The following is a 56,806-nucleotide window of genomic DNA, read 5'->3' on the forward strand; positions in this document are numbered from 1 at the left end:
CGGGGGGGTGCGGGTTGGTGTTGGTGTGTGGGGGGGGGGGGGGGGGGGCGCCCCGCCGGGGGCCGCCCCCCCCCCACACCCCTGCACGCGTGTGCGCGGGCGTCAGCCGGTGTCCGGGAGCCCCTCCTCCGGCAGTTCGAACAGGCGTTGTGCGCGCTCCCGGTTGTGCCGCCGGAGCACGGTGACCCACGGCCGGCCGACCTCGGGCACGAGGTACGGGCAGACGATGCGGTGCGGGACGCGGCACCTGGCACCGGGAAGCGGCTCGGCGTCCCACAGGTTCATCGCGGTCCCGGTCGAGGTGATGACCCAACGCCGCCGCGGGGGAAGGGTGTGGGCCGGGACGAGGACGCGGGGTTCCAGGAGGATCCAGTGCCCGGTGTACGAGGTCGGGTACCTGTCCTGGCGGAGATCGCAGAAGGGGCACTCGGGCGGCGCCGGCGGTCCGGGCGCCGTGGCGCCTTCGAACAGCACCTGGAAGTAGTCGGCGGAGCGGTCGGGCGGGTCCGGGCAGGACGAGGTGGTCTCGAGGTCCCCCATGGCCCAAGGATCCGCGCGCGGCCCGCACTCGGGTAGGACGCGATCCGGCCGCGCCGGGTGGTGCGGCCACCTGCGGGTGTTCCGCATGACGCCCCATGAGGCACGGCCGTGCGCACGGGGCCCGCGCCGTGTGGCCGACCGGTCGCCCCCGGGGCTGCGCGGGACGAGTCCGCCCGGGGCCCGCCGGCCCACGCCGCGACGCATCGTCGCCACGGCCCGCTGAGCGACCGGGAGCGCGGGGCGGGCCGGCGCCCTGCCCGGACACGACAACGGCCTCCACGACCGCGGAGGTCGTGGAGGCCGGCGTCGTCCGGGGAATCAGGACACCGTCAGCGCGCGGATCGCCGTCGGGGCGTGGCCCGGCTCGGACGCGACGTCCTCGAACTCGTTGACGGACGCGATGTCGGTCCCGCTCATCGAGATGTTGGTGACCCGCTCCAGGATCGCCTCGACGACGACCGGCACCCGGTGCTCGGCCGCGAGCTTCTTCGCCTCCTCGAAGGCGGGCAGCAGCTGGTCGGGCTCGGTGACCCGGATCGCCTTGCAGCCCAGGCCCTCGACGACCTTGACGTGGTCCACGCCGTAGACGCCCAGCTCCGGGGAGTTGAGGTTCTCGAACTCCAGGTTGACCTGGAAGTCGATGTCGAAGTTGCGCTGCGCCTGCCTGATGAGCCCCAGGTACGAGTTGTTCACCAGGACATGGACGTAGGGGATGCGTCGCTGTGCGCCGACGGCGAGCTCCTCCAGCATGAACTGGAAGTCGTAGTCGCCGGAGAGGGCGACCACGGAGCCGTCGGGGTCGGCCGTGGCGACACCGAGCGCGGCGGGGATCGTCCAGCCCAGCGGGCCGGCCTGGCCGCAGTTGATCCAGTGGCGCGGCCGGTAGACGTGCAGCATCTGCGCGCCCGCGATCTGGGAGAGGCCGATGGTGCTGACGTACCGGGTCTCGGGGCCGAACGCCCGGTTCATCTCCTCGTACACGCGCTGCGGCTTCAGCGGCACGTTGTCGAAGTGCGTGCGCCGCTGGAGGGTCGCCCTGCGCTCCTGGGTGGACGCGGCCCACTGTGCGCGGTCCTTCAGCTTCCCCTCGGCCTTCAGCTCGCGCGCGACCTCGACGAAGAGCTCCAGAGCGGCCTTCGCGTCGGAGGCGATGCCGAGGTCCGGGGCGAAGATCTTGCCCAGCTGGGTGGGCTCGATGTCGACGTGGACGAAGGTACGGCCCTGGGTGTAGACGTCCAGCTTGCCGGTGTGGCGGTTGGCCCAGCGGTTGCCGATGCCCAGGACGAAGTCCGACTCCAGGAAGTTCGCGTTGCCGTAGCGGTGCGAGGTCTGCAGGCCGACCATGCCGGCGTTCAGCTCGTGGTCGTCGGGGAGGATGCCCCAGCCCATCAGGGTGGGGACGACCGGGACCCCGGTCAGCTCGGCGAACTCCACCAGCAGGGCGGAGGCGTCGGCGTTGATGATGCCGCCGCCCGCGACGAGCAGCGGCCGCTCGGAGGCGTTGAGCATCTCGACGGCCCGCTCGATCTGCCTGCGGCTCGCGGCGGGCTTGTGGACCGGCAGAGGTTCGTACAGCTCGGGGTCGAACTCGATCTCGGTGAGCTGCACGTCGATCGGCAGGTCGATGAGGACCGGCCCCGGCCGCCCGGTGCGCATCAGGTGGAAGGCCTGCTGGAAGACGCCCGGGACCTGTGCGGCCTCCAGGACGGTGGTCGCGGCCTTGGTCACCGGGGCGGCGATCGAGGCGATGTCGACGGCCTGGAAGTCCTCCTTGTGGAGGACGGCGGTGGGCGCCTGGCCGGTGATGCAGAGGATCGGGATCGAGTCGGCGATGGCCGAGTAGAGCCCGGTGATCATGTCGGTGCCCGCGGGGCCCGACGTGCCGATGCAGACGCCGATGTTCCCTGCCGTGGCACGGGTGTAGCCCTCCGCCATGTGGGAGGCGCCCTCGACGTGGCGGGCGAGGGTGTGCTGGACGCCGCCGGAGGCCTTGAGGGCCGCGTAGAACGGGTTGATCGCCGCACCCGGCACACCGAACGCGTTGCTGACGCCTTCGCGCTTGAGGATCTCAACTGCCGCTCGGGCAGCGGTCATACGAGGCATGAGTGCTCCTGATCGGACCTGGTGGAGTCGGGCTCTGTCGCGCCACCTGAGAGCACCAATTCCGTATTGTGGAAATTCAGTTCTGCTATGTGGAATCAATTTAGGGCCGCCCCGGACCGTCGTCAAGGGAGGCCGGGAGAAGGACCCCGCGACCGGGCCGAAGTGCGCGATTCCGTTCACCCGGACGTCGCTCCTGGTGGACGATGGGGATACGGAACGCGGTCACCGCCGGCCAGGCGGGAGGAAGGGGCAGCACGTGGAGTCCGTACCGGTGCGCTGCCCGGTCTGCCGTCGGGATCACGCGTACATCACGCCGGTGTACCCCTGCCCCTGCGGCTCCCCGACGGCCCCGCCGCTGATGCGCGGCGCCCCGGCCGTGCTCATCACGCACCGCACCTGGAACGACGACTGGGTGAGCGTGCGCTGCCACTCCTGCGGGCGGCGCGACCAGTGGCCCCACCCCGAACTCTGCTGCCCCTGCGGGGCGGTGCTGCGGGTCCCCGTCCGCCCGGTGGCCACGCGTGGCGCCGAGCCGCCGCCCACCACGGCCCGTGCGCCCGGCCCGTCGCACATACCGCTGCCGCGCACGGCCGCCCACCCGCGGCCCTCCTTCCGGCCACTGGTGATACGCACGGCCCGCGACGCGGTGAACACCTCCGCGCTCTACCTGAGGTGGCTGGGCTTCCGCGACGTCGTCCAGCCCGAGGCGAGACCCAGCTCCCGGATCGATCTCAGGGCCGCCGGCCTCATCGCCCAGGTCGACGCGACCACACGGCCGACGGCCCTGCGCGACGTCGAGTGCCTCTGGCTGAACGCCCTGAACACATCGGTGTCCAGCGTGCTGTTCTCACTGGCCGGCTACACGGACGAGGCCCGCGCGCGGGCGGACGGCCTCGCGATCCCGCTGTTCGTCCTGGACCTCACCGGCACACCGCAGCCGGTGAACGGCCCCGCGGACGAGTTGGTCAGCGCCGGACCCCGGCCACCGGGCCCCGTCGAATGATTTCGGTCACCTGTGCCCTGCCAGCCGCATATGTTCGAGCTGTTGTCAGTATGAGGACGTAGAGTGAAGGCATGGTCTTAACTCCCCGGCTTTCCACCCATTCCACCCCTGTGTTCCTGACCCAGCCCGCCCACCCGTCCGCCGTGGAGGCCAACGACGCGATCCGTGCCCTCGTCGACTCGCGGGCAGGCCAGGACTGGACTCCCATGGAGGCCGCGGAGTACGAGGTACTGCTCATCGAGTGGGCCGCCGCGACCCAGGACATAGGCTCCGGTGTCATAGAGGCCGCCTGATCCCCCGGCCGCGGCCCGGGGGCTACGCGCCGTACCCTTCCCGCAGTTCGACCTTCCGGACCTTTCCGCTGACGGTCATCGGGAACGCGTCGAGGATCCGCAGCGCGTGAGGGACCTTGTAGTGCGCCAGTCGTTCACGGCAGTACTCCGTCACCTCGTCGAGCGTCGGCGGGTCGGCCGGATCCCGGGGGATGACACAGGCCAGGACCTCCTCGCCGAACCTCTCGTCCGGCACCCCGACCACCTGGACGTCAGCGATCTTGGGGTGGCCGTGGAGGAACTCCTCGATCTCGCGCGGGTAGACGTTCTCACCCCCACGGATGATCATGTCCTTGATCCGGCCGACGATCTGGACGTAGCCGCCCTCCCGCATCACCGCGAGGTCGCCCGTGTGCATCCAGCGTCCCGCGTCGACGACTTCGGCGGTGCGCTCCGGCTGGTCCCAGTAACCGAGCATCACGCTGTAGCCCCGGGTGCACAGTTCACCGGCCTCGCCGCGCGGCAGGGTCACACCCGTCACCGGGTCCGTCACCTTCACCTCGATGTGCGGCATCACCCGGCCGACCGTGCCCGTGCGACGTTCCAGGTCGTCGTCCCGGCGGGTCTGGGTGGAGACGGGTGAGGTCTCCGTCATGCCGTAGCAGATGGACACCTCGTCCATGTGCATCTCCGCGACGACCCTCTTCATCACCTCGACCGGGCACGGCGATCCGGCCATGATCCCCGTGCGCAGCGAGGACAGGTCGTACGAGGCGAAGCCTGGGAGGTCGAGCTCCGCGATGAACATCGTGGGCACGCCGTAGAGCGAGGTGCAGCGCTCCTGCTGGACGGCGGCCAGCACCGCCGCGGGCTCGAAGGCGGGTGCGGGGATCACGATGCAGGCGCCGTGCGAGGTGATGCCGAGATTTCCCATGACCATGCCGAAGCAGTGGTAGAACGGCACGGGCAGACAGACCCGGTCCTGCTCGGTGTAGGCGACCATCTCCCCCACGGAATAGCCGTTGTTGAGGATGTTGTGGTGGGAGAGCGTGGCCCCCTTGGGGAATCCGGTGGTCCCGGAGGTGTACTGGATGTTGATCGCGTCGTCGCAGGACAGCTCCGCCTCACGCGCCGCCAGTTGCTCCGCCGTCACGCCTGCGGAGGCGGCCGTCAGCTCGTCCCAGGACGGATCACCGATGTAGTGGACGGACCGCAGGCCGGGGCAGTCGGCGCGGACCTGTCCCACGAGCGCGCGGTAGTCGCTGGTGCGGTGGGCGAGCGAGGCGACCAGGACGGAGATGCCCGCCTGGTTCAGCACGTACTCCAGCTCATGGGCGCGGTAGGCCGGGTTGATGTTGACCATGACGGCCCCGATGCGGGCCGTGGCGTACTGGACGAGGACCCACTCGGGACAGTTGACCGCCCAGATGCCGACCCGGTCGCCCTTGGCCACCCCGGACGCCATCAGACCGCGGGCCAGCTCATCGACGTCGGCGCCGAACCCGGCGTAGGTCCACCGGCGTCCGGACGTGACGTCGACCAGCGCCTCGCGCTCCCCGAACGCCTCGACCGCCCGGTCCAGGTTGCGTCCGATCGTGTCGCCGAGCAGCGCCGTGGTGCTCGTGCCGTGCGCGTAGGAGAGGTCGCTCATCGCGGGTCCCCCTCGTGGAACTCGGTACCGGTCCCCCGCGCGGTCCGTTCGCGCAGTTCGATCCTGCGGATCTTCCCCGAGACGGTCTTGGGGAGTTCCGCGAACTCCAGCCTGCGGATGCGCTTGTACGGGGCGAGGACCGCCCTGGAGTGCTCGAAGAGCACCTCGGCCGTGCCGGACCCGGGCTCCCAGCCCTCGGCGAGCACGACGTACGCCTTCGGTACGGAGAGCCGCACCGGGTCGGGCGCGGGCACCACCGCCGCCTCCGCGACCGCCTCGTGCTCCAGCAGGGCGCTCTCCAGCTCGAACGGCGAGATCTTGTAGTCGGAGGCCTTGAACACGTCGTCGGCGCGGCCCACGTAGGTGATGTAGCCGTCCGCGTCCCGGGCGCCGATGTCACCCGTGCGGTAGTAGCCGCCCGCCATGGCCTCGGCCGTGCGCTCCGGGTCACCGTGGTAGCCGGTCATCAGGCCGACCGGGGCCGCGGCCAGATCCAGGGCGATCTCGCCCTCCGCCGCGCCGGGCTCGCCGGAGACCGGGTCCAGCAGCTCGACCTTGAATCCGGGACTTGGCCGCCCCATGGAGCCCGCCTTGAGCAGCTGTCCCGGTGTGTTGGCCACCTGCACCGCGGTCTCCGTCTGGCCGAAGCCGTCGCGGATGGTGACCCCCCAGGCCCGCCGGACGCTCTCGATGACCTCGGGGTTGAGCGGCTCACCGGCCGCGACGACCTCGCGCGGCGGCACCTTGAGCTGCGCGAGGTCGGCCTGGATGAGCATCCGCCAGACCGTCGGCGGGGCGCAGAAGCTGGTGATCGCCGAGCGGTCCATCTCCGCCATCAGCCGGGCGGCGTCGAACCGGGTGTAGTTGAAGACGAAGACCGTGGCCTCGGCACTCCACGGCGCGAAGAGGTTCGACCAGGCGTGCTTCGCCCAGCCGGGCGAGGAGATGTTCAGGTGGACGTCGCCCGGCTTGAGGCCGATCCAGTACATCGTGGACAGGTGGCCCACGGGGTAGGAGACATGGGTGTGCTCGACGAGCTTCGGACTGGCCGTGGTGCCCGAGGTGAAGTAGAGCATCAGGGGTTCGCCCGCGTCCGTCTCCCGGTCCGCCGTGAAGCTCTCGGACGCCTCGTCGGCGTCGCCGTAGGAGAGCCAGCCCTCGACGTCGTCGCCGACGGCGATCCGGGTGTAGTCACCGGGCACCTCGTCGAACTTCGCCGCGTCCGCCGACCGTACGAGGACGTGCCGGACCCTGCCGCGTTCGACCCGGTCACGCAGGTCCACCGGGCCCAGCAGCGGGGTGGCGGGGATGACGACGGCGCGCAGCTTCATGGCGGCCAGCGCCGTCTCCCACAGCTCCACCTGGTTGCCGAGCATGACGAGGATGCGGTCGCCCGCGGCCACGCCCTGCTCCCGCAGCCAGTTCGCCGCCCGGTCGGAGCGGGCCGCCATCCAGGCGAAGGAGACCTCGGTGCGTCCGCCGTCCTCCTCCACGATGTGCAGGGCGGTGCGGTCGTTCCCCTCGGCGATGACGTCGAACCAGTCGAGTGCCCAGTTGAAGTGGTCGGGCCTGGGCCAGGTGAAGCCCTCGTACGCCGTGGTGTAGTCCTCCCGGTGCTCGATCAGGAAGTCCCGGGCCGCCCGGAACGTCTCCGTCGCACTCGTTGCCGGCATGTGCCCTCCTCGTCGCGAACCCGTCCTTTAACATCATGTGAACAGTGACCCAGATCTCACCACCCCCGAACGGGGGTGGGGCCGACGGAACGGGGAGACAGCGGCGTGCCGGAACCGGGCGAGGCGACCGAGCTGCGCTCCGCCCTGCTGGGCCTGCGGCGGACGAGCGGGCTGCCGGTCGTCTTCGGCGGGCTGCTGTCCGACGCCCGCCACGCCCGGATCGCCGAGCTGAGCGGGGCGCAGACCCCCGCGCTGCGCGGGCTCGTCATCTCCGCGGGGAGTGGGCTCGGCGGAAAGGCGATCGCCCTGTCGCGGCCGTGCGCGGTCACGGACTACCCCTCGTCGCGCCACATCAGCCACGAGTACGACACGGCCGTCGCGGCGGAGGGCCTGCGATCGGTCGTCGCGGTGCCGGTCGTCGTACGCCGGGCGGTGCGCGGTGTGCTGTACGGAGCACTGCGTGAACCGCTGACACTCGGCGACCGTACGTTCGACGCGGTGGCCTCGGCGGCGAGGGACGTGGAGCAGGCCCTCGCCGTCCGCGACGAGGTGCAGCGGCTCCTGGCGTCCACCCGGGAGCAGATCGCCGATCCGGGTGCCGGGCCCGGCAGCTGGGAGGACGTGCGCGAGGCGCACCGCGAACTGCGTGCCCTGGCCCCGAGGATCGTGGACCCCGCGTTGCGCGACGAACTGCTCGCGGTGTGCGGGCGCCTCGCGTCGGCCGCGGGACCGGAGCGCGGCCCGTCCGCCGGGCGGGTACGGCTCGCGCCGCGCGAGGTGGATGTGATCGCGTGCGTCGCGTCGGGCGCCACCAACGCCACGGCGGGCGAGAGGCTGGGGCTGCGGCCGGAGACCGTCAAGAGCTATCTGCGGTCCGCGATGCGGAAGCTGGGCGCGCACACCCGGTTGGAGGCCGTTGTGGCGGCACGCCGCGCGGGGCTGTTGCCGTAGCGGCTGGAGGACGTGGCCTCGACGGGCGGAGCGGGGGTGGTCAGTCCCCGAAGTCGACGAACGTGGCGAACCGGATGTCATGGGCGGGTGCCGGGGCCATCACCTCCAGCATGGCGAGTGCCTCCCGGGTGATCGCGTCGCGGGTCTCCGACCCCAGGTCTCCCAGGGCCTGTACGGTGACGACCGCCTCGTCCGCGGTCTTGTCCAGGCGCCAGACCGCCGCCAGGAAGCCGTCGGCCAGGACCGTGCCGTAGGCCTGGTTGCCCACGCCGTTCCGCCCCTTGTAGGCGGGCGGGATCACCCTGGTGCGGTCGGCGTGGCCGAGCAGGACGTTGTCGAACTCCGGGAGGAAGCGGGGCGGGGCCGGGGTCTCCGGGTCGGGGCGCGGGGCGTCGGGCAGGTCGAAGAGTTCGACGCCGCTCTCGTCGCGGAAGGTGGCCAGACCGGGCCGCAGACGCTCGAAGACCTCCCGCATCCGGGTGAGTCCGGCCCACATCTGCAGGTCCTTCACCGAGGCCGGACCGAAGGCACCGAGGTAGCGCAGCACGGTCGCGTCGGGCGAGGCCGCCGGCTGCGGCGGCCTGTCCAGCCAGTGCTCGGCGGTCGTGAGGGCGACCTGGCCGCTGCGCCCCCACAGCCCCCGGGGCGTGACCTGGACCAGCGGCAGCCGGCACCGGGCGGCGACACCGAGGGACTGCGGGTCGGCGTCGGGCCAGTGGAGGCGCAGTTCCTCCCGCAACTCCTTCATGGTGCGCGGCCGTTCCTCGACGAGCTTCCTGGCGAGCGTGGCGAGCCGGTCCAGGTCGACACCGGCGAGCCCGCTCCGGAACATGTTCAGCTCCCGGTCGCGGGCCGGCTGGACCAGGGGGCGCAGTGTGAGGGCGTCCTCGGCGGTGTGGGTGTGGATGGTGGAGCGCAGGGTGACGATCCTGACCACCTCGCGGGACTCCATCAGCGCCGAGAGGGCTGCCGGGTCGAAGCCCTCCAGCCGTGAGAAGAGCTGGAAGTAGGGCGGCCTGGTGTTCTGTGCCTGAAGGCCGACCAGTCGGCTGACGGCGTCCTTCACCGGCACGGCGGTGCGACGGAGCAGCAACTGGCGCTCCATCGTCGCCCTGTTCAGTGCGCGGGTGGAGAGCACGGGAGCGTTCGCGGAGGCCATGGTCCGCACACTACGCGGGGCCCTAGCGGTGCGGGGAGGAACGGGCGACACCCCCACGGTCCACGGCAGCGCGGACAGGACGGCGCCCGCCCTCATGATGGGGCGGTGATCAGTGTCCTGTTCGCGGTCCTGACCGCCCTCAGCAACGGCACCGCCTCGGTGCTGCAGCGCCGCGCCGCTCTCGAGGTGCCCGACAGCGAGGCGATGCGCCTGTCGCTGATCGGGCACCTGATGCGGCAGAAGGTCTGGCTCTGCGGGATCGCGCTCGTGATCGTGGCGGCCGTGTGCCAGGCGGCCGCCCTGGCCACGGGTCCCATCGCCGTGGTCCAGCCGATCTTCGTGATCGAGCTGCCCGCGACCCTGGTCGTCGCCGGGTTCGTCATGCGGGTGGGGGTAACGCGCCCCGTCTGGGCCGGAGTGGCCGCCGTGACGGCCGGCCTGGCTCTCGGTATGGCCGCGGCCGCGCCGGTGGGCGGCAGCGAGGCCGTCCAGGGCGCGGCCTGGATCCCCGCGCTGGTGGCGACCGGGCTCTTCGAGACGGTGCTGGTCGGCGCGGCGCTGGGCACGTCCGGCAACGCCCGGGCCGCGCTGCTGGGACTGGCCGCGGCCTGTGGGTACGCGCTGACGGCCGCGCTGATGAAGGACGCCATGTCCCGGCTGGAGAGCGACGGCGCGACCGGCCTGCTGACGGCCTGGCAGCTGTACGCGACCGCGGTGGCCGGGGTGGGCGCCCTGTTCCTCCTCCAGAACGCCCTCCAGGCCGGTTCGCTGGTGGCGGTGCAGCCGATGCTGACGATCGGGGACGCCCTCATCAGCATCGCCTACGGACTGACCCTGTTCGGCGAGGAGCTGCGGACCGGGTGGTGGCTGCTGCCCGAGCTGGCCGGGCTGGCCCTGATCACCGTCGGCTGCGTCGTCCTCGCGCGCTCTCCCCTGGCGACCGCGAACGCCGCGCCGCCGCCGCGGGTGGAGTGACCGGGTCAGGGGCGCCCTCGTGCCGGGACCTCCTCGCCCGGCGGCACCGGGCCGGGCGGGGTGCCGTCCCCGAACGGGCGGCCGCCCAGCTGCTCCCGGTGGTGCGGGGCCGTCCAGCCGGACAGGTCGGGGCCGAGCGGCACGATGCCGGTCGGGTTGATGCCGGTGTGCACCTGGTAGTAGTGCCGCTTGATGTGGTCGAAGTCGACGGTGTCGCCGAAGCCGGGGGTCTGGTAGAGGTCACGGACGTACGCCCACAGGACCGGGTCCTCGGCGAGCTTGGAGCGGTTGCACTTGAAGTGCCCGTGGTAGACGGCGTCGAAGCGCACCAGGGTGGTGAACAGCCGGATGTCGGCCTCGGTGATCGTGTCCCCGACCAGGTAGCGCTGCCCGGCGAGGCGTTCGGAGACCAGGTCCAGGCGGCGGAACACGTCGACGTACGCCGCTTCGTACTCACCCTGTCCGGCGGCGAAGCCCGCGCGGTAGACACCGTTGTTGACGTCCCGGTAGATCCCGTCCATCACGGTGTCGATCTCGTCGCGCAGCGGCTCCGGGTAGAGATCGGGTGCGCCGGGGCGGTGCAGGGCCGTCCATTCGGTGGCCAGGTCCAGTGTGATCCGCTGGTAGTCGTTGGTGACCAGGGCCCTGGTCGGTACGTCGACGATCGCCGGCACGCTGACCCCGCCCGGGTAGCCGCGCTCGCGTGCGTCGTAGGCCTCGCTCAGGTATCCGATGCCGAGCACCGGGTCCTTGCCGCCCTCGTCGAGGGTGAAGCGCCAGCTGCGGTCGTCCTGAACGGGGTCGGCGACGGCCAGGGAGAGGGCGCTCTCCAGTCCCAGCAGCCTCCGTGAGACCAGGGCGCGGCTCGCCCAGGGGCAGGCGCGGCTGACGACCAGGCGGTAGCGGCCGGCCTCGACGGGCCAGCCGTCACGGCCGTCGGCGGTGATGCGGTCGGCGAAGTGGCTGCGGGAGCGCTTGAAGGGCTTGTGGCCGTACGAGGTGTTCCCGTCCTGCTCCCGGTCCTCGGTGTCGCTCATGGTGTTCCCCTCGGGGCGTCTGCGTCGGTGGTGTCGGCGCCGGCGGCGCCGGACGCCTTGGAACGTCTCCTTCCCCGCCTGCCCGCCACGACGTCCGCGAGCGCCACGATCAGGCCCGCGAGGACGAACGCGACCGAGACGAGGAGCCCGTGGTCGTAGGCGTCCGCCCAGTCGCCGGCGCCCAGTTGCGCGAAGAAGACCGAGCCGACGGCGGCGATGCCGATGGACGAGCCGACGCGCTGGCTGGTCTGGAGGGTGCCCCCCGCGCTGCCCGCGTTGTTCACCGGCACCTCGGAGAGGGTGAGGGTCTGGTTGGGCGCGATGACGAGTCCGCTGCCCAGTCCGGCCAGCAGCAGCGGGGCCGCCATGGCGAGCCCGGCGCCTCTCCCCGGCACCAGGTGCGCGGCCAGCGCGGTGAGCCCGAGTCCGACGGCCACCATGGTGAGTCCGACGACGATGAGGGGACGTCCGAAGCGGCCGACGAGCCTGCCGCCGAGGCTCGCCGACGCGCCGGCGCCCAGCGCGAACGGGGTGATGGCGAGGCCGGCTTCCAGGGCGCTGTAGTGGAGCCCGGACTGCAGGTAGAGGGTGCTGATGAAGAAGATCGAGGTGAATCCGGCGAAGTACAGCAGGATCATCAGACAGCCCAGCCAGAAGGACCGGAGCCGGAAGAGCGACAGGTTCAGCACCGGCTGGACGTTGCGCCGCGCGCAGCGGGACTCCCAGGCGACGAACGCCCCGAGCAGGGCAGCGGCGACCGGGACCAGCAGCCACTTGCCGTTGCCGGGCCACTGCTGGGCCTGGACGAAGGGCAGCAGCAGGGCGAGGACTCCCGCCCCGAGCAGCAGGACGCCGACGGGATCCAGGTCGCGCGGGCGGACCCGGGTGGCCGACGGGGTGTCGGGGAGGAGGCGTCTGGCCAGCAGGAGGCAGACGATCCCGATCGGCAGGTTGACGTAGAACACCCAGCGCCAGCCCTCCTGCGCCCCCGCTCCCTGGATCAGCAGGCCGCCCAGCAGCGGGCCGACGGCGGTGGAGATGCCGACCACGGTGCCGAACATGCCGAAGGCGCGGCCCCGCTCCCGTCCGGAGAACATCTGCTGGATGAGCGCGGAGATCTGGGGGGAGAGCAGTCCTCCCGCCGCGCCCTGGAGGAGCCGGGCGATGACGAGCCAGAGGCTGGACTGGGCGGCACCGCAGGCCGCGGAGGCCAGCGTGAAGAGGGCCAGCCCCCACATGAACACCGCGCGGCGCCCCCGGGCGTCGCCGAGGCGGCCGCCCGGAATGAGGACGAGGCCGAAGGCGAGGGCGTAGCCGGACAGCACCCACTGGAGGTCGGACTCCGGGGTGTCGAGGCCCTCCTTGATGGACGGCAGCGCCACGTTGACGATGGAGACGTCCAGCAGGGTCATGAAGCCCGCCACCAGGCAGACGGCCAGGGCACGCCATCGACGGGGGTCGGAGGGGCCCGGACCGGAAGCGTCTGTGTCCCGGTCCTCCGCGCTCGCTGCCATGGTCCGCACCCTAGGCCGCGGTCCGCCGATCGTCATCCCGGGCGCGCCGTGCGCCCGGACGGCGCGCCCCTGTCAGCCGTGCACCCCGAGGGTCCAGCGGCCCGTGGTCCTGATCTGGAGGAAACCGGAGGGGAGCCGTTGCAGGCCGGTGCCCGTGCTCACCCTGCGCACCGGTTCGAGACGTTCGTCCAGGGCCCAGACGACCAGCAGGTCGAGTCCGCTCCGGGGCTCGTGCGTGACCATGACGTCGGTCTCCGGGCCGGGGTGGTGCACGACCCCGTATCCGTGGCCCGACACCGTGCCGTCGAGCACCGGCACGTCCTGGAGACCGGTCGGCTCGATGTGCCAGCCGGTGTGTTCCTCGGCTCCGACCAGGACGTAGCAGTGACCGGCTCCCGACACCCACAGCGGTCCGGCGGCGGGGCGGCGCCGGCCGCAGGTGTCCACGGAGATGACGGTCCTGCCGTGCGCCTGGACGGTGCGGGCGGCGAGCGGGCCGTCGCCGCCGGCGGTCCTGCGCAGGCCGAGCAGTGCGGGCGGGCCGTCGTACCGGAACACCTCGCTGCCGGTGCCCTGGGCCGGGCCGGTGAGCACGGCGGCCTCCTCGACGGGACGCAGACCGAGCCGCCAGTCGGCGGCGTCCTCGATGCCGAGGCCGACCTCGCTCTCGCCGTTGCGGAAGAGCAGGGTCCTGCCGCGCCGCCCGTCCTGGCCGCCCCGCAGGAGTTGTTCGCCGTCGCCGTACTCGTCGATGATCTGGACGGTGTAGCCGAACACCGCCCCGTCGCCCTGGATGGCGTAGTCGAGGAGGGCGGGGCGTCCGGGGGTCGGGTTGGTGAGCGTGACGAGGGCCCGGCCGCGGCCCGTCCGGACCCCGGTGGCCTGCTCGGCCGCCCGGTCGGGCACCGGCAGGGGCCGGACGCCGAGACTCCACGGACCGTCGGCCTCGATGCGCAGCACCAGGGGGCCGTCGGGGATGGGTACGGTGTGGCGCAGCGCTCCGATCTCGTTGATCAGGAGGTCGCCGATGTCCTGCTCGGGGTTCCGGGCGGGTTCGACGCACCAGACGGCGAAGCAGCCGTCGCCCTCCTCGTCCCCGGAGTACGCGGCGTCCACGTCGGCGGCGGTCCCCGTGTACACGAGCACGTCGGGGCCGGTCCCCTGGACGCCGTCGCTCAGGTGCCGGGCGGCGGAGACGGGCTGGACGACCACGGTCCACGCGTCGTCCGCCTCGACGCGCAGCCGCAGTGCGCGGTCGCCCGGGTGGTGGGTGAGCGCCCGTCCGCGGAATCCGGGGACGGTGGTGTTGAAGAGGAGTTCGTCCTCCCGGTTCCGGACGTCGAGCGTATGGGCCGCGAAGTAGCCGTCGCCCTCGTACCAGGCCTCGACGAGGACCGGCCCGCGGCCGATGGGCTCGTCGACCGTGATGACGTCGCCGCCCCGCCCGCGTCGTACGACGGGCGGGAACTCCGGGCCGAAGGAGAACGGGACGGCGTCCCGCGGCGCCTGCGCCGGCGGGGCGGCATGCCGCGTGGAGGCCGGTGCGGGCGCGGGGCCCGCCTGCGGCACGGCGGGCTGCGCGGGTGCGCTCTCCTTCACGGCGATCCCGAAGTCCGTGGCGAGGCCTGCGAGCCCGGAGGCGTATCCCTGGCCCACGGCCCGGAACTTCCATCCGCCGTCGCGCCGGTAGAACTCCCCCAGGACGAAGGCCGTCTCCGTGGTGGCGTCCGTCACCGCGAAGTACGCGGCGGTCGACCCGTCCGGAGCCAGCGTCTGCAGGGAGAGGTCCGGCACCTGCCCGAAGGCGCCCCCCTCGCACGATGCCGCGATCACCAGGCGCCGCACCGCGGGTTCGATCCGCGGGAGGTCGAGCTCCAGCCAGTCGGCGATCTGTCCGCCTCCCTCCACCGCACCCATGTGGCGGACCGTGCCCGACGGGTGGGTGGGCTGGTTGTAGAAGACGAGGTCGTGATCGCCGCGCACCGTGCCGTTCGCGTCGAGCAGCAGGACGGAGGCGTCCACCACGGGGGTGCCTGGGACGTGCCGGCGGCAGACCGCCACACGGAGCGGGGCAGCCGGGACAGGGGTGTTGGCCCCCTTGGCCATACGGGTCATCCCCACATGCTGCCAGTGAAGATATGGTGAAGTCGATGGGTTGAACCCATGAAGAAGATCAGAGCCCTCCGTCGAACTGCCTTTAGCCATCTGGACGTTGCCCGGCGCGACCGGCGTGTGACGCCCTATCGGGGGTAGCGATGGAGCATGACTGTCGGGAAAACGAGCGTTCTGGTCCTGGACTGCGCCGAACCCATGGAGCTCGCGCACTTCTACGCGGCTCTCCTCGACGCGGAGACGCGGATCGGGAGCGATCCCGACTTCGTCGAGATCGTCGGCAACCCCGGTGTGCATCTGGCCGTCCGGCGCGACCACGGCTACGCGCCGCCGAGCTGGCCGCGCCCGGAGGACTCCCAGCAGGCGCATCTGCGCATCCTGGTGGACCCGGGAGACATGGACGAGGCCGAGCGCGAGGCGATCGGCCTCGGCGCCCGGCCCGTGGACACGGGGGACACCAACAGCGGCCCGCGCGACGTCCGCGTCTACACCGATCCTGCCGGGCACTCGTTCTCCCTCTCCGTGTATCCGGCGCGGCAGACGGAGGGCTAGCGGATCGGGCCGGCCCGCGCGCCCCGGTGCCCGGTCCGGTCCTGGCGGAGGAGCTGGGCCGGACCGTCGGTCACCGTGCCCCGGTCGTGGCCAGGCCGGTGACGGTGTCGAACAGGCGGTTGGCGGGCCTGGGCAGCCCGTAGTGCTCACGCAGGGTGGCCCCGGTGTACTCGGTGCGGAACAGGCCCCGCTCCTGGAGGATCGGGACGACCCGGTCCACGAAGACCTCGAGGCCGGAGGGGAGCACGGCGGGCATGATGTTGAACCCGTCGGCCGCCCCGCTGTCGTACCAGTGCTCGATGGTGTCGGCGACCTGCTCGGCCGTCCCCGCGAAGGTGCGGTGGCCGCGCCCTCCTCCGAGTCTGCCGATGAGCTGCCGCACGGTCAGCCGCTCCCGGCGGGCCAGCTCGACGACCAGGGTGTAGCGGCTCTTGGCCCCCTCGATCTCGTCCTCGTCGGGGAGGTCCCCGGGGAGCTCCCTGTCGAGGTGGAGATCGGCCGGGTCGAGCTTCAGCGTCCTGGCGAGCTGGCGCTTGGCGTACTCCGGGACGATGAGCCGGTCGAGCTCGGCGTCCAGCTCCAGCGCCTCGGACTCGGTGTCGCCGATGACCGGGACGATGCCGGGAAGGATCTTGATGCCGTCGGGATCACGGCCCAGCGCCTCGGCGCGCCGCTTGACGTCCTTGTAGAAGGCGACGCCCTCCTCGAGGGTCTGCTGCGCGGTGAAGACCGCTTCCGCGTAGCGGGCCGCGAAGTCCCTGCCGTCCTCGCTGGACCCGGCCTGCACGAGCAACGGGTGCCCCTGGGGCGGGCGTTGCACGTTGAGCGGGCCGTCGACGCGGAAGAACTCACCGATGTGGCCGATGCTGCGGACGCGGTCGGCCAGCGCGTGCACACCGGCCTCCTTGTCGGCCACGACCGCGTCGTCCGCCCAGCTGTCCCAGAGCTTCGTGGACACCTCGACGAACTCGGCGGCGCGCCGGTAGCGGTCACGGTGCGGCGGCGTGTCGTCGAGGCCGAAGTTGCGGGCCGCGTCGGCGCCGGCGGTGGTGACGATGTTCCAGCCGGCGCGTCCGCCGGAGATGTGGTCCAGCGAGGCGAAGCGGCGGGCCAGGTTGTACGGCTCGTTGTAGCTGGTGGAGGCGGTGGCGATCAGGCCGATGCGCTCGGTGACCCCGGCGAGCGCGGTGAGCAGCACGGTGGGTTCCAGCTTGGCGGCGGGGCGGCGGCCGGGATCGCCCATGAGAACGGGTCCGTCGGCGAGGAACAGCGAGTCCAGGAGCCCGCGTTCGGCGATGCGGGCCAGGTTCCTGAAGTGCTCCAGGTCGGCGTCGGCCCCGGCGTTGCTCTCGGGGAGCCGCCAGGACGCCTCGTGGTGGCCGGTGGACATCAGGAAGGCGTTGAGGTGGAGCTGCTTGCGCGGCATGGGGTGTCTTCTCCTCGGAGGATCTCGGAAGCTCGGTGGGTGAGCCGGCCCCTGGGGCCTCAGGGCTGCGCCACACCGAGTGCGGCGAGCAGGGTGTCGCGGTACTCCTGGAAGCGGGGTTCGCGGCGGGAGCGCGGGGACGGCAGGTCGATCCTGAGGTCGACGGAGATGAGGCCGTCGTCCAGGACGAGGACCCGGTCGGCGAGCTCCACGGCCTCGTCGACGTCATGGGTGACCAGCAGCACCGCGGGGCGGTGGCGTTCGTACAGCTCACGCAGCAGGTCGTGCATCCTGATGCGGGTCAGGGCGTCCAGCGCGCCGAACGGCTCGTCCGCCAGCAGGAGTTCGGGGTCGCGTACGAGGGCTCGGGCCAGGGCGGCGCGTTGCTGCTCGCCGCCGGACAGTTCGTGGGGCCAGGAGCGGTCGCGTCCCTCCAGACCGACCTCGGCGAGCGCCGTCAGGCCCCGCTCACGGGCACCGGGGCCGCGCAGCCCGAGGGTCACGTTGTCGAGAACCCTCAGCCAGGGCAGCAGCCGGGAGTCCTGGAAGGAGAGCGAGACCCTGTCCGGCACGGACAGCTCGCCCGATCCCTCGACGGTGTGGTCGAGGCGGGCGACCGCCCGCAGCAGCGTCGACTTGCCGGAGCCGCTGCGCCCGAGGAGCGCGGTGAACTCCCCCTGCGCGACCGTCAGGTCGAGCTCCTTGAGGACCTTCCGGTCGCCGAACCGCCGCACGAGCCCGGACGTGCGGATCGCGGGCCGGGCTTCCGTCAGCCCGCCAGTGTGCGTCGCCATGACAGGGCCTTCCTCTCGACTGCGCGTACCGCCGCGTCCGAGGCGAAGCCGAAGATCCCGTAGGCCACCAGCCCCACGATGATCACGTCGGACTGGGCGTACTGCTGGGCCTGGAACATCATGTAGCCGATACCGCTGGTGGCGTTGATCTGCTCGACCACGATGAGGCCGAGCCACGACGAGGTGACGCCGAGCCGCAGGCCGACGAAGAAGCCTGGCAGCGAGCCGGGGACGACGACCTTGCGGACGAACGTGGCCCGGCTCAGGTCGAGCCCCTCCGCGAGCTCGACGTACCGGCTGTCGATGCCGGTCAGCGACGCGTAGGTGTTGATGTACATGTTCACCGCGACCCCGAGAGCGATCACGGTGACCTTCATCTGCTCGCCGATGCCGAGCCAGAGGATCAGCAGCGGGAGCATCGCCAGGGAGGGGATGGCCCGCTTGATCTGGAGGGGGCCGTCCAGCAGGTACTCACCGCTGCGGCTCAGCCCGGCCGCCACGGCCAGGATCACCCCGGACGACACGCCGAAGAGGAGGCCGAGTCCGGCGCGCTGGAGCGATATCAGGACGTTGTCCTGGAGGCGGCCGGTGGCGACGAGGTCGACCGCGGTGGAGAACACCGTGCCGGGCGAGGAGAGGATCCGCGGGTCGAGGTAGCCGGACGCGGAGGCCGCCCACCACACGATCACGAGGATCGCCGGGCCGGCCAGCCGTCCGAATGGCAGGGCCCTGCCGGGTCCGAGCCGCCGCCGGGTGCCCTTGGAGACGTGGGCCGTCCCCCCGGTGGCGGGCGGTCCGGCCGGCCGCGCCGCCGCCTGCGGACTGTCCGTCCGCGCCTTCGCCAACAGGTCGGTCATGACCCCTCCCGGTACTCGGCGGCCACGGCCGCGGCCGCCAGCCCTTCGAATCGGCGGTCGAACAGTCCGGCGGCCTTCTGCTCCGGCACGAAGCCCCCCTCGGCCAGCAGGTCGGCGGTCTCCTGCTCCCACTCGAGGGCCTCGTCCCAGCGGGCCGGGAACTGCGGCTTGTGCTGGGAGTCGACGATGCGCCTGCCGTCCTCCTTCGACACGCCCTGGTCCTTCACGTAGTACGTGTCGATCCACTCGTCCTGGTTCTCCCAGGCCCACACCTGGCCGCGCGCCCACAGCGGTACGAAGCTGCGCACCGCCTTGGCCTTCTCCGGGTCGTTCAGGACCTCGTCGGGGGCCCAGAGCACGGTCAGCAGGTCGACGACCTCCGTCTCCACGCCCCGGGCGCCGTCCTTGCCGTACTGGTCGAGATATTTGGTGAGGGTCGGCTCTCCCAGGGGTGCCACGTCGACCTGGGCCGACTGCAGCGCGGTGAGGAACTGGGTGCTGGGCAGGGCGACCAGTTCGACGTCGGAGTTCTTCAGTCCCGCCTCCTTGAGGGCCCGCAGGACGACGACGCCCTGTGCCTGGCCCTGGGAGAAGCCGATCTTCTTGCCCCGGAAGTCCCCGGCCTTCGTGATGGACGAGCCCGGGGCCGTCGCAAAGGTGTAAAGGGGGTGCCTTCGTGTCTGGACCGCGACGATTTTCGCCTGGACGCCGATGGCGTGCGCCTGGATGGGAGGAATTCCGGCATTGGTGGCCAGGTCGATGGATTTCGCGCGGAATCCCTGAATGATGTCCGGCCCCGCGGCGAGGTTCGGCCATTCGGTGACGGTGAAGGGGAGTTCCCTCGCCAGCCCTGCCGCCTCCAGTTGGAGTTGCGTCGGACGGGCGGCGATCTTCAGCTCGGTCCCGGACGCCGGATTCCCGGACGGAAGGGCGCCCGCGGGTTCCGCGGTGGCCACGGACTTCGTCCGGGGAGCGCATGCGGCGAGGCTCAGGACGGTGCCTCCCGCGAGGGCGAGGAACGACCTCCGGGCCAGGGCCCGCCTGTTGTCATGGCGTGTCATGGTGAGATTCCTGATCACTGGTCGGGCGCGGGACGGATGGAGTGGTAGGAGCCGGCGTGGAAGAGCAACGGGCTGCGCCCCTCGTCCAGCCAGGACTCCTCGACCCTGGCGACGACGATGCGGTGGTCGCCGGCCGGGACGATGCTCTGGACGGTGAGCCTCAGCCAGCCGGTCACCCCGTCGAGAACGGGCTCCCCGCCGGCCAGCCGGCTCCACCGGGTCGGCGCTGCGAACCGGTCGATGCCGCTGGTGGCGAACGTGGTGGCCAGCCGCGTCTGTTCGGCACCGAGGAAGTTCACGACGGCCGTCGCGGCCCGCTCGATGTGCGGCCAGGACGAGGTGGTCGTCCCGATGCCGAAGGAGACCAGCGGCGGGGCGAGGGACAGGGAGCTGAGCGAGGTCGCGGTGAATCCCACCGGTCCGCGGCCGGCGTCGGCGGTGATGACGACGACACCCGCCGGATACCTGCGGAAGGCCTGCTTGAAGTGCTCGGGCGCGATGCCGGGGACGGCAGCGGTGTCGGACGAGGGGGCAGCGGTGTGCGAGGGCGCGGTGACGGTCAATGTCTCTCCCCGGTCGAAAGGCGGAAAGCGGGCGTGCGGCATCGCACTACGGCCCGCGGAAAGGGCGCGAGGGCGCACGGAGATAGGGGCGGACGGAGATTCACGCACGGATGCGGCGGTACGCCCGGTGATACGGATGAAGGGTTATCGGTTACCCGGACAGGGGCGACAACAGGAACGCCGGGCGATTTCGCTCGTCGGCGCGGCCGTGCGGCAGGATCGTGCCACTGTGGGCACGTTCTCTGAATTCCGCTGTCGGCTGGTCATGAATCCATCTTCCCGGTTCGGGTTGCGGCCGGTCAACAATGCAACGATCTGAATTAAAGCGGGAATCGGCTGAGGTCAGGAGACAGCGCGCAGAGCGGGCCACGGCCGCAGCGGGTCGGCGTACAGGGCGCCCAGAGCCACGGCGCCGCCCGCGGTGGCCAGCACCGAACCGGTGAAGCTGCTGGCCACGACGGTCCGTTCGGGGTCGTCGCAGACCCAGGAGCGCAGGCCCACCTCCTCACGGAGGTCGAAGAGGCACTCCGGCAGCCGGCCCGCCCCGGGTTCGACCACCACCAGGCACTCCGGGTCGAAGATGTCCAGGAGCAGCGCGGCGGCCCTGCCCACCAGCCGGGCCCGACGGCGGAACAGCGCCACGGCGCGCGGTTCTCCGGCCACGGCATGGTCCAGCAGCTCCTGGAAGCCGCTGACATAAAGGCCCTGTGCGGCTGCGCGACGGATCACGGCCCGCTCGGACACCTCGGACTGCAGGCACCCCGTACGCCCGCAGTCACAGGGCTCCGCGTCGCCCGACCCGCCCGATCCCAGGGGGAGATGGGCCACGCCGCCGGCGCCGGAGCGCGGCCCCCGGTGCATCTCACCGGCGGTGGCGAAGGCACCGTCGACGACCGCTCCGACGAAGAGCAGCACCGTGCTGCGCCGGGTGGAGACCTCGCCGAACATCTGCTCCGCACGCGCCAACGCCCGCGCGTGGCTGTCCACATGGACCGGGAGACCGGTGGCGGCGGACAGGATCTCGCGTACGGGAACGGAGCGCCATCCCAGGTGCGGATGCTCCACCACGACTCCGGCGGCGGGGTCCACCCGGTGCCCGGTGGCGAAGCCCAGCGCGAGCACCTCCCGTCCGGCCGCGTGCGCCGCCGTCAGCGCCGGCAGCCGGGCGGCCAGGTCGTCGAGGACCATGCGCGGGTGCGTACCCGTGTGGGGTCTGCGGTCCTCGGCCACGACCCTGCCACGCAGGTCCATCAGGGCGACGGTCGAGTGCGCGACCGCGAGGTGCGCCCCGGCCACCAGGAAACGGGAGGTGTCGATCTCGACGGGCACATGGGGGCGCCCGAGCCCGCGCGGGCCGGTCGTCTCCGCGCGCTCCCGGACAAGTCCGCGGGACAGGAGCCGCCCCACGTGTCCGGTCACGGAGGCGGGCGAGAGTCCGGTGAGCCTGGCGACGGTGGAGCGGGCCACCGGGCCGTGGTCGAGGATCGCGCCCAGCACGGATCCCGTGCCGGAGGTGCGGCGGCCGTGTCCGGCGGACGGTATCTCGGAGCGGCGCGGAGGCAGCGGGAGGCGGGGAGGCGCAGACTGACGAGTCACGGGTGTCTTCCAGGTCCTGGATGGCAGCATGCGTGGAGGCGAGTACCCCTGGTACGGGGCCTCCTGACGGAACCGGGCGGCGTGGTGCGGCCTGGGTCCGCTGGGCCATGACGGGACGTCCTGCGCGGGGCCGGGGAGCGGGAAGCTCGTCCGGGAGGGCGCGGACTCCGGGTGTTCAGCCCCGGTGACACGCCGCGGAGCACACGCGCTTCAGGTCGACATGACCTCGCGTCGTCAGGTGTGCGGATCGCTGCATGTGACGCAACGTATCCGGAACGCCGCAAGCCGGTCAAACGTCTGACCGCATGGTGGACTCCCGGCTTGCCCGGCCGCGCGACGGTCAACTCCCGCGCGGGAGCGGGTGATGACGCCTGGAATTAACCTCCGGTCTCTTGCCACGGCGGGTCTACGCGCATAGCTTTTGGCCCTCATCACACACTTGGGGGCAGTTCCCGTGTACATAGCCAGACCCGGCTCCGCCCTGCTGGCAGCCGCCGTCGCCGTGACCCTCTCGGTGACCGCGCTTCCCGCCGCCTTCGCGGCCCCGTCGTCGTCCGCCGTCATCTCCGAGGTGTACGGCGGCGGGGGCAACTCCGGTGCGACGCTGACCCGCGACTACATCGAGCTGGCCAACGCGGGCCAGAGCTCCTTCGGCCTGTCCGGCTTCAGCGTCCAGTACCTGCCGGGCACCCCCTCCGCCGGATCGCTGTGGCAGGTCTCCGCGCTGTCCGGCGCCGTCGCACCGGGTGGCCGCTACCTCGTCGCCCAGGCCTCGGGCACCGGCGGGACGGTGGCCCTGCCGGCCGCCGACGCCACCGGCACGGTCGCGATGTCCGCGGCGAGCGGCACCGTCGCGCTCGTCTCCGGAACCACCCCGCTGACCTGCAGGACGGCGGCGGAGTGCGCCGCCGACACCCGGGTGGTCGACCTCGTCGGCTACGGCTCCGCGGTCGTGCGGGAGGGCTCCGGACCGGTGCCCGGCGCCTCCGCCACGGCTTCCGTGGCGCGCGGCACATCCCTGGCGGACACCGACGACAACGCCGCCGACCTGACCGCGGGCGCCCCGACCCCGGTCAACGCGGCGGGTGAGACGTCCGGCGGTTCCGGGCCGGGCGAGCCCGGCGGACCGACCGAACCCGGTCCGGTCCGGGTGCACGACATCCAGGGCACGACCCGCCTCTCCCCGCTCGCCGGGCAGCCGGTCACCGGGGTCCCGGGCGTCGTCACCGGCGTACGGACCTCCGGCTCACGCGGATTCTGGATCCAGGACACGGCGCCGGACGGCGACGCCCGCACGAGCGAGGGCCTGTTCGTCTACACCGGCTCCTCGGCCCCCTCCGTCGCCGTCGGCGACTCGGTGCTGGTCAGCGGCAAGGTCGCCGAGTACTACCCGGCCACCGGAACCCAGTCCCTCACCCAGATCACCGCCCCGCTGACCACGGTCCTCTCCTCGGGCAACGCCCTCCCGGAGGCGGCCGTCCTCGATGCCTCCTCGGTGCCGGACGCCTATGTGCCGTCCGCCGGGGGCGGTTCGGTCGAGGCCCTGGCACTCGACCCGGCGGCGTACGCCCTGGACCTGTACGAGTCCCTCGAGGGCGCGCGCGTCACGATGGCCGACACCCGCGTGACGGGTGCGACGACCGCGTACGACGAGGTCTGGGTGACGGTCAAGCCGCGGGAGAACCCCACTCGGCGCGGCGGCACGCTGTACGCCTCCTACGAGGACCAGAACACCGGCCGTCTCAAGGTGATGTCGCTGGACGCCGACCGGCCCGTCCCCGTCGCGGACGTGGGTGACGTGCTGTCCGGCACGACCACGGGCGTCGTCGACTACGCCTCGTACGGCGGCTACAACGTCCAGGCCACCGAGCTCGGCACGCTGAAGGACAACGGCCTGAAGCGCGAGGTGACCCGGAAGCAGAAGCACAAGGAGCTCGCCGTCGCCACGTACAACGTGGAGAACCTCGACGCCACCGACGAGCAGTCCAAGTTCGACACGCTCGCCCAGGGCGTGGCGGTCAGCCTCGCGTCCCCGGACATCGTCTCGCTGGAGGAGATCCAGGACGACAACGGCGCTGTGAACGACGGCACCGTCGGCTCCGAGGCCACTCTGAAGCGCTTCACCGACGCGATCGTCGCCGCCGGCGGCCCCCGGTACTCCTGGCGCTACGTGGCCCCCGAGGACGGCAAGGACGGCGGCGAGCCCGGCGGCAACATCCGCAACGTCTTCCTCTTCGACCCGGGCCGGGTCGACTTCGTGGACCGCCCGGGCGGCGACGCGACCACCGCCGTGAAGGCGGTGAAGACGAGGAAGGGTGCCACCCTCTCCGTCTCGCCGGGCCGGATCAACCCCACGAGCACGGCCTGGAACAGCAGCCGCAAGCCGCTGGTGGGTGAGTTCCGCTTCCGTGGTGAGCCGGTCTTCGTCATCGCCAACCACTTCGCGTCCAAGGGCGGCGACCAGCCCCTGCACGGCCGCTACCAGGAGCCTGTGCGCAGCTCGGAGACGCAGCGCGTGCTGCAGGCCGCGGAGGTGAACACCTTCGTCACCTCGCTGCTCAAGGCGGACAGGTCGGCCCGGGTCGTCACGCTCGGCGACCTGAACGACTTCGCCTTCTCCCCCACGATGAAGGCCCTGACCAGCGGCAAGGTGCTGAAGCCGCTGATCACGACGCTGCCCGTGGGCGAGCAGTACAGCTATGTGTACGACGGCAACTCTCAGACGCTGGACCACATCCTGACCAGCCCCGCCGTCCGCCGCTTCGACTACGACGTGGTGCACATCAACGCGGAGTTCGCCGACCAGGCGAGCGACCACGACCCTCAGATCGTGCGGATCGACGTGAAGGGGCAGGGCCACCGGCACTGACCCGACCGGGTGGCGGCCCCTGCCGGGCCGCCACCCCGGCCCCCGCCCGTTCGACGGGCCGTATCGCTACCGTGCCCCGCATGACTGCCGAGGCCGCACTTCCCGGCAAGGCGTCCGCGCCCTGCGGACCCGTACGCCTGTCCGCCTCCGGCGTCCCCGCCCGGGCTTCCGGTGCCACGCCGGACGGCGCGCCGGTCACCGAGGGGGAGGGCCGGCTGCCCCGGACTGCTGGGCCGAATCACGGTGGTGACGGCCGGCCGGCTCACCGCGGTGCCGGACGCGGTGTGGGCGAACCGGGGTGCGGGGGCGATGCGGGTGTGGATTCCGCCGGGGCGGCCTCCCCGGCCCGCACCTGGTGCGGGAGCCTGGCACCCGGGCCGAGCGGCTGATCGGTGAAGAAACGGGTCACGAGGGCGGCGACCTCGTCGGACCGTTCCAGTACGACCCAGTGGTCGGACTCGGGGAGGGTGAGGAAAAGGCTCCCCTCGATGGTCCCGGCGAACTCCCGCTGCAGCTCGGGGGAGGTCACCGTGTCGTGCTCCCCGGCGAAGACCAGGGCGGGGACGCCCGAGAGGCCACCGGAGAAGTCCGGCCGGTCCCCCAGCGCCCGGCGCAGCGAGTCGGCCGCGTGCCCGGAGTGGGCGAGCGCGTGCAGGAAGGAGCGCCGTACGTAGCGCCGGGCGAGCTCCCTGCGGTGCACGGGGCGGGCCGGGTCCAGGCACATGAGTCCGTCGGCGGCCAGCGTCGCGAAGCCCTCGGCGTCCCCCTCGGCCAGCGCCCGGGTGGCCCGGTGCCAGTAGTCCCGCCGGTCCTCGCCGATGTGCGTGGGGACACCCCCGAGGACGAGCCTGGCGATCCGTCCGGGGTCGTGCTGTGCGCAGCCGAAGGCGATGGACGCGCCGTAGGAGAAGCCGAAGAGGTTGATCCGGGTGATGCCCAGGTCGTCGAGGATGCCGGTGACCGCCGCGCGCAGGACCGGTGCTCCGGGGCCGGGCGGGAGGGGATCGGCCGTGCCCATTCCGGGCAGGTCCGCGGTGATCACGTCGGCCACGGGGCCCAGGTGGTCGTCCATCTGCGGCCAGCCGAACATGCCCTGCAGCGCGCCGCCGATGACAAGCACCGGTTCGGTGGCCGGTGCTCCGTCCGCGGCCGGAACACGGCGCTGGACGCGGTAGGCGTAGCGCAGTCCGTCCACGGTCAGGGAACGGATGATCTCCTCGGGCACGGGTGCTCCTCGTTTCCTGTCAGGCCCTGGTGAGCACGAGCGCCGCGTTGTGGCCGCCGAAGCCGAGCGACGTCTTGACGGCGCAGTCGAACGCGGCGCGCCGGGGCTCCTTGCTCACCACCTCGACGGGGATCGCCGGGTCGGGTGCGTCGAGATTGCCGGTCGGCGGGACGAGCTGGTGCTGGAGCGCGAGGACGGTCAGGGCCGTCTCGATACCACCGGCGGCGCCCAGGGTGTGCCCGGTCATGGCCTTCGTCGAGGTGACGAGGGGGTGTTCGCCCAGGACGCGGCGCAGCATGGCCGACTCGATGAGGTCGTTGGCGACGGTCGAGGTCCCATGGGCGTTGACATGGCCGATGTCGGAGGTGTCGACTCCCGCGTCGGCCAGGGCGGTGCGCAGCGCCCGTTCGATGCCGAGCCCGTCGGGGTCGGGGGCCACGGCGGAGTGGGCGTCGCTGGAGGCCCCGTAACCGGCGACCCGCGCGCGGACGGTGGCGCCGCGGGCGCGGGCGTGCTCGGGACGTTCCATGACGAGCAGGCCGGCGCCCTCACCCACGACGAAGCCGTCGCGGTGGGTGTCGAAGGGGCGGCAGGCCGCCAGAGGATCGTCGCGACGGGTGGAGACCGCACGCATCTGGCAGGCGCTGGCGATCAGCAGCCGGGAGCGGACCGATTCGGCGCCGCCCGCGACGACGATGTCGCAGGCCCCCGTGCGGAGCATCTGGTGGGCGGTGCCGATGGCCACGGTCCCCGACGAGCAGGCCGTGGACACGGCCTGGCTCGGCCCGTGCACCCCGAGGTCCATGGCGACGCTGCTCGCGGCGCCGTTGACGACGCTCAGCGGGGCGAGCTTCGGGGAGACGCGGCGCGCGCCGCGCTCGGTGAGGGTGGTGTGCTGCTCGTCGTAGAACGGCAGCCCGCCGTGGGCGGAGCCGATCACGACGGCGACCCGGCCGCTGTCCCAGACCGAGGGGTCGAGCCCGGCGTCGGCGACCGCCTCGCGGGCCGCGATCACGGCGAGCTGCGAGAAGCGGTCCATCAGCCGCTGGGCGGCCACGCCGAGGACCGCCTTCGTGTCCAGGCCGCCGACCGTGTACATGAAGTCGCAGGGCAGCCCGTCGAGTTCCGGCAGGTGCGGCACGGAGGGGGCGGCGCCGGTGCCGCACGCCCCGCTCCAGGCCTCGTCGATCCCCACGCCGGCCGCGGTGACCAGGCCGATGCCGGTGACCGCGGCGCTGAACGGTTCGATGCCCGGGCGGGCGGACCTGCGTGCGAGCGGCCCCCGGGCCGTCACGCGCCGGCCTTGCTGCACACGGCCGCGACCAGGGCGCCGACGGTGTCGCGTGACGACAGGACGACGTCCTCCAGGTCGATGTCCAGCCGGTCCTCGATGAGGAGCCGGAGCTCCTCCAGCGCGAGCGAGTCAAGCCTCAGCTGACGGAGCGGCACCTCGGGCCGGATCACCCCCGGATCGGTTCCGAACCTGGTGACGAGCAAGGCGCTGATCTCTTCCGAGGTGCTCATGGGGACGCTCCTCCGCTCTCGGTACGCGGTGACGCCGGCCGCGTGGTGGGTGAGGTGGCCATCGGGGGACGCCGGCTGCTCGGGAGGGACCCTTTATACGCCTCCGCGGCCGGTTCTCAGCTCTCCGTTCCCCCGTGAGGAGGGCGAACGGCCAGGTGTGCGATTCCGGCACGCCGGAGCCTGGGGTGACAGGATGGGCACGGACGTACGCCGAGACGCTCTCCCCCGAGGAGGAGGAGCGGGTCCGGCGGCATTTCCTGGAGGTCTCGCCCCGGTACGCCGAGTATCGCGCGAAGACCGGCCGGGACATTCCGGTCGTACGCCTGCGGCGGCGCTGACCTGCGCCGACCTGACGGGTTCGGAGTGCCAACGGGACTCCCCGTGACCGGTCTTGAGCCGTAAACTCCGCGATCATGACCTTCGAAACGGTGTACTCCGACGCGCCCTCCCCCGACGGGCCCGCGCTCTTCCCGACCATGTCGACCATGCGCGCCATGCGCCGCCTCAAGCCGGACGCCGTACCGGACGAGACGCTCGAACAGCTCGTACAGGCCGCCGTCTGGGGGCCCAGCGGCGGCAACATGCAGTGCTACGAGTACGTGGTCGTCACCGACCGCGCGGTCATGGCCGAGCTGGCCCCGCTGTGGAAGCGGTGCGTCGACGCCTACCTCGCGACGACGGGCAAGCACGCGCCGAAGGGCATGCCCGACGCGGCGTACGGGCGGATGGTGGCGGCGATCGAGCACCAGCGCGACCACTTCGCGGAGACCCCCGCGCTGATCATCCCCTGCTACAAGTTCCCGGAGCCGCAGTTCGACGAGGAGGGTCTGGGGATCTACGCCGAGTCGCTCGGCCCGGCGGGCCTGGAGCACATGACGAACACCCAGACACGCTTCCAGGCCCTCGCCGAGGGCTCCTGCGTCTATCCCGGCGTGCAGAACATCCTGCTGGCGGCGCGGGCCCTGGGGCTCGCGGCCAACGTCACCATCTGGCACCTGATGCTGGAGCAGGAGTGGAAGAACGCCCTCGGGATCCCCTCGGACACGCACACGTTCGCCGCCATTCCGGTGGGGTGGCCGCAGGGCAACTTCGGGCCGGTCCGGCGCAGGCCGGTGGCCGACGTCATCCACCGGGACCGCTGGTAGCAGCCGAGGGCGGGCCGCCATCCCCGGGAGCGGGGTGACGGACCGCCCTCGGGACGGCGATCCAGGCGGCAACTCCATTGGAGTGAAACGGAGTTGGACACGCGTAGACCTCATTGTCATGCGTTAATCACATCGATAGCCTGTGCGGGCTCAACGGCCCCCGGCTCACCCCACCCGGGTCCGGCGGCCTTCCTCTCCCCACGAGACCTGGAGCAGGTATGCCCCGACGCCCCGCCGGCCACACCCGAGGCCGTGCAGCCGTTCTGGCCTCTCTCACCGCAACCGCCCTGGTCGCGGCCGGCCACCCGGCCGGCGCGGCGCCGGCCGACGCGAACCCCATGAACCACGCCCTCCAGCAGGCCGCCGCGAAGTACGGCGTACCCCGTGACCTCCTCGCCGCCGTCGGCTACGGCGAGACGCATCTGGACGGACACTCCGGGCTCCCCAGCCAGGACAACGGCTACGGAGTGATGCACCTCGTCAGCAATCCCGTCAACCACTCCCTGGAGAAGGCCGCCGCACTGACGGGCAAGTCCACGGCGGTTCTGCGCGAGGACACCGGGGCGAACATCCTGGGCGGCGCGGCCGTGCTGCGGGACCACGCCGACGCGCTGGGCCTGGACAAGGCCGAGCGGGCCGACATCGACGCCTGGTACCCGGCCGTGGCGCGCTACAGCGCGGCGGAGGGAGCCATCGCCGCCCTCTACGCCGACACCGTCTACAGCTTCCTCGCGGAGGGGCTGCGGGCCACCGTCGCCGGAGGCGAGAAGGTCTCCGTCACCTCCCGCCCCGTCGCCCCCGAGAAGGGCCCTCTCGCGAAGGCCGACGTCACCGCCCAGAGCCCGGACTACCCTCCGGCCCTCTGGGTGGCCGCCAACTCGGCCAACTTCGCCGTGAACCGTACGGCGACGGTGGACAAGGTGGTGATCCACGTGACGCAGGGGTCGTACGCCGGGACCATCAGCTGGTTCCAGAACGCCACCTCGAAGGTCAGCTCCCACTACGTGGTCCGCTCCTCGGACGGCCAGATCACCCAGATGGTCCGGGACAAGGACACCGCGTACCACGCCAAGAGCGCCAACGCCTCGTCGCTCGGGATCGAGCACGAGGGATTCATCGACAACCCGTCGTGGTTCACCGACACGATGTACCGCTCCTCGGCGGCACTGACGAAGTACCTGTGCGACCGGTACGGCATCGCCAAGGACCGGGCCCACGTCATCGGGCACAGCGAGGCCCCCGGGAACGACCACACCGACCCGGGCGTCAACTGGAACTGGACCTACTACATGCAGCTGATCGGCGGCTCCGACAGCGGGGCCGACGGGCTGACCTTCACCTCGTACACGACCCAGACGTCCGGCTCGACCGGCAGCCAGGTCAAGGCCGTGCAGACGCTGCTCAACCAGCAGGGTTACGAGGCGGGAACCGCGGACGGGATCTTCGGCGCCACCACGAAGAGCGCCGTGCAGGCGTTCCAGACGGCCCGCGGGCTGACCGCCGACGGCACGGTCGGGCCGAAGACCTGGACCGCGCTGCTCTCGGCCGGCACCACGCCGGCACTCGCCAAGGGCAGCTCGGGCGAGGCGGTGAAGCGGCTGCAGCGCGCGCTGACCGCCGCGCTGGGCAAGACCCTGGCCGTGGACGGGGCGTTCGGCACGGCGACGGACACGGCCGTGCGCGGCTACCAGAGCAGCCGGGGCCTGGCGGTCGACGGCGCCGTGGGGCCGAACACCTGGGCGGCGCTCCAGTCCGGACGATGATCCCCGCCTCCGACCGGGCCCCGTGCCCCGCCGCCGCCCGCTGAGTACCCGTACTCATGCCCCGGCCCCGTACCGCCGGAACGATGACGGACGGGGCCGCCGGGCAGGGCGGGGACACGGGGCGGGGCGCCTTCCGGGCGCCGGTCGGGGGGAGACGGCATGGGGCGGTTCATCGGAGCGCTGCTCGCGGCGGCGGTGGTGGCCGGAGCGGTGGCACTGGCGTACACATCGGGGGCGCCCGCCTCGCTGCTGCTGGGCGCGGCGGCGGGGGTGCTGAGCCTGCTGTGGCTGCTCCTCCTGCTGACGGTGCCCTGGAATCTCTACTTCCGGGCGCACGCGGTGCTGGCCGAGATCGGCGTGAGCCGCTCCAAGGGCCTGGAGGTACCGAAGGAGCGGGACACCGAGGCGGCCCGGATCGCACGGCTGATGCTCCGGGTGGCGGTGGGCGGACACGCGCTGACCGCCGCCCTGACCGTGGCGGTCACGGCGGCGACGGGCGCGGTGACGGGGTACTGGTTCGCGGGCTTCTTCCTGCTCAGTACGGTCTTCAGACCGGCCGGCGCCTACTTCGGACAGCTGCGGCGGCGGCTGGGCACCCTGCTGAAGGACGTGACCTTCCCGCGTGACGACGTCCTGGAGCTGCGCGAGGAGGTGGCCCGGCTGCACGCGGGCACTCGGGCCCTGGAGGAGAAGGCGGAGGAGCAGTACCGCGCACTGGGCGAACTCCGGCGCACCACGGACGCGTTGAACGTCTCGGTACACGGCCGCGCGGACGAGGCCGACCGGAGGATCGCCGCGCTGGCACGTGAATTCGAGTCCACGGTCGATCGCCTGACGGACAACCAGGAGATCATCACCGGTCTGAAGGCGTTCCTGCGCCTGCTGCGGACGGCCGACGGCGCGACCTGAGGCCGAACGCCTGGCGCCGGGCCCGCCGGGGGACGTTCGCCGGGGCATCGCGCAGACCCCGCTGAGCCGCAGACCCCGCTGAGCCGCAGACCCGAGCCATGCGCCGCGGAAGGCGTGCACGAGCGACGCCGCCCGCATCGAGGACCGCCACGAAGCGCCCCGCCGCAGAAGGGACTCCGGCCGGCGCGGGGCCCGCTGTCAGCTCCGGGGCAGCGGGCGGCCGGCTCTTCGGGCATTTACCCGGCACGGGCGGATCCAGCCCTCTAATATGGAGAGCAGGAAGCATCACTATCCATAATGAAGGTGAGCAGTGCGATGCCGACGCTCCCGTGGACCATCCCCCAGCCTCCCCCGTCCGACGGCACGACCGTCGTCATGGCCTCGCGGTTCGAGGTCCGCTCGCTGCGCGACGTACCGCGCTTCTTCCTGAAGTCGCTGGCGGCGTGGAAGCAGGTGCGCTCCGCACCGGGAGCCTTCGGCGCCTCGCTCATCGCCCAGCCCGGCAGGAGGGTCTTCTACACCCTCTCCGCCTGGGAGAGCCGCGACGCCCTCTACGCCTTCGCCCGCGCGGAGCCGCACCGCGGCATCATGACCGCCCTCCGGCCCACGATGCTGTCGTCGACGTTCACCTTCTGGGAGACACCGGTCGGCCGGCTGCCGATCGGCTGGGACGAGGCCAAGCGGCGCGTCGAGGAGCAGCGGCGGGCCGATACCGCCGGGCAGGGCGACGCGGCGGCCTGACCGCCCGTTCGCTCCGGAGCGCATCCGCAGGGCCCGGTTGCGCCTTCCGCCGCGCCGCTCCGCCGGGCGAACCTGGGCTCTGCCGGCACACGGCCGGCACAACAGCAGAGCTCAGGGGGCGGTCGGACATGGCTCGTACGCAGCCGGCATGTGGAGCACTCACCCAGAAGGGCACACGCTGCCGACGGCTGGCGATGAAGGAGGCGTCACGGTGCGACCGGCACAGGGGCGACTGGTCGACGTACACGGTGGCGAGGCGCAAGGCGCGTGAGAAGGCGGCCCGCCGCCGCTGAAATCGCGTGCCCCGCGGTCGGCGCTCCGGCAGACTCGGCCGATGAGCGCCGACATCCCGCACCCCCGGACGCACGCACTGACGCACGTGGCTTCGCTCTCGACGGGTCCGCCGCTGGACCCGTCCCTGCGCGTGACGCTGAACTTCCACCCCGACCGGGTCAGCGGTGGCCGTACGGTCCTGGAACGGCTGGCCGAGGACGGCGTGTACGTCTCGCAGTTCGTCACCGGCACCAGCAACGGCGGCCTCACGGCCCACCCCGGCGGCGACCGGTGGCGCTGGGAGAGCCGGATCTTCGGCGGCGCCTACGACGGCGCGAGCGCCCACGAGCGTCCGGTGTACGGCGCTCTGGACTTCCGGCACTGCCCCTACGGCGCGGCGCCCCGGTTCGGTTCCGCGTATCTCAGGCTGGGTGCCGGGGCCCTGGCGCACGCCACGTTCTGCTACCCCGACAGCTTCCTGGAGCCGTCCGACTTCGGTGTGGCAGCGGCCGGGCACCGGCTCGTCGCACTCGCCGAGGCGGCGGCGCCGGATGTACTGGACGACTACATCGAGGCGCAGGTGCACCGCACGGTCCGGCTCGACCGCGATGTGGAGGCCCTGGTCCTCGACCCGTGCTTCCGGGGCACCGAGGTGGAGGAGACGGCCGGCGCGCTGCCCTGCCCCGTCGAGTGGCACGGCGGATTCCGGCTCTCCGTCGGTGAGCTGAGGCGCCACCCCGGCTACCGGGGTCCCGAGTACGTCGAGCTCGGCGCCACGCTCGCGGTCGGGGGGTTCCTCGACGCGCGGATCATCGGGGAGGCGGCCCGGACGGGGCGTCACGATCCGCAGGCCCTCAAGCGGGTGTGGCACTGCCTGGCACGCTTCGGGAGGTGAGCGGACCGGTACCCTCCGCACGGCAACGGTGGTCCCGCACCCCCTCGCGGGGTGCGGAACCACCTCGACCGGTCCGTTCAGCGGGTCACTTCAGGCCGAAGGCCCTGATGATCTCCTGGTTCACGGCCAGGCCGCCGGGGCCCTCGGTGTGCGCCTTGAGCGAGACCGAGGACACGCCCTTGGCGGGAGTCCGCACCGTCGCGGTCCACTCCCCCGACGCCTCCTTGCTCAGCTTCACCGCGCTCCAGGTCTTGCCCTCGTCGTAACTGACCGACAGGGACGCCTTGGTGGCCTTCACCGCGCCGTCCAGCCACGCCTGGGTACCGGACTCCAGGCCGATCTCGACGGACCTGCCGGCCCTGACGTCACCGGCCAGGTCGGTGTCGATGTCGTAGTCGACCTGGAGCATCGGAATGTCGGCCTGGTAGGTGCCCTCGGGCAGCGCCCCGGATCGGAAGTCCCACTCCGAGTGCGTCCGCGTCGAGGTCTTCCACGTGGCCTCGTCCCGCTTCGCGTCGATGACCAGCCGGTAGGGAAGCTTCTCGGCCGACTGGTCCCAGGCCTGACCCGCCCGTCCCGCACCCTTCTTGATCAGGGTGTCCCCCTGGTAGAAGGCGTAGGACGTGGTGTCGTACTCGTCCTCGGGCATCGAGCCGGAGTGGCCTTCGCCCGAGTCCGTCCACGGCGTGATGTTGAACTGGATGTCGTTCGACTCGGTGCGGAAGGGCCCCCAGTAGCCGGTGCCGAGGCGGGGTCCGGTCACCGGTGCGAACCACTCGTCGCGGTAGGTCCGGCCCGCCGTGTAGTCCAGCTCCGCGCTGCGCACCTCGTGCGCCGTACCGGAGTCGGCGGTGAGCACGGAGTGGTTCTCGTACCAGAAGGAGCTCCCCGGAAGCGGGGTGACCCACTCGGTGCGGGTGCCCGGGAACTGCTCGTACTCCTCGAAGCCGAGGCCCGGGCCGTAGTCCGGGATGTCGTAGCGGTAGCCGCCGCCCAGTGTCTCCTTGTGGCCGTAGAAGGTGTTCTCCACCTTCGCCAGCTGCCGCTCCGAGGGCGCGAAGGCCAGCGAGCGGTCCGGGACGGTTCCGTCGTGACGGTCCACCAGGTCGTAGACGTAGCCGGCGAACTTCTTCTGGTCGACGCTGATCCGCTTGCCCCGCTGGGCCGCCTTGATCAGCGGCTCGCCGTCGATCCGCCGCACCGCGGCCACCGGGATGGCGCTCTCCTCGCCGTACGGCAGGTACGACTCCATCGCGACCCCGCGGCCGTCGTTGACGACGAACAGTGCCTGCGCGCCGGCGGCGAGCGCGTTGGCCAGCCGGTCGGCGGGCGGCACGGCGTCGCTGCGGGTGACCACGACGGCCCTGCCCTTGGCGTTCAGTCCCTTGAAGTCGGCTGCGGCGCCGTTGCCGGCGAAGACGGCGGACAACGCCTGCCGGCTGTCCTCCGCGACGAAGGAGCCGCGCTGGGCGATGACGGGAACGTCCTCGCCACCCGCGGAGACGTCGATCATCTTCTCGCCCTGGCGCCAGCGGGTCAGGAAGCTGAAGCCGCCCTGGGTGACCTTCCTGGTCGGGGAGGCCCACAACTGGTCGTAGGTCGGCGGGATCTGGTACGCGTCCCGCTGCACCACGCCGTCCGGGGACGTGCGCGCCATGTCGTACCTCAACTGGCGGGTCTCGGTCTCCTTCGGGGTGCGCACACTGACCTTGCGGGCCTTCGAGGCGTCGAGGGTGACCGTGGTGGCCTTGTCCAGGATCGTCTCGGGAGCCGCGAGGAAGGCCACGGCCTTCGAGTCTGCGCGGTCCCCGTCGATGTCGACGGAGGCCCAGGCGGTGTAGTTGCCCGGAGGCAGCCGCAGTGTCCTCTCACCGGAGACCTGGACGACGCCGAGCTGCGGGTCGCCGAGCGCGGCGAAGACCACGGCGCCGTCCATCGGCTTCCCCTTGCGGTCGCGCAGGCGCAGGGTCAGGTCGTAGAGCTCCTGCTCCTTGTTCACGGCGAAGCCGGTGTGGGCCACCGTCGTGCCGGAGGCGTCGGTCGCGACGACCTGGCCGGAGAACTGGGTGTCGTTCGCGACCTTCGACGGGTCGATCGAGAGGACGGCCTCTGCGGTGGAGCCGGCCGGGACGGTCAGCTCGGACGTCGACAGGGTGTAGGCGGCGGCCGTGTCGGTCGCCAGCTTCAGCGTGACGTCCTGGTCACCCGTGTTGCGGTAGGTGACGGTCCGCTCGGCGACGGCGTCCTCGGCGCTGTGCGGCCAGTCGTACGACGCGACCTCGACGGAGCCGGTGGCCTCGATCGTCGTGTCGACGGCAGCCTTGACGTCGAGGCGCCCGGTGCCCTGCTCGTACGGCGTGTAGCCGGGCAGCTGCTTCGACGAGCTCATCAGCGCGTTCTTGATGCGCTGGCCCGACCAGTCGGGGTGACGCTGCTTCAGGACGGCCGCGGCACCGGCGACGTGCGGGGTCGCCATCGACGTACCGGACATCTGCTGGTACATGCCCTCGATGCCGGGGACCGACTGCGAGGCCGCGGCGTTGATGTCGACGCCGGGTGCGGACAGGTCGGGCTTCAGCCCGTGGGAACGCACGAGCGGTCCCATGGAGGAGAACCCGGCCCGGCCGTCCTCCTTGTCGACGGCGGCGATGGTCAGCGCGCTCGCGGCGGAACCGGGCGAGCCGATGGTCCCCGCCCCGTAGGCGTTGCCCGCGGCGATCACGAACAGCGGACCGCCGTCGGCGGAGAGGGCGTCGACCGCCTGCGCCATCGGGTCGGTGCCGTCGTCCGGGACGCTGGATCCCAGGCTCATGGAGACGACGTCGGCGCCTTCGGCCTTCGCCCACTCCATGGCCTCGATGATGCCGGAGTCCGCGCCGGAGCCCTCGTCACCGAGGACCTTGCCGACGATCAGGTCGGCGGCGGGGGCGACCCCCTTGTTGGCGCCGTCCGACGCCGCACCCGAGCCGGCGATGGTGGAGGCGACGTGCGTGCCGTGGCCGTTCCCGTCGACGACCTCCTCGCCGGGCACGAAGCTCCTGGACTCCTTGACGCGGTCCTTGACGTCCGGGTGCGTCGCGTCGATGCCGGTGTCCAGGACGGCGACCGTGGTTCCCTTGCCGTCGAAGCCCTCCGCCCAGGCCTGCGGTGCGTTCACCTGCGGCACGGAGTCCTTGAGCGCCGCCTCGGCCTTGCCGTCGAGCCAGAGCCTGGCGATGCCGTTGTCCAGCGAACGGCTCGTCTCCGTACGGGAGATGTCGTTCCAGAAGGCGCGGGCGTCGTCCTTGCCGGCCTTCAGCGCGGCACCGTTCACCGATTCGAGCGTGCGCACGCTCTTGCTGCCGCGAGGGGCGGCCGGAAGCGAACGGGCCTTGCTCACCGGGTAGGTGGCGATCAGGGGGATGCCGCCGGAGTTCCGGTCGTCGTATCCCATCTCGACCAGGGTCGAGATGTTGAACAGCCGCCGGTCCAGCTTCTCCGCCGCGATCAGGGCACTCGCCTCGTCGGGGATGACGAAGACGTCCTCGCCCGCCTGCTGCACGTGCACACCGCCCGGAGCGCCCTCGGGGCGGTCCACGGTGATGGTGTCCTGGCCGCCCGCGCCGTCCGTCCAGTGGACGACGTCGCCGGTGACCAGCGTGATGTCGTAGTCGCGCGCGGGCCCGGATCCATGGCGGTCCTCGGCGGTCGACGGCTTCGGGGCGGCGGTCGCGGAACCCGCCGCGGGGAGCATGACGCCGCTCACGAGGGCGACCGAGGTCGCTATGAGCAGCGCCCTGCGTCCCGCGCGAGCGGGTCTCGCCCGGCCGGAAACGGAGGAGAGGGAAAATGTCATGCAGCTGATCTACCGGTAAATCCGGGGCTGCGGACCGCTTCCCCCCTGGCGTGAAGCCGCCGTGGCGGCAACCCGCCCGCGGTGGCCGGCAGGCGAGGGTCCGGTTCAGGCCACCGAGGCGAGGGGCGTGCCGTTGTCGTGGTGGATCGGGGTGTGGGCGCCCTTCAGCGGCAGACCGCTGCCGCCGCGCCGGTCCGCGACGATCTCCGCCGCGATGGAGAGTGCCGTCTCCTCCGGTGTACGCGCTCCGAGGTCGAGTCCGATGGGCGAGTGCAGCGCGGCCAGTTGGCGCTCGGTGACGCCGGCCTCGCGCAGCCGGTCGTTGCGCTCCAGGTGGGTGCGGCGGGAGCCCATCGCCCCGACGTAGGCGACCGGGAGCCGCAGGGCCAGCTCCAGCAGCGGGACGTCGAACTTGGCGTCGTGGGTGAGGACGCAGAGCACCGTGCGCGCGTCGACGTCCGTGGTGGCGAGGTAGCGGTGCGGCCAGTCGACGACGATCTCGTCGGCGTCCGGGAAGCGGGCCGCTGTGGCGAAGACGGGGCGGGCGTCGCAGACGGTGACGCGGTAGCCGAGGAAGCGGCCTGCGCGTACCAGGGCGGCGGCGAAGTCGATGGCCCCGAAGACGATCATCCGGGGCGGGGGGACGCTCGACTCGACGAGCAGGGTGAGGGGGCTTCCGCAGCGGGAGCCCTCGGCTCCGATGGTGAGGGCGCCGGTGCGGCCCGCGTCGAGCATGGCGCGGGCCTCGGCGGCGGCCGTGCGGTCCAGTTCGGGGTGGCCGCCGAGGCCCCCCTCGTACGTGCCGTCGGCGCGGACGAGCAGAGGCCGGCCGAGGAGATCGTCCGGCCCTTCGGTGACCCGGGCGACCGCCGCCGCCGTCCCCTGGGCGGCGGCGGCGAACGCGGCGGCGAGCACCGGGCGCGCGGGGTCGTCCGCGCTCACCGGTGTGACCAGGATGTCGATGACGCCGCCGCAGGTCAGACCTACCGCGAAGGCGTCGTCGTCGCTGTAGCCGAAGCGTTCGCGGACGGGGGTGCCGTCCTCGATCGCCTGCCGGCACAGCTCGTACACCGCGCCCTCCACACATCCGCCGGAGACGGAACCGACGGCCGTGCCGTCGCTGTCCACGGCGAGGGCGGCACCCGGCTGCCGGGGCGCGCTGCCGCCGGTGGCCACCACGGTGGCCACGGCGAACACGCGTCCCTGCCCGACCCACCGGTGGAGCTCTTCGGCGATGTCCAGCATGGCGTGTCTCCCTATGGGTGAGGTGTGGAGGGCACGGCGGGCGTCACTTGACGCCGAGCCAGCTCTCGATGGGGTTCAGGGCGAAGTAGACGACGAAGACCAGTGTCAGGACCCACATGAAGACGCCGACCTCGCGTGCCCTGCCCTGGGCGAGCTTGATGGCCGTGTACGAGATGACGCCCGCGGCGACACCGGTGGTGATCGTGTACGTGAACGGCATCAGGACGACGGTGAGGAAGACCGGGACGGCGACCGAGCGGTCCGCCCAGTCCACGTGCCGGGCGTTCTGCATCATCATGGCGCCGATGACGACCAGGGCGGCGGAGGCCACCTCGGCCGGAACGATCGCCGTGAGCGGGGTGAAGAAGAGGCAGGCGGCGAAGAAGAGCCCGGTGACGACGGAGGCGAGCCCCGTGCGGGCACCCTCCCCGACCCCGGTCGCCGACTCGACGAACACGGTCTGGCCGGAGCCTCCGGCGACACCGCCGATCGCACCGCCCGCGCCGTCGATGAACAGCGCCTTGGACAGGCCGGGCATCCGGCCCTTGTCGTCCGCGAGCTTCGCCTCCGTGCCCACACCGATGATGGTGGCCATGGCGTCGAAGAAGCCGGCCAGGACGAGCGTGAACACGATCATGCCGACCGTCATCACGCCGACGTCGCCCCAGCCGCCGAACTCCACGTTCCCGAAGAGCGAGAAGTCGGGTGAGGAGACCGCGCTGCCGCTCAGCTCGGGCGGGCCGCTGCTCCACGCCTTCGGGTCGATGTCTCCCACGGCGTTGACGACGATCGCCACCAGGGTTCCGGCGACGATGCCGATCAGGATGGCACCGGGGACGTTGCGCGCCTGCAGCATGAAGATCAGCAGCAGGGTGACGGCGAAGATGAGCACCGGCCAGCCGGCGAGTTCGCCCGCGGGGCCGAGGGAGAGGGGCGTCGCCTCCCCCTTGTGGACGAACCCGGCCTTGAACAGGCCGATGAGGGCGATGAAGAGCCCGATGCCGATGGTGATGCCGTGCTTCAGCGCGAGCGGGATCGCGTTCATGATCAGCTCGCGGAGACCGGTGACCACCAGGAGGCAGATGATCACACCGTAGACCACGCACATGCCCATGGCCTGCGGCCAGGTCATGGCGGGGGCCACCTGCGAGGCGAGCACCCCGGAGACGCTGAGGCCGGCGGCGAGCGCGAGGGGGACCTTGCCGATGAAGCCCATCAGCAGGGTGGTGGCCGCCGCGGCGAGGGCGGTGGCGGTGATGAGTCCGGACTGGCCGAGCAACTGGCCGTCGACGTCCTCGCCGCCGAGGATGAGCGGGTTGAGCAGGAGGATGTACGCCATGGCCATGAAGGTCGTGACGCCGCCGCGCACTTCGCGTGCGACGGTCGAGCCTCGCTCGGATATGTGGAAGTACCGGTCGAGCCAGGACCGTCCGGCGGGGACGCGCGAGCCGGGGCCCGCGTCCTCCGCGCTCGTCCTGGGTTCCACTGACTGCTGGGTCATGTTGCCTGACTCCCAAGGTTCACAGGGGCACCCGCGTGGAGCTCTGGTGATTGCGGGATTTGGGATGCTGCGAGGCGCACGACCCGGGGGACGGCCCGAGGCGAACTCTTCGTGCAGATGGTGCGGTCGTGCGATGGCTCCGGACGGTGCGCGGCGCGGGGAAGTGTGACGTTCACGGCAGGCACGCACCGCCCGGAGGGTCTGGGGGAGCCCGTCAGGTTCCGGTGATGTGCTCGGGGCGCACCGGGGTCCTGTTGAGCTCCAGGCCCGTCGCGTTCCGGATCGCCGCGAGGACGGCCGGGGTGGACGACAGGGTCGGGGCCTCGCCGATGCCGCGGAGCCCGTACGGGGCGTGGTCATCGGCGAGTTCGAGCACGTCGACCGGGATGGTCGGTGTGTCGAGGATGGTGGGGATCAGATAGTCCGTGAAGGAGGGGTTCCGCACCTTCGCGGTCTTCGGGTCGACGATGATCTCCTCCATGACGGCGACACCCAGCCCCTGGGTGGTGCCGCCCTGGATCTGGCCCACGACCGACAGCGGGTTGAGCGCCTTGCCGACGTCCTGGGCGCAGGCGAGCTCGATGACCTTGACCAGGCCGAGCTCGGTGTCGACCTCCACCACCGCGCGGTGCGCCGCGAAGGAGTACTGGACGTGGCCGTTGCCCTGTCCGGTGCGCAGGTCGAACGCCTCGGTGGGCCGGTGGCGCCACTCCAGCTCGACGTCGACCGCTTCGCCCTCGAGCACGTCGGCCAGTGAGGCGAGCACCTCGCCGGCGTCGGTGACGACCTTTCCGCCCTCCAGGAGGAGTTCGGCGGTGGCCCAGGCCGGGTGGTAGGTGCCGAGCTTGCGGCGGCCCATCTCCAGGACCTGTTCGCGGACGGCCTCGCAGGAGTTCTTCACGGCGCCGCCGGTGACGTACGTCTGCCGGGAGGCGGAGGTGGAGCCGGCGGAGCCGACCTGGGTGTCAGCCGGGTGGATGGTCACCTGGCTGACGCCGAGCTCGGTGCGTGCGATCTGGGCGTGGACGGTCACGCCGCCCTGTCCGACCTCCGCCATGGCGGTGTGCACGGTCGCCACGGGCTCGCCGTTGATGACCTCCATGCGGACCCGGGCGGTGGAGTAGTCGTCGAAGCCCTCGGAGAAGCCGACGTTCTTCAGCCCGACGGCGTAGCCGACGCCGCGCACCACTCCTTCGCCGTGGGTCGTGTTGGACAGGCCGCCGGGCAGGGCGCGTACGTCCACGGAGCTGCCGTCCGCGTCGGCCGAGAGCCACTGCTGCTCGGGCGGCAGGGGGCGGGACTTGACGCGGCGCAGCAGTTCGGCGACGGGTGCCGGCGAGTCGCAGGGCTGCCCGGTGGGCAGCAGGGTGCCCTGCTCCATGGCGTTGAGCTGGCGCAGCTCGACCGGGTCCATGTCCAGGGCGGCGGCGAGCTTGTCCATCTGCGCCTCGTAGGCGAAGCACGCCTGGACCGCGCCGAAGCCGCGCATGGCGCCGCAGGGCGGGTTGTTGGAGTAGAGGGCGATCGCCTCGATGTCGACGTCCTCGACGGCGTACGGTCCGACCGCGAGGGAGGAGGCGTTGCCGACGACGGCCGGGGAGGCGGAGGCGTAGGCGCCGCCGTCCAGCACGATCCGGCACTTCATGTGGGTGAGCTTGCCGTCCTTGGTCGCCCCGTGCTCGTAGTGGAGCTTCGCGGGGTGGCGGTGGACGTGTCCGAAGAAGGACTCGAAGCGGTTGTAGACCATCTTGACGGGCTTGCCGGTCCGCAGCGCCAGGAGGCACGCGTGGATCTGCATCGACAGGTCCTCGCGTCCGCCGAAGGCGCCGCCGACGCCGGAGAGCGTCATGCGGACCTTCTCCTCGGGCAGGCCGAGGACGGGGGCGATCTGGCGGAGGTCGGAGTGCAGCCACTGGGTGGCGACGTAGAGCTCCACGCCGCCGTCCTCGGACGGTACGGCGAGGCCGGACTCGGGGCCGAGGAAGGCCTGGTCCTGCATCCCGAAGACGTAGTCGCCCGTGACGATCACGTCGGCCCGCGCGGCGGCCGCGTCGGCGTCGCCGCGGACGATGGGCTGGCGGTGGACGATGTTGGGGTGCGGGACGTGACCGATGTGGTGGTCGTCGCGGCCCTCGTGGACCAGGATCGCGTCGGGCGCGGTCGCCGACGCCTCGTCGGTGACGAGCGGCAGCTCGGCGTAGTCGATCCTGATCTTGGCGGCGGCGCGGCGGGCGGTCTCGGGGTGGTCGGCGGCGACGATCACGACGGGTTCGCCGTGGTGGCGGACCTTGCCGTGGGCGAGTACGGGGGTGTCCTGGATCTCCAGCCCGTAGTTCTTCATCTCCGCGGGCAGGTCGTCGTAGGTCAGCACGGCGTAGACGCCGGGCGTCGCGACGGCCTCACCGATGTCGATGGAGCGGATCTCGGCGTGGGCGACGGTGGAGCGGAGCGTGTGGCCCCACAGCATGTCCTCGTGCCACATGTCCGAGGAGTACGCGAACTCGCCGGTGACCTTGAGGGTTCCGTCGGGGCGCAGGGTGGACTCGCCGATGCCGCCCGGGGTCTGGGACCCCTGGGTGATCTTGGTCGGGGTGCCGGCCGGTACGGACGCGGCTCGTGGGTGCAGAGCCATGGCTATCGGACCGCCTCTTCCTGACGGGCGGCCGCGAGGCGGACCGCGTCGAGGATCTTCTCGTAACCGGTGCAGCGGCAGAGGTTGCCGGAGAGCGCCTCACGGATGTCCTGGTCGGACGGGGAGGGCTGCGTCTCCAGCAGTTCGTCGGCGGCGACCAGCAGGCCGGGGGTGCAGAAGCCGCACTGCACGGCGCCGGCGTCGATGAACGCCTGCTGCACGGGCGAGAGGTCGGCCGCGTCGGCGCTGCGGGCGTCGGTCGGCTTGGCCTGCCAGCGCTGAGCGGCGTCCAGGGAGGTTCCGCAGGCGCCGGCGGCGCATCCGGCTCCGGGGTGCGCGTCGTCGCGGTGCTTGGCGTAGTCCGCGAGGCCCTCGACCGTGACGACCTCCCGGCCCTCGGCCTGGCCGGCCGCGACGAGGCAGGAACAGACCGGCACACCATCGAGGCGGACCGTACAGGAACCGCATTCGCCCTGTTCACAGGCGTTCTTGGAACCGGGCAGGCCCATGCGCTCCCGCAGGACGTAGAGGAGGGACTCCCCCTCCCAGACGTCGTCGGCTTCCTGCTTCCGGCCGTTGACCGTGAAATTCACTCGCATGGTTAAGCAGCTCCTTCGAGGGTGCGTCCCGCTCCGCGGTACTGCTCCCAGGTCCAGCCCAGCGTGCGGCGGGCCATGATGCCGACGGCGTGCCTGCGGTAGGCGGCGGTGCCGCGTACGTCGTCGATGGGGTTGCAGGCGCCTGCGGCAAGCTGGGCGAACTGCTTGGCGACGGAGGGGGTGATGATCTTTCCGCTCTCCCAGAACCCGCCCTCCTCCAAGGCCGCGTTGAGGAAGTCCTCGGCCTCCTTCGCCCGTACCGGGGTCGGGGCGGCGGAGCCGATGCCGGTGCGCACGGTGCGGGTCCCGGGGTGGAGCGCGAGGCCGAAGGCGCAGACGGCGATGACCATCGCGTTGCGCGTGCCGACCTTGGAGTACTGCTGGGGTCCGTCGGCCTTCTTGATGTGCACGGCCCTGATCAGCTCGTCCGGGGCGAGGGCGTTGCGCTTGACGCCCGTGTAGAAGTCGTCGATCGGGATCATCCGCGTCCCCCGTACGGACGCGGCCTCGACCTCGGCGCCGGCGGCGAGCAGCGCCGGGTGGGCGTCCCCGGCGGGCGAGGCGGTACCCAGGTTGCCCCCGACGCCGCCGCGGTTGCGGATCTGCGGCGAGGCGACGGTGTGCGAGGCGAGGGCGAGACCGGGCAGCTCGGCCCGGAGGTTCTCCATGACGGCGCTGTACGGCACGGAGGCTCCGAGGCGTACGGCGTCCTGGCCCACCTGCCACTCGGACAGCTCACCGATGCGGTTGAGGTCCATGAGGTATTCGGGCCGCCGGTGGTCGAAGTTGATCTCGACCATCACGTCGGTGCCACCCGCGATGGGCACAGCCGTCGGGTGCTCGGCCTTGGCGGCGAGCGCCTCCTCCCAGCTGGCGGGGCGAAGGAAGTCCATGAGTGGCTCTCTTCTTCTCAATCGGGTCGTTCGGCTGGGGCTGGGGACGGCCGGCCCTGCAGGATTCGTTCCTGTGTTGTTTGACGCGGTGTGTGACTCAGTACACAAGCCTTGCTCCACTCGGTGCAGTCACCGAAACCATGAAGGAATTGGCTGGTCCCCGTCACTGTCTTGTAGATTCGAACGAATGGCGGGTACCGGTAACCTCACCGCAACTCACAGGTCACCCCCGTCGTCCCCCGCACCAACGAAGAGATCGGCGGCAATCGACGATGCGGCTGCGCGCACTGCTGGACACCGAGGCGCTGGGGCTGCGGCTGCTCTGCGGCGAGGACGAGCTGGACCGCTCGGTCCGGGGTGTCATGACGACCGACCTGCGCGATCCCAGCCGGTATCTCTCCGGCGGTGAACTGGTCCTCACCGGGCTGGCGTGGCGCCGGGACGCCTCGGACTCGGAACCGTTCATCCGGATCCTGGCGAACGCCGGGGTCGCCGGCCTGGCCGCCGGTGAGGCGGAGCTGGGAGCCGTCCCCGACGACATGGTCGAGGCGTGCCTGCGGCACCGGCTCCCCCTCTTCGCGGTCGACGAGACGGTGGCGTTCGCGACGATCACCGAGCACGTGGTGCGCCAGGTGTCCGGCGAGCGGGCCGGCGACCTCGCGGCCGTCGTCGACCGGCACCGCAGGCTGATGACGTCCGGCCCCGCCGGCGGCGGTCCCGAGGTGGTCCTCGACCTCCTCACCTCCGACCTGGACCTGCGCGCCTGGGTCCTGTCCCCCACCGGCCGGCAGATCGCCGGAGCGGGCGAGCCCCTCTCCCCCGGGATCGGCGCGGAGCTGGCCGCACAGCATCTCGCGGCGACCCGCACCGGACGCCCCGGGCCGCACCGGGCGGAGGTGGACGGCACGGCCTATTCGCTGTTCCCGGTCCGGAACACCGGGCGGGGCGCCCTGCCCGCCCCGCCCCGCGACGTGCGCGCGTCCGTGCTCTCGGACTGGCTGCTGGCCGTCGCGGCCGACGCGGGAGACTGGCCGGACGCACGGCTCGACCTGCTCCAGGGCGTGACCCAGCTGATCGCTGTCGAACGGGACCGCCGCGACGCGGCCCGCGCGGTACGCCGCAGGCTCGCCCAGGAGGTCCTGGAGCTCGTCCAGACGGGCGCGGCCCCGGCCGAGATCGCGGCCAGGCTGCGGGTGGCCGCACCGGTCCTGCTGCCGGGTGTCGGCACGGCTCCGCACTGGCAGGTCGTGGTGGCACGGGTCGAGTGGGCGGCGGAGGGCACGGATGCCCCGGCCGGCCAGGCGGCGCAGGCGCTGCTGGAGGAGATCCTGGTCGATCCGGCGGTGACGGGCCCCGACTCGGCCGACCGGATCGCCGTGGCACACACGGGCGAGGAGGCCATCGCCCTCGTGCCGCTGACCGCGGCGCCCCCCGCGGAGTCCGACGACGGCGACACCGCGGAAGGTGCCGGTTCCCCGGATCAACAGGGGACCGCACTGCACGCCGACGCCCTGCTCGACGCGGTCCGGGCGCCCCTCACCGCCGGCCTCGCGGACGACGGCCGCCTGACACTGGGTGTCAGCGCCGCCGTGCATTCCGCCGAGGGGCTGCGCGGCGCCCTGGAGGAGGCCCGGCACGCCCGCCGGGTCGCGGCGGCCCGGCCGGGGCCGGTCTGCGCGGCCGGCCACCACGAGCTCGCCTCGCACGTCCTGCTGCTGCCCTTCGTCCCGGACGACGTCCGCCGGGCCTTCACCGCCCGGCTCCTGGACCCGCTGCGCGACTACGACCGGCGCCACCGCGCGGAGCTGATCGAGACACTGGAGGCCTTCCTGGACTGCGACGGGTCCTGGACCCGCTGCGCCGCCCGGCTGCACCTCCACGTCAACACACTGCGCTATCGCGTCGGCCGCATCGAGCAGTTGACGGGCCGTGACCTTTCGCGCCTCGAGGACAAGCTCGACTTCTTCCTCGCCCTGCGTATGAGCTGATCTTCCGGGCCTCCCACACCCCTCCCGGGCCGCGGGCGATTGTGAAAACTTTCACCTGACATTGATCCCACCCCTTGGCCCGGCGTGCCATTCCGTGCTGAGATGCGCGCAGACCCTGGCCGCCGGGCGCCCGCCCGCCGGCCTCCACAGCTCGATGGCGCGCTCGGGGAGGGCAACGTGGCGCATACCGCCATGTCTGGTTCCGGAACGACAGCAGATGACGATCCTCCGCTCCAGACCGCGGTATGGCGGCTGCGCTCACGCGCCTGTTGGACGGACGCCGCCGCGCTGCTCGAACCCCACGCGGCCACCGACCCCGCGGCCGCCCTCCAGCGGACCTCGCTGCTGACCGAGCGGTGCCTGTACACCGGCGTCGGCTGGACGGACGCGGAGGACGCCCTGCGCACCGCGGAGGCGCTCGCCCACGACGACTCCGAGCGCGGGGCGGCGGCCTGCGAGCGGGGCTATCTCGCCTACGCCTCGACCCTGCTCGGCGCGCGTGACCGGGCCGACGAGGCGAGCGTGGCGCTCAGCAGGGCCGCCGCCCTGCTCTCCCCCGCGGCGCCGGGCCGCCCGCTGCTGGACTTCCGCCGGGGCCTGATCGCCCAGAACATCGCCGATTCCCCCCAGTCCGCCCGGGCCGCCTACCGCAGGGCGCACTCCGGCGCCATGGCACGGGGCGACGAGCTCCTGCTCTCCTTCACCTGGCGGCACCTCGCCTCGCTCGCCCTGCGCGAGGGTGAGCTGGCGGAGGCGCGGCACGGTTTCGCCGAGTCGCTGCGGATAAGGGAGGAGCTGGGCTATCTCGTCGGTACGGCCCCGGCGCTCATCTCGCTCGCGGACGCCGAGGTGGAACCCGAGGCCGCGGCCCGGCTGCGCGCCGAGGCGGGCCGGCTGTTCCGGCTGCTGGGTGGCGTACCGACCTGGCTCGCCCCCCGTCTCGAACCACCCGCCCCGGAGACCGTCGGGGCGAACTGACGGGCCGGATCCCGCCGGGCGCCCCGGCGCGGCGGGATCAGGCGTCCGCGCCGTTGAAGTGCTCGCGCACGAGGGACTGCACCACCGGGAGGTCCCGGGCGATGAGCGCGTCCAGCAGCGCGGTGTGTTCCGCGGCGTCGGCGAGCAGCTCGGCGGGGCGGCCCGCGGGGCTGTCGGCCAGGGGCCACTGGGACCGGCGGTGGAGGTCGTCGGCGACCGACACCAACTGCTGGTTGCCGGACAGCGCGAGCACGGCCCGGTGGAAGGCGCGGTCGCTCTCCGCATAGGCCGCACGGTCGCCCACGGCGGCCGCCGTGACCGTTGCGTCGGCCAGCGGGCGCAGCGCGCACCAGCCGGCCGCGGGGACGGTGCGGGCGAGCCGCAGCATGACGGGGACCTCGATCAGCGCGCGCACCTCGGCCAGCTCCGCCAGGTCCAGGGGACCCCGCTCGCTGACCCGGAATCCCCGGTTCGGCACGACCTCCACAGCGCCTTCGAGGGCCAGCTGCTGCATCGCCTCACGCACCGGGGTCGCTGACACCCCCAGGCGGGCGCCGAGCGCCGGGGCGGAGTAGACGTGCCCGGGGGTCAGCTCCCCGTCGACGAGCGCGGCGCGCAGGGCGTCGAGGACCTGTCCGCGTACGGAGTGCCGCTGGACGACACGGGGAGCGGGCGGCTCGCTGTGGGTGTGCTCGCCCCGCGCCTGCGCGGGCACGCGGACGCCCGGCGGGGTGCCCGTGGGGGCGTACGACCGCGTGTCCTCGCGCGCTCTGCCCTGCTCCATCGGATCCTCCTCGCACCGGCGGGGCCGGCTCGCGCGCGCCGGGCCCCCTGTGCACGATAGGCGGAGCAGGCCTCAGTTCAAACACCGATCACTTCGGGTAAGGTAAGGCTTACCTGTAATAGATCGTGATTCGGTGGTCCCCGTATGACCGTGCCCGCTCTGCTCACCGCCACCGCCCCGTCCCCGCTGACGGCGGCGTACGCGCGTCTCGCCGAGGTCTTCCCCGGTCTGCGCGCCGAGGTGCTCGGCGACGGCGTCGCGGCGCCCGCGGGCGGCGGATGGGTCGGTGCCGCCGAGCTCGCCGCGGGGGGCGCCGCGCTGGACGGCTTCCTGGCCTGGGACGAGGCGCAGGTGCTGCGGGACTACGGCACCCGGGCCCGCCCCGACGTGGTGGCCAGCTTCGGGCTGCACCGGTACGCCTGGCCCGCGTGCCTCCTGGTGACCCTGCCGTGGTTCACGCACCGCCGGGTTCCGCGGATTCCCGTCGAGGACGTCTCCTTCCATCGGGGCCTGGGCCGTCTCGCCGTCCGGATCGGCGAGTTCGCCTGCCTGCCCGACGACCCCGCGGCCGGGCTGCCGGGCGCCCGGACCGTCCCCGACGAGGCCGCGCTGCGGGCCGAGGTGCTCGACGCCGTGGCACAGCACATCGGCCCGGTGCTGGACGGCTTCCGTCCGCGCATGCGACGGGGGAAGCGGGCCCTGTGGGGCATGGCGACCGACGAGATCGTGGAGGGCCTCTGGTACGTCGCCCACCTCCTCGGCGAGGAGGGCCGCGCGATGAGGGAGCTGGAACTCCTGCTTCCGGGCACCACCGAGCCGTACGTGGGCACGGCGGGCTTCCGCGAGCTGACCGGCCCCGACGGGGAATCGCTCCCGACCCGCGACCGCGCGAGTTGCTGCCTCTTCTACACCCTGCGGCCCGAGGACACGTGCGTCACCTGTCCGCGCACCTGCGACGCCGACCGCGTGCGGAAGCTGACACCCGCCCCCTGAGGCGCGCACCGGCTCACACCACCCGGGCGGGCGACCTGGGTTCGAACGCAACTCGGCTTGTCCGCGAGGGCATTCGAAAAGATTCCGCCCAACGATGAGCCCAGCCGACCCGATGGCGTTCACTTGCCCCGAAACTCCCTGAGCGCGGCGGATTTTCCGTCACGATGGCGCGGAAACGCCCTACGTGACGCAAGGGACCGTGCATGAGACTGACCGACATATCGCTTGACTGGCTGCTTCCGGGCGCCGTGCTGCTCGTGGGAGTCATGGCGGCGGTGACGGTGGTCGCGCGCGGCAAGCGCGCCGCTGGGAAAGCCGCGGCCGACGACAGCTGGGAACGCAGCGAGGAGCGCCGCAGGCGCAAGGAGGCGCTCTACGCCACCGCCTCGTACGTCCTGCTGTTCTGCTGCGCCGCTGTCGCCGCCGCCCTCTCCTTCCACGGGCTCGTCGGCTTCGGCCGGCAAAACCTCAGCCTCTCCGGGGGCTGGGAGTACCTCGTCCCCTTCGGCCTCGACGGGGCCGCCATGTTCTGTTCGGTGCTCGCGGTGCGGGAGGCCAGCCACGGCGACGCCGCACTGGGATCCCGGCTGCTGGTGTGGACGTTCGCCGGTGCCGCCGCCTGGTTCAACTGGGTGCACGCACCGCGCGGCATGGACCACGCGGGCGCCCCGCACTTCTTCGCGGGGATGTCGCTCTCGGCGGCCGTGCTGTTCGACCGGGCGCTCAAGCAGACCCGCCGTGCGGCGCTGCGCGAGCAGGGCCTCGTGCCCCGCCCGCTCCCGCAGATCCGGATCGTCCGGTGGCTGCGTGCCCCCAGGGAGACCTTCGGCGCCTGGTCGCTGATGCTCCTCGAGGGCGTGCGCACACTGGACGAGGCGGTGGACGAGGTGCGTGAGGACCGACGGGAGAAGGAGCAGGACCGGCACCGCCGCAAGGACCAGGCGAAGCTGGACCGGGCTCACATCAAGGCCCTGAACCGGCAGAACCGGGTCTGGGGGCGTAGCGGCCGCATCGGCCGCCAGGTGGTCGATGTCCAGGCCATCGCCCCGGCAGCGGGAGGCGGCCCACCGGCCGTCGCGGAGCCTGCCATAACAGAACCGGGACAACTGCCATTGCGCCCCCGGCCATCCCTGCAAGCCGTGAACCGCTCGAATTCAAGGAGTACTTCGGCACAGACAACGAGCGGTGATCCCGCGACCGTCGACCTCACCGCCGAGGACGACACCCAGGCCCTGCCCCGGCTCGATTCGCTGGAGCAGAAGCTCAAGGACCTGGAGCAGCAGTTCGGCTGAGCGTCAGGACTTCCCTGCGCCGAGCTCGAACCACACCACCTTGCCCAGTGCCTGAGCGGTGACTCCCCAGGAGTCCGCCAGGCTCTGGACGAGGAGCAGCCCCCTGCCGTGCGTACCGTCGTCGGCGTTCGGTACGTACGGCGCGGGCTCCTGCCCCGCCACGAAGTCGCGCACCTCCACCCGCAGTCGCGCGGGCAGGGAGGTCACCGTGACCACCGCGCCGTTCCTCGTGTGGATGAGCGCGTTCGTCACCAGCTCGCTGAGCAGGAGTTCCGCCACCTCGGTCTCCTCCGGCCGCCGACGGGCACCCAGGAACTCCCGCAGTGCGGCCCGTATCTCCCCCACGCCCGACAGATCGGCGTGCCCCAGTCTGCGGTGCAGCCGCGCCGGCGGACTCTCCTGCCGCGTCGCCATGTCCCCCGTAAGCACGCTGGATCGGCCTCCCTGGATTCCGTTTCGTCACGTCATGTCTCGAACGACTTCCCGGGATGCATGCCCCCGCAATCGAGCGGTCACGCGTCGTGAGGCGTCAACATGTGAACGCGCGGCGGCGCGAACCCGCGCACGGACCGGCGCGTCACGTTTTCGTACTCACGGTTAACTTCCGAAAAATTCACACGAGTTGGCGTTGACGGATGGGGATCTACGCGCGTCATCATGGTGGGCATGCGAATCCCCCCACGGATCACCACGCTCGGCGGCATCGCCGCCCTCCTGTCCGTCCTCTTCGTCGGCGGACCGGTCACCGCCTCGGCAGCGACGGCTCCCTCGACCACCGCGGTCGGCAGCGTCTGCTACTCCGCTCTGCCGTCCCAGGCCCACGACACCCTCGATCTCATCGATGCGGGAGGGCCGTTCCCCTACGAGCAGGACGGCACGGTCTTCCAGAACCGGGAGGCCCTCCTGCCGAGCCAGGGCACGGGCTACTACCACGAGTACACGGTCATCACGCCCGGGTCGTCGGACCGCGGCGCCCGCAGGATCGTGACGGGTGAGGAGGCCGAGGAGGACTACTACACCGCGGACCACTACGAGTCCTTCGACCTGGTCGACCACGGCTGCTGACCCGCACTCCCCAGGACCGGTCCGCGCCGCAGTCCCCCACCTGCGGCGCGGACCACCGGGACGGCTTCGGGAGAGGACGCGCTTGTACGCTCCACGCATGACCGTGACCTATGTGCTCGACGGCTCGGAGATCACCGGCCTGGACAGCTTCTGGCAGGCGATCGGCGAGGCGGTGAACGGTCCCGGCGGCTATTTCGGCCGCGGTCTCGACGCCTTCGCGGACTGTCTCGGAGGCGGTTTCGGCACCCCGGAGAACGGCGCCTTCGTCATCGAGTGGCGCGACCACGCGCACTCGGCGCGCACGCTGGGCCATGAGGAGACCGCCCGTCGGCTGGAGCGCCTGCTCCCCCGGGTGCACCCCACCAACAGGGCGCGCGTCGAACGCGAACTGGCCGAGGCCCGGGCGGGCCGCGGTCCGACCCTCTTCGACGACCTCGTCGAGATCATCACGGACCGGGCCGGGCCCGGGGCGCTGCGGCTGGTGTGAGCCCGGTGCCTCCGCGCGGCGCGGGTGTCAGCTCCGCGCCTCCGTGGCCGCCCACCCCGGCCGCGCCCGCCCGGGCGCCGGGTCAGGGCCGTGGCACGTTGCGGATGTTGGAGCGCGCCATCTGGAGCATCCTGCCGACACCGCCGTCCAGCACGATCTTGCTGGCGGAGAGCGCGAAACCGGTGACCATGTCGGCACTGATCTTCGGCGGGATGGAAAGGGCGTTCGGATCGGTGACCACGTCGACCAGGGCGGGCCCCTTGTGCTTGAAGGCGTCCTTGAGCGCGCCCTCCAGTTGCTTGGGCTTCTCCACCCGCACCCCGTAGGCCCCGGCCGCCCGCGCGATCGCCGAGAAGTCGGGGTTCTTGTTGGTCGTTCCGAACGACGGCAGCCCCGCCACCAGCATCTCCAGCTCGACCATGCCGAGCGAGGAGTTGTTGAAGAGGACCACCTTCACCGGCAGGTTGTACTGGACGAGGGTGAGGAAGTCACCCATCAGCATGGTGAATCCGCCGTCGCCCGACATCGACACGACCTGCCGGTTCCGGTCGGTGAACTGGGCGCCGATCGCCTGCGGCAGGGCGTTCGCCATCGAGCCGTGACTGAACGACCCAATGACCCTGCGCTTGCCGTTGGGCGTGAGGTAGCGGGCCGCCCATACGTTGCACATGCCGGTGTCCACGGTGAACACCGCGTCGTCGTCGGCGAGTTCGTCGAGGACGGAGGCGACGTACTCCGGGTGGATCGGGACGTGCTTCTCCACCTTGCGGGTGTACGCCTTGACCACGCCCTCGAGCGCGTCGGCGTGCTTCTTCAGCATCCGGTCGAGGAACGTGCGGTCGGTCTTGGCCTTCACCCGCGGGGTCAGGGCGCGCAGGGTCTCGCGTACGTCGCCCCAGACCGCGAGGTCGAGCTTGGACCTCCGGCCCAGGTGCTCGGGGCGGACATCGACCTGGACGATCTTCACATCGGTGGGGAGGAACGCGTTGTACGGGAAGTCGGTGCCCAGCAGGATCAGCAGGTCGCACTCGTTGGTGGCCTCGTAGGCGGCGCCGTAGCCGAGCAGCCCGCTCATGCCCACGTCGTACGGGTTGTCGTACTGGATCCACTCCTTGCCCCGCAGCGCATGGCCGACCGGGGCCTTCACCCGCCCGGCGAACTCCATGACCTCGGCGTGCGCTCCCGCCGTCCCGCTCCCGCAGAACAGGGTCACCCGTTTGGCCTCGTCGACCATCCGGCAGAGTTTCTCGATCTCCTCGTCGCCGGGCTTCACGGAGGGCCGCGAGGTGACCAGGGCGTGCTCGACCGACTTCTCCGGGGCGGGCTTCGAGGCGATGTCACCGGGCATCGAGACGACGCTGACGCCGCCTCGGCCGATCGCGTGCTGGATCGCCGTCTGCAGCAGACGGGGCATCTGCTGCGGGTTGGAGATCATCTCGTTGTAGTGGCTGCACTCCTGGAAGAGCAGCTCCGGGTGGGTCGCCTGGAAGTAGCCGAGGCCGATCTCGCCCGACGGGATGTGCGAGGCGAGGGCGAGCACGGGGGCCATGGAACGGTGCGCGTCGTAGAGGCCGTTGATGAGGTGGAGATTGCCCGGGCCGCACGACCCCGCGCAGGCGGCGAGGGTGCCGGTGATCTGGGCCTCGGCGCCGGCCGCGAACGCGGCGGTCTCCTCGTGCCTGACCTGGACCCACTCCACGGCGGAGTTGCGCCGGACGGCGTCGACGACGGGGTTGAGGCTGTCGCCTACGACGCCGTAGAGCCGCTTCACCCCCGCCCGTACCAGGATGTCGACGAACTGTTCCGACACGTTCTGCTTGGCCATGGGTGCGCACCCTCTCCGCCTCGGGTTGTCCGGGACTCCATCAACCCACGCCGCGCCCCGTTACGCCTCCCAGACCGCCGCGCACGTCCGGTCGTCCGCGTACCCCTTGACCCTGAGCTGTATGTCGGCCAGATAGGCCGGGAACCCCGGCGGACCGCCCGCGCCCCAACGCCGCGCCAGTTCCGCGGTCAGCTCCGGCTCCCCGCGCATGGGCTCCGCGAGGCCGTTCCCGCAGAGCAGCAGCGTGTCTCCGGGCCGGGCGACGGAGGCGCGGAAGCGGAAGGGCTCGACGGGGGCCGGCGGGGGGGTCTCGTTGTACGGAGACGAAGGCGTGGTGGTCCGCAGATCCATCGTCAGCCGGTCCCCGCCGGGGGTCTCCTCGCTCGCCGCGCCGCCGGTCGTGGGCAGCACGGGCTCGAGGTCCTGCCAGGCACCGTCGCGCAGACGGAAGAGGCCTCCCGCCCCGATGCCGAAGAAGACGCGGGTGCGGCATTCGGGGTCGGCGGGCAGCAGCAGACAGCGCAGTCCGGCGTGGTACGCGGCCGGGTCGAGGCCGAGTTCGACGGCGCGGGCGCGCAGCCTGCCGTAGGTGCGGTCGGTGAGGCGCTGGAGACCCGACTTGAGGTCGCCTCTGCGTCCCGCCCTTATGTCGTCGGCGAGCCGGGCGTGGCTGCGGGCGACGGCCCCGCCGATCCAGCGGCAGGCGTCGGCGGCGGCGCGGTGGGCCTGCTCCCCACCCCGGGCGCCGCCGGCCACGGCGACCAGGACCAGGGCGTCGTCCCCCGTCCCGAAGCGCGCGGTGAGCAGGGCGTCGCGCCGGGGTTCGCCGCGAAAGCGCGCCGAGTCGCCGCGCACGGACGCGGCCCGGAGCGTGTACGTCCCGTACCGGGCCCCGTCGAGGACCGTGTCGGGCACGAGGCCGGCCAGGTCGTCGGGCCCGGAGGCGGGCAGCGCCGCGGGGTCGGCGTCGTAGGTGGGCGGCCGGTCCCCGATGTGCCCCACGACCGGGCGAGCGGACGGATCGGGGGCGGCCGGAGGTTCGGACGGGACCGGGGGAACGGGAGGCGGCGCGGGAGGCGGGGGCGGCGGCCGCACGGCGAAGGTCTGCGGCCGGGAGATCCCGGCAGGGGCCTCCCAGGGGGCTCGCTCGACCGGGACGGCCCGCGGTGGGCCGGGCGGCTCGGGCGCGGGAGGTGCGGACGGCGGCGCCGGGGTGCGCACCCCCGCGGGCGGCTCCTGGGCAGGAGACCCCGGCGGCTCCTGGGCAGAAGGCACGGCGGGTCGCTCCGCGGCGGGAGACCCGGGCGACTCCTGGGCGGGAGACCCGGGCGGCTCCTGGGCAGAAGGCACAACAGGCGGCTCCGGGGCAGGAGATCCGGGCCGCTCGTCCTCCCTCGCCGGGCCGTCCGCTTGCGGGAGGCGGGGGTCGGGCAGCGGCACCACCGTGACCGGGTGGTCCTCACGGGCGGCCCCGGGGCCGCCTACCGCGTCGGACGCGGAGTCGAACCGGTCGTCGAGACTGTCGGCCGCGCGGCTCGGCCCGGCGTCCGGCGCGGTCTCGTCGTACAGCTTCCGCCACCACTCGTCCTCGTGGGCGGCGGGCTTCTCCCCCTGCTGGCTCATGCCCATAGTGTCGACCGCCCGGGCCGTACGAAACCGGGTCATCCGGAAAAGTGCCCGGAAGTGGCACCGCGAAGGGACCCGCCGGACGTCCCCACCCCCCACGGGAAGGTCGCCCGGCGGGCCGTTCCTCGTACCCGGCCCGCCCCCTGCGGGGCGGTCGGTGCCGCGGTGGCGCCAGGTTGTCAGAGCGACAGGTGGTACGGGGCATGATGGGCCCGGCGGGAATACGCCGTGGCCGCTTCCCGCCACGGTTCATCCCCGCCCGACGGGCGCGGGAACGCGCGAGCACCGATGCGGGGAGGGCCGAGGATGCTGTCAGCGATAGGTCTCGACGAGAGACAGGAAGCGGCCTACCGGGCACTGGTCACGGCGGGCGCCGCTGAGCTCCCCGATCTCGCGCGGCGGCTGGCCCTGCCGGAGGCGGACGCCGAGCGCGCGCTGCGCCGGCTGGAACAGCAGGGGCTCGTGGCCCAGTCGTCGTCCCGCGCGGACCGCTGGGTCGCCGCGCCGCCCGGGGTCGCCCTGGGCGCCCTGCTGACCCAGCAGCGCCACGAACTCGAACAGGCGGAGCTGGCGTCCGCGATGCTCGCCGAGGAGTTCCGGGCGGAGGCGGCCGAGACCGCTGTGCACGACCTGGTGGAGGTGGTCACCGGCGCGAGCGCGGTGGCCCACCGGTTCCACCAGCTGCAGCTGGGCGCCACGTCGGAGGTCTGCGCCCTGGTCACGGGGAAGCCGATCGCGGTCACCGGCATGGAGAACGAGTCCGAGGAACGGGCGGCGATGCGGGGCGTGTCCTACCGCGTGGTCGTCGAGCGCGATGTGCTGTCCCTTCCCTCGGGCATCGTGGAGCTGTCGGCAGCCCTGGGCCGCGACGAGCAGTGCCGGGTGGTCGACCGGGTGCCGACGAAGCTGGTGGTCGCCGACTCCGCGCTGGCCATGGTGCCGCTGTCCGGGCGGGGGGCCGAACCCGCCGCACTGGTGATCCACGCCAGCGGGCTGCTGGAATCCTTGATGGGGCTCTTCGAGGCGGTGTGGCGGGAAGCGATGCCGCTGCGGCTGGGCGGGAGCGGCATCAGGGAGGACAGCGGGCCGGGCGCGGATCCGACCGACCTGGAGATCCTCTCGCTGCTGCTCGCCGGTCTGACGGACGCGAGCGTGGCGAAGCAGCTGGACCTCGGCCTGCGGACGGTGCAGCGCCGGGTGAAGGGGCTGATGGAGCTCACCGGGGTCACCACCCGGCTGCAGCTCGGCTGGCACGCCTACGAACGCGGCTGGGTGGCCCGCGCGCCCCGCTGACCGGCCCCGGCCCGCGCCCGCCGGCCACTCTCCAGGCCCGGGCCGCCGCCCCCGGCCACTCACCCGGGGCCACTCACCGGGCTCCGCTGACGGGCAGGACCCGCCGGACTCCGGCACGCTGGTCGAATGAGTGTGTGGCAGCTCGTTGCCGTCGGGGCGGTGATGCTGCTCGGCCTGGTCGGCGTCCTGGTGCCGGGCGTGCCCGGGCAGGCGATCGTCTGGGCCGCGGTGCTCTGGTGGGCGCTGACCGACCCGACCCCGGTCGCCTGGGGCGTCCTGATCGGCTCGACGTGCCTGCTGCTGCTGAACCAGGCGCTGAAGGCGCTGCTTCCCTCGCGGCGCCCCCGCGAGTCGGGGGCGCCGCGCAAGACGCTGATGGTGGGAGGGATAGCGGCCATCGCCGGCTTCTTCGTGATCCCGGTGGTGGGCGGGGTCCTGGGCTATGTGGGGGCGGTCTACGGCGCCGAACGCCTCCGGCTGGGAAGCCGCGCCGCGGGCTGGACGTCGCTCAGGTCCGTGATGCGGGCGACGGGGTACTCGGTGCTTCTGGAACTCTTCTGCTGCCTGCTCGCGGTGGGAGCGTGGCT

47 protein-coding genes and 1 pseudogene (1 of these 48 cut by a window edge) are annotated in these 56,806 nt (G+C 72.2%); 21 read left to right on the top strand and 27 right to left on the bottom strand.

Annotated features, from left to right (window positions below; all coding sequences use genetic code 11):
- Positions 1–102 precede the first annotated feature (102 nt).
- Positions 103–540 carry a DUF6083 domain-containing protein gene (locus tag ACIRJR_RS18390; protein WP_403781342.1) on the bottom strand — a complete coding sequence of 146 codons (438 nt, stop codon included), beginning with the start codon at positions 538–540 and terminating at the stop codon, positions 103–105.
- Between the two features lie 318 nt (positions 541–858).
- Positions 859–2,643: a glyoxylate carboligase gene (gene gcl, locus ACIRJR_RS18395; protein ID WP_403781345.1), complete on the bottom strand. Its 1,785-nt coding sequence runs from the start codon at positions 2,641–2,643 to the stop codon at positions 859–861.
- A 256-nt stretch (positions 2,644–2,899) separates the two neighbouring features.
- Between gcl and ACIRJR_RS18400 the strand changes: the two genes are divergently transcribed.
- Positions 2,900–3,646 (top strand): hypothetical protein, encoded by a 747-nt coding sequence (locus ACIRJR_RS18400; protein ID WP_403781348.1) that lies wholly within the window; start codon positions 2,900–2,902, stop codon positions 3,644–3,646.
- A gap of 71 nt (positions 3,647–3,717) precedes the next feature.
- Complete coding sequence (locus ACIRJR_RS18405) at positions 3,718–3,939, top strand: hypothetical protein (RefSeq protein WP_403781351.1); 222 nt, start codon at positions 3,718–3,720, stop codon at positions 3,937–3,939.
- 22 nt (positions 3,940–3,961) lie between these two features.
- Here the strand turns inward: ACIRJR_RS18405 and ACIRJR_RS18410 are convergent, their stop codons facing one another.
- Both ACIRJR_RS18410 and ACIRJR_RS18415 read right to left on the bottom strand, forming a co-directional pair.
- Positions 3,962–5,569 (bottom strand): AMP-binding protein, encoded by a 1,608-nt coding sequence (locus ACIRJR_RS18410; RefSeq protein ID WP_403781354.1) that lies wholly within the window; start codon positions 5,567–5,569, stop codon positions 3,962–3,964.
- Positions 5,566–7,242: an AMP-binding protein gene (locus ACIRJR_RS18415; RefSeq protein WP_403781357.1), complete on the bottom strand. Its 1,677-nt coding sequence runs from the start codon at positions 7,240–7,242 to the stop codon at positions 5,566–5,568. The genes ACIRJR_RS18410 and ACIRJR_RS18415 overlap by 4 nt, the downstream gene beginning before the upstream one ends.
- Positions 7,243–7,347: 105 nt before the next feature.
- Between ACIRJR_RS18415 and ACIRJR_RS18420 the strand changes: the two genes are divergently transcribed.
- Complete coding sequence (locus tag ACIRJR_RS18420) at positions 7,348–8,193, top strand: response regulator transcription factor (protein WP_403781360.1); 846 nt, start codon at positions 7,348–7,350, stop codon at positions 8,191–8,193.
- 40 nt (positions 8,194–8,233) lie between these two features.
- Here the strand turns inward: ACIRJR_RS18420 and ACIRJR_RS18425 are convergent, their stop codons facing one another.
- Positions 8,234–9,352, bottom strand: coding sequence for a winged helix DNA-binding domain-containing protein (locus tag ACIRJR_RS18425; protein ID WP_403781363.1), 1,119 nt, complete (start codon positions 9,350–9,352; stop codon positions 8,234–8,236).
- Positions 9,353–9,457: 105 nt separating this feature from the next.
- On the opposite strand from ACIRJR_RS18425, the gene ACIRJR_RS18430 reads away from it, so the two are divergent.
- A complete protein-coding gene (locus ACIRJR_RS18430; protein ID WP_403781366.1) occupies positions 9,458–10,327 on the top strand; it encodes a DMT family transporter in 870 nt (289 codons plus the stop codon).
- A 5-nt stretch (positions 10,328–10,332) separates the two neighbouring features.
- Here ACIRJR_RS18430 and ACIRJR_RS18435 read toward each other — a convergent pair whose 3' ends face one another.
- The 3 genes from ACIRJR_RS18435 to ACIRJR_RS18445 form a co-directional block, all read right to left on the bottom strand.
- The gene (locus ACIRJR_RS18435; protein ID WP_403781369.1) at positions 10,333–11,364 is read right to left on the bottom strand and encodes a glutathione S-transferase family protein; all 1,032 of its coding nucleotides are present in this window, start codon (positions 11,362–11,364) and stop codon (positions 10,333–10,335) included.
- Positions 11,361–12,878: an MFS transporter gene (locus ACIRJR_RS18440; protein ID WP_403781372.1), complete on the bottom strand. Its 1,518-nt coding sequence runs from the start codon at positions 12,876–12,878 to the stop codon at positions 11,361–11,363. Before ACIRJR_RS18440 ends, ACIRJR_RS18435 begins: the two co-directional genes overlap by 4 nt.
- Positions 12,879–12,950: 72 nt before the next feature.
- Entirely contained in the window at positions 12,951–14,993 is a 2,043-nt protein-coding gene (locus ACIRJR_RS18445; RefSeq protein ID WP_403781375.1) for a TerD family protein, read from the bottom strand.
- Between the two features lie 147 nt (positions 14,994–15,140).
- Here ACIRJR_RS18445 and ACIRJR_RS18450 point away from each other — a divergent pair, with 147 nt between their 5' ends.
- Positions 15,141–15,542 carry a VOC family protein gene (locus ACIRJR_RS18450; RefSeq protein WP_403781378.1) on the top strand — a complete coding sequence of 134 codons (402 nt, stop codon included), beginning with the start codon at positions 15,141–15,143 and terminating at the stop codon, positions 15,540–15,542.
- A 70-nt stretch (positions 15,543–15,612) separates the two neighbouring features.
- On the opposite strand, the gene ACIRJR_RS18455 is transcribed toward ACIRJR_RS18450, so the two are convergent.
- The 6 genes from ACIRJR_RS18455 to ACIRJR_RS18480 all read right to left on the bottom strand — a co-directional run bounded on the left by ACIRJR_RS18455 (position 15,613) and on the right by ACIRJR_RS18480 (position 21,839).
- Positions 15,613–16,968 carry an LLM class flavin-dependent oxidoreductase gene (locus ACIRJR_RS18455; protein WP_403781381.1) on the bottom strand — a complete coding sequence of 452 codons (1,356 nt, stop codon included), beginning with the start codon at positions 16,966–16,968 and terminating at the stop codon, positions 15,613–15,615.
- Between the two features lie 59 nt (positions 16,969–17,027).
- Entirely contained in the window at positions 17,028–17,762 is a 735-nt protein-coding gene (locus tag ACIRJR_RS18460; RefSeq protein ID WP_403781384.1) for an ABC transporter ATP-binding protein, read from the bottom strand.
- Entirely contained in the window at positions 17,738–18,619 is an 882-nt protein-coding gene (locus ACIRJR_RS18465; RefSeq protein ID WP_403781387.1) for an ABC transporter permease, read from the bottom strand. The genes ACIRJR_RS18460 and ACIRJR_RS18465 overlap by 25 nt, the downstream gene beginning before the upstream one ends.
- Positions 18,616–19,680 carry an ABC transporter substrate-binding protein gene (locus ACIRJR_RS18470; RefSeq protein WP_403781390.1) on the bottom strand — a complete coding sequence of 355 codons (1,065 nt, stop codon included), beginning with the start codon at positions 19,678–19,680 and terminating at the stop codon, positions 18,616–18,618. The genes ACIRJR_RS18465 and ACIRJR_RS18470 overlap by 4 nt, the downstream gene beginning before the upstream one ends.
- Before the next feature lie 14 nt (positions 19,681–19,694).
- Positions 19,695–20,243, bottom strand: coding sequence for a flavin reductase family protein (locus tag ACIRJR_RS18475; protein ID WP_403781393.1), 549 nt, complete (start codon positions 20,241–20,243; stop codon positions 19,695–19,697).
- 342 nt (positions 20,244–20,585) lie between these two features.
- Positions 20,586–21,839 carry an ROK family protein gene (locus ACIRJR_RS18480; protein WP_403781396.1) on the bottom strand — a complete coding sequence of 418 codons (1,254 nt, stop codon included), beginning with the start codon at positions 21,837–21,839 and terminating at the stop codon, positions 20,586–20,588.
- 454 nt (positions 21,840–22,293) lie between these two features.
- Between ACIRJR_RS18480 and ACIRJR_RS18485 the strand changes: the two genes are divergently transcribed.
- Together ACIRJR_RS18485 and ACIRJR_RS18490 are read left to right on the top strand one after the other, a co-directional pair.
- Positions 22,294–24,708 carry an endonuclease/exonuclease/phosphatase family protein gene (locus ACIRJR_RS18485; RefSeq protein ID WP_403781399.1) on the top strand — a complete coding sequence of 805 codons (2,415 nt, stop codon included), beginning with the start codon at positions 22,294–22,296 and terminating at the stop codon, positions 24,706–24,708.
- Between the two features lie 171 nt (positions 24,709–24,879).
- Positions 24,880–25,002 (top strand): annotated as a pseudogene (locus ACIRJR_RS18490) (hypothetical protein); the annotation flags it as partial.
- Here the strand turns inward: ACIRJR_RS18490 and ACIRJR_RS18495 are convergent.
- Genes ACIRJR_RS18495 through ACIRJR_RS18505 form a run of 3 tightly spaced genes read right to left on the bottom strand, consistent with a single transcriptional unit; the run spans position 24,971 to position 27,457 of the window.
- Positions 24,971–25,933: an alpha/beta fold hydrolase gene (locus ACIRJR_RS18495; protein WP_403781401.1), complete on the bottom strand. Its 963-nt coding sequence runs from the start codon at positions 25,931–25,933 to the stop codon at positions 24,971–24,973. The pseudogene ACIRJR_RS18490 and the gene ACIRJR_RS18495 overlap by 32 nt on opposite strands.
- A 19-nt stretch (positions 25,934–25,952) precedes the next feature.
- Positions 25,953–27,227, bottom strand: coding sequence for a beta-ketoacyl-[acyl-carrier-protein] synthase family protein (locus ACIRJR_RS18500; protein WP_403781404.1), 1,275 nt, complete (start codon positions 27,225–27,227; stop codon positions 25,953–25,955).
- Positions 27,224–27,457 carry an acyl carrier protein gene (locus tag ACIRJR_RS18505; protein WP_403781407.1) on the bottom strand — a complete coding sequence of 78 codons (234 nt, stop codon included), beginning with the start codon at positions 27,455–27,457 and terminating at the stop codon, positions 27,224–27,226. Before ACIRJR_RS18505 ends, ACIRJR_RS18500 begins: the two co-directional genes overlap by 4 nt.
- Before the next feature lie 185 nt (positions 27,458–27,642).
- Between ACIRJR_RS18505 and ACIRJR_RS18510 the strand changes: the two genes are divergently transcribed.
- From ACIRJR_RS18510 to ACIRJR_RS18535, 6 genes are all read left to right on the top strand, one after another.
- Positions 27,643–27,795 (top strand): nitroreductase/quinone reductase family protein, encoded by a 153-nt coding sequence (locus ACIRJR_RS18510; RefSeq protein ID WP_403781410.1) that lies wholly within the window; start codon positions 27,643–27,645, stop codon positions 27,793–27,795.
- 75 nt (positions 27,796–27,870) lie between these two features.
- Positions 27,871–28,602: a nitroreductase family protein gene (locus tag ACIRJR_RS18515; RefSeq protein ID WP_403781413.1), complete on the top strand. Its 732-nt coding sequence runs from the start codon at positions 27,871–27,873 to the stop codon at positions 28,600–28,602.
- Between the two features lie 218 nt (positions 28,603–28,820).
- Entirely contained in the window at positions 28,821–30,365 is a 1,545-nt protein-coding gene (locus ACIRJR_RS18520; protein ID WP_403781416.1) for a peptidoglycan-binding protein, read from the top strand.
- Positions 30,366–30,524: 159 nt separating this feature from the next.
- Positions 30,525–31,274, top strand: coding sequence for a hypothetical protein (locus ACIRJR_RS18525; protein WP_403781419.1), 750 nt, complete (start codon positions 30,525–30,527; stop codon positions 31,272–31,274).
- A 315-nt stretch (positions 31,275–31,589) separates the two neighbouring features.
- A complete protein-coding gene (locus ACIRJR_RS18530; protein WP_403781422.1) occupies positions 31,590–32,015 on the top strand; it encodes a DUF3291 domain-containing protein in 426 nt (141 codons plus the stop codon).
- Between the two features lie 334 nt (positions 32,016–32,349).
- On the top strand, positions 32,350–33,183 hold the full coding sequence (locus ACIRJR_RS18535) for a DUF3626 domain-containing protein (protein ID WP_403781425.1): 834 nt from the start codon (positions 32,350–32,352) through the stop codon (positions 33,181–33,183).
- 85 nt (positions 33,184–33,268) lie between these two features.
- Here ACIRJR_RS18535 and ACIRJR_RS18540 read toward each other — a convergent pair whose 3' ends face one another.
- From ACIRJR_RS18540 to ACIRJR_RS18565, 6 genes are all read right to left on the bottom strand, one after another.
- The gene (locus ACIRJR_RS18540) at positions 33,269–36,916 is read right to left on the bottom strand and encodes a S8 family serine peptidase (protein ID WP_403781932.1); all 3,648 of its coding nucleotides are present in this window, start codon (positions 36,914–36,916) and stop codon (positions 33,269–33,271) included.
- A gap of 207 nt (positions 36,917–37,123) precedes the next feature.
- The gene (locus tag ACIRJR_RS18545) at positions 37,124–38,263 is read right to left on the bottom strand and encodes an XdhC family protein (protein ID WP_403781428.1); all 1,140 of its coding nucleotides are present in this window, start codon (positions 38,261–38,263) and stop codon (positions 37,124–37,126) included.
- Positions 38,264–38,306: 43 nt separating this feature from the next.
- Positions 38,307–39,764, bottom strand: coding sequence for an NCS2 family permease (locus ACIRJR_RS18550; RefSeq protein WP_403781431.1), 1,458 nt, complete (start codon positions 39,762–39,764; stop codon positions 38,307–38,309).
- Between the two features lie 214 nt (positions 39,765–39,978).
- On the bottom strand, positions 39,979–42,396 hold the full coding sequence (locus ACIRJR_RS18555) for a xanthine dehydrogenase family protein molybdopterin-binding subunit (RefSeq protein ID WP_403781433.1): 2,418 nt from the start codon (positions 42,394–42,396) through the stop codon (positions 39,979–39,981).
- Between the two features lie 2 nt (positions 42,397–42,398).
- Positions 42,399–42,995 (bottom strand): (2Fe-2S)-binding protein, encoded by a 597-nt coding sequence (locus ACIRJR_RS18560; RefSeq protein ID WP_403781436.1) that lies wholly within the window; start codon positions 42,993–42,995, stop codon positions 42,399–42,401.
- Positions 42,996–42,997: 2 nt separating this feature from the next.
- Positions 42,998–43,888 carry an FAD binding domain-containing protein gene (locus tag ACIRJR_RS18565; RefSeq protein ID WP_403781439.1) on the bottom strand — a complete coding sequence of 297 codons (891 nt, stop codon included), beginning with the start codon at positions 43,886–43,888 and terminating at the stop codon, positions 42,998–43,000.
- 272 nt (positions 43,889–44,160) lie between these two features.
- On the opposite strand from ACIRJR_RS18565, the gene ACIRJR_RS18570 reads away from it, so the two are divergent.
- Positions 44,161–45,876 (top strand): PucR family transcriptional regulator, encoded by a 1,716-nt coding sequence (locus ACIRJR_RS18570; RefSeq protein WP_403781442.1) that lies wholly within the window; start codon positions 44,161–44,163, stop codon positions 45,874–45,876.
- Positions 45,877–46,068: 192 nt separating this feature from the next.
- Complete coding sequence (locus ACIRJR_RS18575; protein ID WP_403781445.1) at positions 46,069–46,854, top strand: hypothetical protein; 786 nt, start codon at positions 46,069–46,071, stop codon at positions 46,852–46,854.
- A 37-nt stretch (positions 46,855–46,891) separates the two neighbouring features.
- Here the strand turns inward: ACIRJR_RS18575 and ACIRJR_RS18580 are convergent, their stop codons facing one another.
- A complete protein-coding gene (locus ACIRJR_RS18580) occupies positions 46,892–47,638 on the bottom strand; it encodes a GntR family transcriptional regulator (RefSeq protein WP_403781448.1) in 747 nt (248 codons plus the stop codon).
- Positions 47,639–47,782: 144 nt separating this feature from the next.
- Between ACIRJR_RS18580 and ACIRJR_RS18585 the strand changes: the two genes are divergently transcribed.
- The gene (locus ACIRJR_RS18585) at positions 47,783–48,631 is read left to right on the top strand and encodes a (2Fe-2S)-binding protein (protein ID WP_403781450.1); all 849 of its coding nucleotides are present in this window, start codon (positions 47,783–47,785) and stop codon (positions 48,629–48,631) included.
- 203 nt (positions 48,632–48,834) lie between these two features.
- Positions 48,835–49,923: a DUF2637 domain-containing protein gene (locus ACIRJR_RS18590; protein ID WP_403781453.1), complete on the top strand. Its 1,089-nt coding sequence runs from the start codon at positions 48,835–48,837 to the stop codon at positions 49,921–49,923.
- Between the two features lie 3 nt (positions 49,924–49,926).
- On the opposite strand, the gene ACIRJR_RS18595 is transcribed toward ACIRJR_RS18590, so the two are convergent.
- Positions 49,927–50,337 carry an ATP-binding protein gene (locus ACIRJR_RS18595; RefSeq protein WP_403781935.1) on the bottom strand — a complete coding sequence of 137 codons (411 nt, stop codon included), beginning with the start codon at positions 50,335–50,337 and terminating at the stop codon, positions 49,927–49,929.
- Between the two features lie 252 nt (positions 50,338–50,589).
- On the opposite strand from ACIRJR_RS18595, the gene ACIRJR_RS18600 reads away from it, so the two are divergent.
- The gene (locus tag ACIRJR_RS18600) at positions 50,590–50,988 is read left to right on the top strand and encodes a ribonuclease domain-containing protein (protein WP_403781456.1); all 399 of its coding nucleotides are present in this window, start codon (positions 50,590–50,592) and stop codon (positions 50,986–50,988) included.
- Positions 50,989–51,085: 97 nt separating this feature from the next.
- Positions 51,086–51,475: a barstar family protein gene (locus tag ACIRJR_RS18605; protein ID WP_403781459.1), complete on the top strand. Its 390-nt coding sequence runs from the start codon at positions 51,086–51,088 to the stop codon at positions 51,473–51,475.
- A gap of 82 nt (positions 51,476–51,557) precedes the next feature.
- On the opposite strand, the gene ACIRJR_RS18610 is transcribed toward ACIRJR_RS18605, so the two are convergent.
- Both ACIRJR_RS18610 and ACIRJR_RS18615 read right to left on the bottom strand, forming a co-directional pair.
- Positions 51,558–53,300, bottom strand: a complete 1,743-nt coding sequence (locus ACIRJR_RS18610) for a pyruvate dehydrogenase (protein WP_403781462.1) — start codon at positions 53,298–53,300, stop codon at positions 51,558–51,560.
- Positions 53,301–53,360: 60 nt separating this feature from the next.
- On the bottom strand, positions 53,361–54,923 hold the full coding sequence (locus ACIRJR_RS18615) for a protein phosphatase 2C domain-containing protein (RefSeq protein ID WP_403781465.1): 1,563 nt from the start codon (positions 54,921–54,923) through the stop codon (positions 53,361–53,363).
- Between the two features lie 309 nt (positions 54,924–55,232).
- Here ACIRJR_RS18615 and ACIRJR_RS18620 point away from each other — a divergent pair, with 309 nt between their 5' ends.
- Positions 55,233–56,219 carry a helix-turn-helix domain-containing protein gene (locus ACIRJR_RS18620; protein ID WP_403781468.1) on the top strand — a complete coding sequence of 329 codons (987 nt, stop codon included), beginning with the start codon at positions 55,233–55,235 and terminating at the stop codon, positions 56,217–56,219.
- Between the two features lie 126 nt (positions 56,220–56,345).
- On the top strand, positions 56,346–56,806 hold the 5' portion of the coding sequence (locus ACIRJR_RS18625; protein ID WP_403781471.1) for a DUF456 domain-containing protein. The gene runs 22 nt beyond the window's last position; only the first 461 of its 483 coding nucleotides appear in the window; the start codon lies at positions 56,346–56,348; its stop codon lies off the right edge, out of view.

The organism is Streptomyces sp. NPDC102402 (genome assembly GCF_044765765.1).
Classification (GTDB): domain Bacteria; phylum Actinomycetota; class Actinomycetes; order Streptomycetales; family Streptomycetaceae; genus Streptomyces.

Coding starts and splice junctions, on each gene's coding strand:
- ACIRJR_RS18390 (WP_403781342.1), bottom strand. CDS start 540: ATGGGGGACCTCGAGACCACCTCGTCCTGCCCGGACCCGCCCGACCGC.
- gcl (WP_403781345.1), bottom strand. CDS start 2,643: ATGCCTCGTATGACCGCTGCCCGAGCGGCAGTTGAGATCCTCAAGCGC.
- ACIRJR_RS18405 (WP_403781351.1), top strand. CDS start 3,718: ATGGTCTTAACTCCCCGGCTTTCCACCCATTCCACCCCTGTGTTCCTG.
- ACIRJR_RS18410 (WP_403781354.1), bottom strand. CDS start 5,569: ATGAGCGACCTCTCCTACGCGCACGGCACGAGCACCACGGCGCTGCTC.
- ACIRJR_RS18415 (WP_403781357.1), bottom strand. CDS start 7,242: ATGCCGGCAACGAGTGCGACGGAGACGTTCCGGGCGGCCCGGGACTTC.
- ACIRJR_RS18425 (WP_403781363.1), bottom strand. CDS start 9,352: ATGGCCTCCGCGAACGCTCCCGTGCTCTCCACCCGCGCACTGAACAGG.
- ACIRJR_RS18435 (WP_403781369.1), bottom strand. CDS start 11,364: ATGAGCGACACCGAGGACCGGGAGCAGGACGGGAACACCTCGTACGGC.
- ACIRJR_RS18440 (WP_403781372.1), bottom strand. CDS start 12,878: ATGGCAGCGAGCGCGGAGGACCGGGACACAGACGCTTCCGGTCCGGGC.
- ACIRJR_RS18445 (WP_403781375.1), bottom strand. CDS start 14,993: ATGACCCGTATGGCCAAGGGGGCCAACACCCCTGTCCCGGCTGCCCCG.
- ACIRJR_RS18450 (WP_403781378.1), top strand. CDS start 15,141: ATGACTGTCGGGAAAACGAGCGTTCTGGTCCTGGACTGCGCCGAACCC.
- ACIRJR_RS18455 (WP_403781381.1), bottom strand. CDS start 16,968: ATGCCGCGCAAGCAGCTCCACCTCAACGCCTTCCTGATGTCCACCGGC.
- ACIRJR_RS18460 (WP_403781384.1), bottom strand. CDS start 17,762: ATGGCGACGCACACTGGCGGGCTGACGGAAGCCCGGCCCGCGATCCGC.
- ACIRJR_RS18465 (WP_403781387.1), bottom strand. CDS start 18,619: ATGACCGACCTGTTGGCGAAGGCGCGGACGGACAGTCCGCAGGCGGCG.
- ACIRJR_RS18470 (WP_403781390.1), bottom strand. CDS start 19,680: ATGACACGCCATGACAACAGGCGGGCCCTGGCCCGGAGGTCGTTCCTC.
- ACIRJR_RS18505 (WP_403781407.1), bottom strand. CDS start 27,457: ATGAGCACCTCGGAAGAGATCAGCGCCTTGCTCGTCACCAGGTTCGGA.
- ACIRJR_RS18515 (WP_403781413.1), top strand. CDS start 27,871: ATGACCTTCGAAACGGTGTACTCCGACGCGCCCTCCCCCGACGGGCCC.
- ACIRJR_RS18520 (WP_403781416.1), top strand. CDS start 28,821: ATGCCCCGACGCCCCGCCGGCCACACCCGAGGCCGTGCAGCCGTTCTG.
- ACIRJR_RS18525 (WP_403781419.1), top strand. CDS start 30,525: ATGGGGCGGTTCATCGGAGCGCTGCTCGCGGCGGCGGTGGTGGCCGGA.
- ACIRJR_RS18530 (WP_403781422.1), top strand. CDS start 31,590: ATGCCGACGCTCCCGTGGACCATCCCCCAGCCTCCCCCGTCCGACGGC.
- ACIRJR_RS18535 (WP_403781425.1), top strand. CDS start 32,350: ATGAGCGCCGACATCCCGCACCCCCGGACGCACGCACTGACGCACGTG.
- ACIRJR_RS18540 (WP_403781932.1), bottom strand. CDS start 36,916: ATGCTCCCCGCGGCGGGTTCCGCGACCGCCGCCCCGAAGCCGTCGACC.
- ACIRJR_RS18545 (WP_403781428.1), bottom strand. CDS start 38,263: ATGCTGGACATCGCCGAAGAGCTCCACCGGTGGGTCGGGCAGGGACGC.
- ACIRJR_RS18550 (WP_403781431.1), bottom strand. CDS start 39,764: ATGACCCAGCAGTCAGTGGAACCCAGGACGAGCGCGGAGGACGCGGGC.
- ACIRJR_RS18555 (WP_403781433.1), bottom strand. CDS start 42,396: ATGGCTCTGCACCCACGAGCCGCGTCCGTACCGGCCGGCACCCCGACC.
- ACIRJR_RS18560 (WP_403781436.1), bottom strand. CDS start 42,995: ATGCGAGTGAATTTCACGGTCAACGGCCGGAAGCAGGAAGCCGACGAC.
- ACIRJR_RS18565 (WP_403781439.1), bottom strand. CDS start 43,888: ATGGACTTCCTTCGCCCCGCCAGCTGGGAGGAGGCGCTCGCCGCCAAG.
- ACIRJR_RS18570 (WP_403781442.1), top strand. CDS start 44,161: ATGCGGCTGCGCGCACTGCTGGACACCGAGGCGCTGGGGCTGCGGCTG.
- ACIRJR_RS18575 (WP_403781445.1), top strand. CDS start 46,069: ATGTCTGGTTCCGGAACGACAGCAGATGACGATCCTCCGCTCCAGACC.
- ACIRJR_RS18580 (WP_403781448.1), bottom strand. CDS start 47,638: ATGGAGCAGGGCAGAGCGCGCGAGGACACGCGGTCGTACGCCCCCACG.
- ACIRJR_RS18585 (WP_403781450.1), top strand. CDS start 47,783: ATGACCGTGCCCGCTCTGCTCACCGCCACCGCCCCGTCCCCGCTGACG.
- ACIRJR_RS18590 (WP_403781453.1), top strand. CDS start 48,835: ATGAGACTGACCGACATATCGCTTGACTGGCTGCTTCCGGGCGCCGTG.
- ACIRJR_RS18595 (WP_403781935.1), bottom strand. CDS start 50,337: ATGGCGACGCGGCAGGAGAGTCCGCCGGCGCGGCTGCACCGCAGACTG.
- ACIRJR_RS18600 (WP_403781456.1), top strand. CDS start 50,590: ATGCGAATCCCCCCACGGATCACCACGCTCGGCGGCATCGCCGCCCTC.
- ACIRJR_RS18605 (WP_403781459.1), top strand. CDS start 51,086: ATGACCGTGACCTATGTGCTCGACGGCTCGGAGATCACCGGCCTGGAC.
- ACIRJR_RS18610 (WP_403781462.1), bottom strand. CDS start 53,300: ATGGCCAAGCAGAACGTGTCGGAACAGTTCGTCGACATCCTGGTACGG.
- ACIRJR_RS18615 (WP_403781465.1), bottom strand. CDS start 54,923: ATGAGCCAGCAGGGGGAGAAGCCCGCCGCCCACGAGGACGAGTGGTGG.
- ACIRJR_RS18620 (WP_403781468.1), top strand. CDS start 55,233: ATGCTGTCAGCGATAGGTCTCGACGAGAGACAGGAAGCGGCCTACCGG.